The organism is Paenibacillus ehimensis NBRC 15659, assembly GCF_004000785.1.
GTDB lineage: Bacteria > Bacillota > Bacilli > Paenibacillales > NBRC-103111 > Paenibacillus_G > Paenibacillus_G ehimensis.
In genome coordinates, this window is sequence record NZ_BILX01000037.1 from 1 (window position 1) to 57,671 (window position 57,671).

Here is a 57,671-nt window from a genome sequence, read left to right on the forward strand (position 1 = left end):
AAAAACTAGGCGAAATTAAGTTTGACAATAAACCTTCTGCCTTCCCTTTACTGGAAAAGGAAGTGAAGAAGCATACGAAAAAAGGATTATCCGTTGTTTACGGGCTGGAAGATGTGGGAGGCTTCGGCAGAGCGTTGGCGGTCTACTTGACGGAGAATAAACGTTGGGTGAAAGAGGTCAATCCGAAGCTTTCCATGGCTAGGCGTAAGAGCCATGTTACGGTTCAAAAGTCAGACAGTTGGGATGCCGAGTGTGTAGCAAGAGTGTTGAAGGATGAATTGCTTCAATTGCCGGATGCAAAGCCGATTGATTTATATTGGGCCATAAGCCAGCTTGTCACACGAAGAAAAGGAGTAGTAAAAGTCCTATCCGGCTGCATCAAAAACTTGCATCAGCAATTAGGCTATCATTATCCAAGTTATAAAAAATTCTTTTCCGAAATAGACGGTAAAACAGCCTTGAGCTTTTGGGAAGCATATCCTTCTCCAAGGTATTTAAAGGACATGGAAGCTGAGACATTAGCCGAATTTCTAAGAAGTCATAGCAATAATGGATTATCCCATAAGAAAGCAGCACAAATTCTGTCCCTCATTGAAGCGGACGGGGATACATATCGAGATTTTCAGGACAAACGTGATTTCATTGTACAAAGCCTTGTCCGAAGCATACGTTTTAATCAGCAAGAGTTAGCCCAGATTGAAGAAGAAATTGGAGGGTTGATTAAGCAGTTAGGCTTCCAATTGGAAACAATGACAGGCATTGATGTCGTTACAGCGGCAGAACTGGTGGCTGAGATTGGCGACATACACCGATTCGCTACACCTGATAAATTGGCAAGATTCGCAGGGATTGCACCGATTATATGCGGTTCAGGGAACAAGGTCAGGAACTACAAGAGCAAGCAAGGGAACAGGGAGCTTCACGACATCATCAGGAACCTTGCGATTCGTCAGATTGCCGTAACACGTAACAAGAAAGAGCCGCGTAATCCTTATTTCCATTCGTATTATGAGCAGAAGCTAACAGCAGGAAAGACGAAGCAGCAAGCCATTGTGTGCATCATGCGTAAACCGGTCAACGTGGTCCATTATCTGATGAGAACGAAAGCAGCATACATAATTCCAGAAGTATCCATAAAGCAAGCAGGATGATATAATGATAGTTGGGCGGCAATTGGAAAACAGTTGTTGCCCTTTTAATTGGGATGAGCCGCTTTATCAACTAGGATACGTATGAAGGGGATATTAGCAATCCGCTCAGTTTGAATTTGTATACGTATGTGCATAATAATCCGTTGACAAATGTTGATCCGACGGGACATTGGTGTGAATCGTCTGATGGCAAGTGGAGCCATTCTGGTGCTTGTGAAAGTGCTTCGTCTACATGGAGTCCAGATTATGAACATATAGGCGAAAGGGAAATGCAAGACGGTAGATTCGTTGGTGTGGAATTTGAAAAGCAGAATTTGACTACTGATGATAAGTTTTATTTATGGCTTAACGGCGATAATGAGGTTTATCTTAATTCGAGTAGGGATACGCAGTTACAGATGCGAAAATGGGTGTTGGAAGGGTACATGTCAAATCAGATCGAAAATAAGTTTCCTGATTTTAACGCAGGGCTGAATTTAGATCCATCGTTATTGACTGTCTTTCCAAATAATGTTGTTGATATTAATAAGATGTTTGGACAAAACGGAAAATATATCCCTGATGAACCCGGACACCCTGGACGCAATAAAATGATATGGGAGCTGGACGAGAATACAAGAGTTACTTTTGAAAAGCATCCTTATGATAAAGGAGCGCCAGAATGGCATAGAAATTGGCATTACCATGTTGATTCAACAGAGGGAAGTCACCAGCGTTTCCTTCCGGGCCAAAATGTGCCTGAATTTTTGAAAAGGTTTTTCAGAAAATAATTAAGGAGATTATCATGTCTGGAGAAATAATGAAAAAAGAAATTAATGTTGATTCTAACGTTGAAGAGCAAAAAGGTAAGGTTATTATTAACTTGCTTGAATCAAAGAATATAGAACTTTGTATCGCTCTTTCTAGTAAGTATGGAATGAAGGCAGGGATAAAGTTAAATTCGCATCAGATTCAACAATTAGTAACTTCTCTTGAAAAAAGTCTTGAAATGTTAGAAAGCAACGAAAATAATTTGGAAAGGATTGGAGTTGATATTGTCAATATTGATTCCGAATATCCCCATGAAGAAGGAATTATTATTGTAAGTGTTTATCAAGACACGGTTATACTTTGTGTTTCCTTGACTCAAGGAGGAGACCCCGAGCTTCAACTTAATAAAGAGCGCTGCCGAGATCTAATCAAGACGCTTGCTGATTGGCATAATAGTTAAATTTATCGGAAAAATTCTAAAGCCACAATTAACCTCGCGTTGTGGGCTTCTTTTTGCCGAGACAACACAAAAAACAATCAAAATGCATGGGCGGCGGTAGATGAAAATTTTCTTGCGTAATTTACATCAAAAAACATCAACTTTTTGAAACTGAAAATGCTAATAGAAAAGCATAGGAGAAAAAGACGTAAATTACGCCATTAAAAGAAGGGTGAGAAAATAATGACAGGCTTTGAACGAGCATCGAAGCGTGATACGCATGAGGTTGAGCATACGATAACAGACGATGATGGAAATGTGCATGAAGCTTATTTTTAGCATAATCCCCATGAAGGAGTTAGTCGCAAAATTAAAACGAATTTTGAACTATGATTTCCATTTGGATATGGAGTATACCCGAACTAAAAATCATTTTTGAAGTTGTTAGAAAGCTTGCTGATTTGCTCGCTCAAGACGAGGGCAAAGAAGGAATCGAAGAATACGAGGAGATAACAGAAGAAGAGGTCCAACGCCGAAGAAATGTTTCAATAAAAGTAGACGCATTGAGAAGCATGTTGCATTTTTTAAATGGTGGCAAGCTTTTAGGTTTCGGCAAGATAGACCCCTTTGAACAAGAGTTGTTTGATCTACTCCGAAAATACGATGTCATAGACACGGAACCACCAAAAGATAAAAGATCATACGAGCCTTTTGATCAAGTTAGTTCTAAGCACAAATTTTAAGTTTATTTGAACTAAAAAGTTTAGAAAGAAGTGAAGCAATATCGTACAACAAGACAAATTCATTTATATGGGCATCGACTTGCACAAGCAGCATCACACAGCCGTTTTTATCGACTGCTGGAATCAGAAGATAGGCGAAATTAAGTTTGACAACAAGCCGTCTGCATTCCCTTTATTGGAGAAAGAAGTGAAATCCACGGCTAGGGGTAAGAGCCATGTTAGGATGCCGAGTGTGTAGCAAGAGTGCTGAAAGATGAATTGCTTCAATTACCGGATGCAAAGCCGATTGATTTATATTGGGCCATAAGCCAGCTTGTCACACGCAGAAAAGGAGTAGTAAAAGTCCTTTCGGGCTGCATCAAAAACCTGCATCAGCAATTAGGGTATCATTATCCAAGTTATAAAAATTCTTTTCCGAAATAGACGGTAAAACGGTCTTGAGCTTTTGGGAGACGTATCCTTCTCCAAGACATCTGAAGGACTTGAAAGAAGCAACATTAGCCGAATTTCTAAGAAGCCATAGCAACAATGGATTATCGCACAAGAAAGCAGCACAAATTTTGTCCCTCGTCGAAGCAGACGGAGATACATATCGAGATTTTCAGAATAAACGTGATTACATCGACAAAGTCTTGTCCGAAGCATACGTTATAATCAGCAGGATTTAGCCCAGATTGAAGAAGAAATTGAAGGGCTGATGAAGCAATTAGGCTTTCAACAGGAAACAATAACAGGCATTGATGTCGTTACAGCGGCAGAACTGGTGGCCGAGATTGGCGACATCCACCGATTCGCTACGCCTGACAAATTGTATGAAATATTTCTGTAGCTTTTGTGCTTAAGCCCAAGCAACCATAGCAAAGGGCAAGGGATGAATTCCGGAACCTTGGGAAGCGTACCTTGCTCTTTCCGTTTCGTGCACACAATGGACCTGCTGGCAAACGTGGTGCTACAGTCATCGTGCCAAGTGTAAGTCTTGCCGGTCTTCATCTCCCGCGGCTTGGATGATGCATTCTGCGTACAGCCCGCCCGTTGGGTCACCGTGCAACATGCTGCTTTTTCCAACCCGAATTATATTTGTTTCCAATTGAGGAAACAATAATTGTTTATAGGGAGAAAGGAGCAGCCTGCCTTGGCACGTATGAACAAATCCCAGCTTTTTAGCTTAATCCTGTTGTTTGAATTAGGCAGCACGACGCTTTTTGCCTTGGGGATCGAAGCGAAACAGGATGCCTGGATCGCCATACTGGTCGCTACGGCAATTGGCCTTGGACTGTTATGGGTTTATTTATCGATTCAATCCTATTATCCCGACCAGAATTTGGGAAATATTCTTACTCATGTATTGGGGAAGGTCATCGGCATACCGCTGGTTCTGTTGTACGGGTTATACTTTTTTCTGATCGGAAGCACGAATCTTTGGGAATTTGCCGCCTTTATCCAAATGATCATTCTGCCTACCACTCCGCTGCTTGTGCTTCTTTTCATTGTAATCCTGACGGCCGTTTATGTGCTTTCGCTAGGGGTGGAGGTTCTGGCCCGCACAAGCGAAATCATGCTTGTCATGGTGTTGATTTTCATTGTCACGGCTTATATTCTTGTCGCTTCGTCGGGCGAAGCCGACTTGTCGCAGTTAAAGCCTGTGCTGGGACACGGCTTGACACCGGTTATAAAAGCAGCCGTTCCCACGATCGTCAACTTTCCGTTCGGGGAAATGGTCGTCTTCTTCATGTACTGGCATTTTGCGGCGGACAAATTTTCGATCAAACAGCCTTCCTTCTGGGCTGTCGGCATATCGGGCCTGATGCTCGCCATCTCTCTGGTGGCCATCGTCTCCGTCTTGGGTGTCGAGTTTGCCGCAAATTCGACCATTCCTATATTTATCGTGATTAAAACGATCAACATTGCGGAGATTTTGACCAATCTCGATTTTATTGCCGTCGTCATCATGTTTATCGGCGGCTTCTACAAAATGACCATCTTCTTCTACGGATCGGTACAGGCGCTGAATTCCATCTTCAAATTCCGGCGGGAAGCCTGGCTGATCTTTTGCTTAGGGATCGGCTCCGTTTGCTTCAGTTATGTTTTTTTTACCAGCTTCTCTTTTCACCGGTGGTTCGGCACGAGGGTTAATATTCCTTATGTTCACACGCCGTTCCAAGTCTTTATCCCGGTCTTGCTTCTGTTTATCCTTTGGTTGAAAAACGGGAGAAACAAACCGGAACCGCCAGCTGACCGCTCTTTAAAGAAAGGATGATCCGAATGCCGGATATGGGAACGTTAAAGGAAGCGGGATTTCTGCCGGCCGTTCTTATCGCAGGCGGGGCGGCGTATAGCGGGATTCTTGCCGTAGTCGCCGTCTTTTATGCTGTTCGGCGTCTTGCCGGAAAGCGGCCGCAAGCCAAGAACAAGCGCAAAGGCTGAAGCTGGTTACTCTTCAGCCTTCATCGGCGAATGCGTCAACTCTGTTCTTTTGATCGTCGCTTTGACTTGTATGGTGTATTCCGCTTCGGGAAACATCTCCTCCCATCGGGTTTTCATTTTGTCCCATTCCTTCGGGTATTTTTTACTGATCGTATTGCCGAAGCCGAAAATATCGGAATTGAATTTTTTTTGGGCCGCCCGGATGGCCGTCTCAATTTCCGTCTTGATCGTTTCTTCGCTGCGCCTCTCCGCTTTTTTAATCAAGTCAAGCATCTGCTCCGGATTGAGAGGCTTAACTTGGCCCTGGGTCTCGGCTAAGGCCGTCGTAGTTTGAACGCGAATCACGAACGAGGCCTTCCCGCCCTCCAAGCTTGGGATGATGTCCGAGCTGGAATTAAGGATTTCCACGGAATACTTTTTTCCCGGGTCCAAGAAGGAAGGCATCGATATAATGCCGTTCTTCGGCTTGCCGATCACCCAATTGTATCCTTGGGCTTCCTGCGGTGTGAGATATCCGACCAATTTGTCCTTTTTAAATACCGCCGACTGATGAAGCTTAATGTTCCGGGTCGTCTTTTCCGGCTTCTGTTCAATGGCATAGGCGGGACTTTCCACGATTTCCAGCGCTCCGGTGACCGGATTCATCCCCGTTCCCAAAATTTGTTTATAAAAACGCAGTATATTTAAGGTGTGCGAACTATAATGGAATTTTTCATTCCGAATCAAGCTTACGAGATGCCGGGCCTGAATCTGTTCGATCCCTTTTTTGACCCCCAGGACCTCCCGCGACGATGCGTTTTTGGCAATGCATATCCAGATGTAGCCCCGCGACTCTCTCCCTCTTGAGAACACGTCCAGATACGATAAGATCCCTTCCTTCGCAATTTGCTCGCTGACGACAAGCAATTTGGTATGAAAGTACACGTTTCTTCGATCCAATACTTGGGTAACGTTTCTGGCCGCTTCAATGGTCGTATTGCCTGTCGCCGAAAAAATCTCCACAGGCGCTTCCTTCTGCGACGCTCCTTTGGCCAGAGCGGCCGGTCTGATAATTTGAGAAGTAACGATGATCTTGCCAGTCTTCGGCTCTTTATCCAGGGCAACCGCTACGACGATCCCGATATCGTTCAGCTCTCTCCGATCCCAGCATCCCGTCAAGACCAATACGGCAAGCGCGATCAGAGCCAATGTCCTTTTCAACCTGCTTCCCCCGTTCATTTTGTCGTTCCCTGCCGGGGCCGCCGCGCAAGCGATTTCGGTCGTTTCTGCAAAAACCGGACGGGAGCGCGAATCAAGGAATCCTTGATGTCCGCCCAAATGATCGGAGCGATAGGCGCCATGTACAGGACTCCGAAAGACCGTAAAGAGCACATGTGGGCCAGCATCAAAATAAATCCGATCAAAATGCCGAATCCTCCGAAGGAGCCGGCCAAAAAAATGAGTATCATCCGGAAAAGGATGTTCACGCTTCTTAAGGAAGGTACGATCAGACTGGAGATTCCCGTAAGCGCCGTTACGATGATCATGGGGCTGCTTACAATTCCCGCTTCCACCGCCGCTTGTCCGAGCACGAGGGCCCCGACGATGCTTATGGTTTGTCCGATCGGCCGCGGCATTCGGACCCCGGCTTCCGTAAGGAGCTCGAACGTGATGCCCATCAGTAAAGTTTCCACAAAAGCGGGAAAAGGAGTCCCTTCCCGCGAAGCGGCCATCGTGACAAGGAGCACGGTTGGAATCATTTCCTGGTGGAACGTTGTAAGCGCCACGTAAAGGGCCGGAGTTGCCGTAGAGACGAAAAACGCGAAGATCCTCAGCAGTCTCGAAAAAGTCGCGATCAATACCCTCGAGTAATAATCTTCGCTGTTTTGCAGGTTTTCAATAAACAGATGAGGAAGCGTCAGGGCCACAGGCGATCCCTCACATAGGATGGCGACCCGGCCTTCGAGCATTTTGGCCGCTACAATATCCGGCTTCTCGCTGTTGCCGACCGAGGCAAGAAAAGAAAACGGATGATCTTCGATCCATTGTTCAACCTGTCCCGAATCGAGAACGGAAGCCGTATCGATCCGGTTCAGGCGTTTCCTTACCTCTTGAACAAGCTGCCGCTCGGCTGTGCCTTCGATATAGGCGATACAAACGGTGGTGCGGGTTTGTGTTCCTACCGTTTGATTTTCAAAGATAAGATTGGGATTCTTAATTCTTCGGCGGATTAACGAAATGTTGACGGGCAAATCTTCGGTAAAGCCTTCGCGTGGACCTCTTCTAACCGCCTCGGTTTTGGGCTCCTCGACGCTTCGCGATTCGTACTCCTTTGACGCGATCGAGATGGCCGACCCGTAGCCGTCCACAAATAATACGGTTTCTCCGGACAAGATGCCATCGAACACCTCGTTCATGGTTTGAATGACCCCGGCTTGGCTTAAGCTCAGGATGCGGCTTTGGATGGCGGTTAACCGCCCGTCTTCGCTTTCGTTGGGACGGAGCCGGAAGGACTCCGGAATGGAGAGCAAAGTTCCGACGATATGTTGATTGATCATATCCGTATTGACAAGGTGTTGGATAAAACAAATCGCGGCTTTGAGCGGTTCGTCAAAACCGATCTCAAACTCCCGGATAACCACGTCGTCGCTTCTTCCCAACGTTTGCTTCAGATGCGCAATATTCATAGCCAATGTGCTGCCGACCGGATGCTCGCGTGTCAAGAAAATCACCTCGATGCCTGCCTTGTAACGGTATTATTTGTAATGGCAAGGTATATATTCCTTGGGTTATCCCGCCGGTCTTCCTCCTGACGATTCGCAAAGCCGGGCCAAACAAACAAAAATAATACAACAAATAAAAAAACAGTCTTGTTGTTGGCTTTCTTCGTCCAATTTAGAATAAAGACAGAAGCCGGAGACCTTGCAAAAAGCGGGCTTCCGCCAATAATCCAAACTAAAAGTCAGGGGTGCTGAACGTGAAGAGATTCAAAAAAGGTCTGGTTGCCATGGCATTGCTTACGCTGGCTCTCTCGTTAGCGGCTTGCGGGCAGGCGCCCGCGGCGAGCGATTCCGGGAAAAAGGAAGAGAAAACCGCGGCCCAAAAAGAAGAGAAAAAAGCGAATCTCGTAGTCGCCGGCGTTGTCTTTCAGGAAGATCAGTTTATGAAATTGCTGTCGCTCGGCTATCAGGATGCGGCCAATGCGGCCGGCGTCAAAATTTTGACGGGAAATACCGGGAACGACCAGGGAAAAGAAACCGAGCTGATCAACACGTATATCGGGCAAAAGCTGGACGGCATTGCCATCGCGCCGCTAAATCAGGATTCTTCGGTAGCCGCGCTGAAACGGGCCGACGATAAGGGCGTGAAGGTTTCCGTAACGAACATTTCGTTGACCAATGCGCCGTTCATTGTCGGCGGCTATACGTCGGACAACAAAAATATCGGCCAGGTGACCGGGAAAGAAGCGGCCCGCTTCATCCAGGAAAAGCTGGGAGGAAAAGCAAAAATCGCCGTGCTGCAATACAAGTCCCAGCTTCCGCAGCAAAGCACCGACCGGGTGAACGGTTTTTTGGAAGAAGTGAAAAAAGTAAACCCCGACGCGCAGGTCGTAGCCGATCAAGACGCATGGCTGCAGGATAAGGCCGTCTCCGTCGTCGGCGATATTTTGACGGCTCACCCGGACGTGAACGTCATCTGGGCGGCCAACGAGGGCGGGACGATTGGAGCGGCGATGGCGGTGAAGAATGCGGGCAAAGCGGGCAAGGTATACGTGTTCGGTACCGATGCCAGCTACCAGTTGATCGCGATGCTGAAGGAGAAAGACAATATTTTGCAGGCGATTGCGGGACAAGATCCGTACAGCATGGGATATAAAGCGATGGAGCTGCTGATCAAAGGTTTGAAGGGCGAAGATGTGAGCGCGAACAAAGGGAAGACGACGAGCGTCGACGGGATATTGCTGAGCCGGTCCAATCCCGAAGGCATTGCCAAGTTCGAAGCGGATTTGAATGCCAAAATGAGCAAGTGACGTCACGGAAGAAGCTTCAAAGGAGATTGCGAGGGAAGGCATATGAGCGTATTGGAAACCCGCGGCATTACGAAGCATTATCCCGGCACGGTCGCCTTGAATCAGGTGTCGGTTTCGTTTGAGAGCGGCAAGGTGCACGCGCTGCTCGGCAAGAACGGCTCCGGTAAGTCGACCCTGCTCAAAATTTTTTCCGGCGCCGTTCAGCCGACGCAAGGAGAAGTCGTGCTGGATGGGACCGCGCTGCGGTTTAAAGATCCCGGTGACGCGTTCGCCCAAGGCGTCGCCACCGTGTATCAAGAGCTTAGTCTGGTCCCCGGCATGACGGTGGCGGAAAATATGTTCCTGGGCCGCCTGCCGATGAAAGGCCCGTTTATCGATTGGAAGAAAGCCTATGCGATGACCCGCGAGCTGCTGAACGAATACAACATCGATATCGCCGCGGACGAGCCGGTGGCGAATTTGAGCGTCGGTCAGGCGCAAATGATCGAGATCGTGAAAGCGCTGACGTTCAAGCCGAAGGTGCTCCAGCTGGACGAGCCGACCTCGGCCTTGGCCAAAAACGAGATCGATTCTCTGTTCCATATGATCCGCGAGCTGAAGAAAAAAGACGTCGTTATCATTTACGTCTCGCACCGTCTCCATGAGCTGTGGGAGATTGCGGACACGTGCACCGTCCTTCGCGAAGGGCATTTTATCGGCACGGCTCCGATGGCCGGTCTCACCCGGAAAGAGCTGATCCACATGATGTTCGGCGATGTGGAGATCCGGACGCGCCCGGAAGACCTGCGCGTGGATGACGAGGTGGTACTGGAGGTCAAAGGGCTGACGCGAAAAAACAAATTTCGAGACATTTCCTTCCAGTTGAAAAAAGGAGAAATTTTGGGCATCGCCGGCATGCTGGGCTCCGGGCGTACCGAGCTGTTGAAATCGATCTTTGGCGCCGACCCGCTGGATAGCGGCGAAATTTATTGCTGCGGGCAGCGGATCAATTCGCCGACTCCCGCAAGGATGAAAAAAGCCGGCTTGGCCTTGACGCCGGAGGACCGGAAGCACGAAGGCCTGATCCAGCTCGCTTCGATCCGTGACAATCTATGTGTGGCGAGCCTTGACCGGATTGCGAAGGGCCCGATGATCCGAAAAAAAACGGAGGACGAATTCGTGCGCCGTCAGATGGAAGAGCTGCAAATAAAAGCGGCCGATGTCGAGCATCCGGTGTCTTCGTTGTCCGGCGGCAATCAGCAGAAGGTCGTTGTCGGCAACTGGCTGAATACGGACCCGAAGATCATGTTTTTCGACGAGCCGACGCGCGGGATCGACGTGAACGCCAAGCAGCAGATCTTCCAAGTGATCTGGCAGCAGTCGCGCAAGGGCATATCGAGCATCATGGTTTCCTCCGAGCTGGAGGAGCTGCTTGAGGTCTGCCACCGGATTCTGATTCTGCGGGACGGACGCATCGAAGGGGAATACGTCCCCGAGGAACTGAAGATCGACGAGCTGTACGCGTTAAGCATGGGAGGAGAAACCGTATGAAATCGACAACGCTGGAGTGGAGCAAGGGTACCCGTATCGACATCCGCAAAGGCCTGAACAAATATGTGCTTGAACTTATTTTGCTCGTGATCGTGGCTGCCATGGCCTTCGCGTCCCCCGGCTTTCTGACGTCGGAGAACCTGCTGAACATTCTTCGCAACATCGCGCTGCAGGGCTGTATCGCTTTCGGGATGACGATGGTGATTATCGCCGGGGAGATCGACCTGTCCATCGGCTCGACCGTCGCCCTGACAGGGGTCTTGATCGGCCTTACGACCGGGTGGCTCAGCAGCTCGGGAATGATGCCGATGGAGCAGGCGGTCGTTGTCGGCATCGTGCTTTCTTTCGTCGTGGCGGGGCTGATCGGGCTGTTCAACGGATGGATTATGACCAGGTATAAAATGCCGTCCTTTATTGTCACGCTTGCCATGCTGAACGTCATCTACGGGCTGGCGGCGGTCATCTCCAAAGGCTTCCCCGTGACGACGCTCCCGTCGTGGTACAACGAGCTCGGCTCGGGAGAATTTTTGTCCGTTCCGATTCCGGCCATCCTGCTGCTGATTGTATTCGCCGTCGTTTATATCGTGATGAACTATACGAAATTCGGACGCTCGGTTTACGCCGTGGGCGGCAATCCGGAATCGGCGCGGCTGTCGGGCATTCATGTGTCGCGGGTGAAAATCATTTGCATGGTCGTAGTGCAGCTGTGTTCGGCGCTCAGCGGCGTCCTCGTCTCCTCCCAAGTCATGTCCGGGTCGTTTTCCTTCGGGAAAGGATGGGAGATGATGGCGATTTCCTCCGTCATTATCGGCGGCACCAGCTTGATGGGCGGGATCGGGAAAGTGCGGGGGACGTTTGTCGGGCTTATTTTCCTCGGGGTGCTGATCAATGCCATGACGCTGCTCAACGTGAACGAATATGTGCAGTATATCGTGCGCGGGCTGCTGATTTTGGTCGCCGTACTCATTGCCTCGATTCAATACATGAAAAAAAAGGGGTAAACGCCAACGGGAGCGCCGCGGTATAATATGGGTACGAACGATGATTAAAGGACGAAGACAACATGGCCCTTCGAAATATGAGCTTTCGCTTGAAAATGTTCGTGATCATGTTTATCGTCATTCTCATTCCGATGATTCTGGTCAGCACGATCCTGTACAAATGGTCGGAGCAGGCCATCACGGACCAGACCTCCAAGGTCGTCATCAGCAGCATCGAATTTGCCGTGACCAATATCGATTCCGCGCTGGAAAACGTGGCGGGCATGAGCAGGATGCTGCTGACCGAAAACCGGCTGATTGCCATCGCCAAGCGCGGAGAACCGCTGAAGCCGGAAGAGAAAAACGAAAAATACAACGGCATCATGGATCTGCTGAGCTTTTTCATTACACGGATTAAAGTAATGAATATTTTAGAGGGCATCGACTCGTTCTACTTGTACTTGGTGAAGCAAAATACGATTATGGACTCCAAGTCGACCTATTACGAGGACGTCAACGCGGACCATGTCGATTTTGTGCAGCAGGCGAAGAACGGGCAATGGAAGGACCGTTGGTTCGTGTCCGCCCCGGTCAATTACGATTCGTTAAATGGCATCGAAACGCGGCTGGAAACCGCGAAGCAGATTTCGTTTACGACGGCGTTGACCGATGAGGACGGTCAGGATATCGCGGTATTGGCGGCGAATGTCAACGAGAGCTTTATCCGCGATTATTACAAAAAAATTCAGCGCGGCATCCCCGGCGAGTTCGTCGTGCTGGATCGGAGCTCTACGGTTGTGGCGTGCCCGGACAGCCGGCTGGTCGGGAGCAAGACCGCGGAGTATTCCCAAATGAACGATACGATCCTAAACAGGAATAGCAAGAGCGGCAGCTTCTTTATCACCGTGCAGGGCGAAGAGAAGTTTGCCGTTTATTCCATTTCGGATTACACGAATTGGAGCTATGTGGTCGTGATTCCGGCTTCGGAGATTTTGGGCAAAGTCGATGAAATGCAGCAATTTATGCTGATCGTCATTTCGGTGACCGGAATATTGATCTTCGGCATTACGCTGCTGCTGTCCCGCTTCTTTTACAAGCCTTTGGAGAAATTGGTTCTGGCGATGCAAAAAATCGAAAACCGCAGGCTCGATTTCAAGATCAAGGATAACCGCGGGGACGAATACAAGCGGGTATATCAAGGGTTTAACGATATGGTCGACGAGTTGAACGTCCTGATCCGGGATTTGGAGAACGAAAAAATTTTAAATCAGGAAGCGGAAATCAAGCTGCTGCAGGCGCAGATCAACCCGCATTTTTTATACAACACGCTCGATTCGATCTACAGTATCGCGAAGATCAAAAAAGTGGACGAGATCTCGCAGATGGTTGCCGCGCTGTCCAAATTTTTCAGAATCAGCCTAAGCTCGGGCAAAGAGGTCGTGACGCTGAAGGAAGCCGTGCAGCTGGTGATCAACTATTTGACGATCCTCAATATCCGGTATAAAGGCGCGATTACCTTTGACCTGGAGATTCCCGAGGAGCTGTACGCCTGTCAGGTGCCGAAGCTGCTGCTGCAGCCTATCGTGGAAAATGCCGTCTACCATGGGCTTGAGCGGCGCAAGGGAGGAGGCCGCCTGACCATCTCCGCCGGATCAAAGGCGCACGCTTTGTTCCTGTACGTGGAGGACGACGGCATCGGCATCGAGCCTGCCGCTCTGGAGAAGCTGCAAAGCATGCTCGACGGGAACGGTCCGGGGGAGTCGTCCGGCTTCGCTCTGCGCAACCTGAACCGGCAAATCCGCTTACAATACGGGACGGCCTACGGCGTTACGCTGGAAAGCGTATACGGACAAGGCACCCGTGTGACCGTCAAACTGCCTGTCATGACGATGGAGAGGGGAGATTCGGATGTACCGCATGATCGTGGTCGATGACGAAGCATGGATTCGCGAGCGGCTTGTGCATACGATCGATTGGGACCAATTGGGCATCGGCGTCGTGCATGAAGCGACCTGCGGCGAAGAAGCGTTGGCCCTCGCCGCGGAGGTGCAGCCGGACCTCATTCTGACCGATATCCGCATGCCCCATATGGACGGGCTGGAATTGATCGAACGGCTCAAGGAGCGCCGGCTTGCCGCCAAAGTCGTCATCATCAGCGGCTTCAGCGATTTTGAGTACGCCAAGAAGGCGCTTTCCCTGGGCGCTTCCGATTATATTCTGAAGCCGGTGGAGGACGATGATCTGCTTGGCGTGGTCGCGCGCTGTCTGGAGCAGATTGAGACGGACCGGCAAAAGGAAGCTTTGCTGAAAAAAGCCGACGATCAGGTCAACAAGCGGCTGCCATTATTAAAGGAAATGCTTTTCTCGAAATTAATTATGGGCCACAAGCCCGACGAGCAAAAATTGCGGGATACGCTTGCCGATTTCGGATTGACGAACAAGGGCCTTCGCCATGCTTGTCTGGTGCTCCAGGTGCCGGAGGCGGAAGCGCTTCCGACGGAGCGTAAGCCGGACGCGAACTTTATTCCGTTCGTGCTGGGCAATTTGCTGCAAGATTTGTTGCCGAGCGTGAGCGAGAACGAGATCGTCTTCGCCCATGCGGACGAGGTGGTGTGCATCGTTTCCTCCTTCGAGGGAGACGACGCGCTGGCCCGCACCTGTCTGACCATGTCCGACGATATCCGGAACATCGTTCATAAAATCGTCGGCAGCGCTCTTGTCATCGGCTTGGGCGGAGCGGTCGGCGACCTGCTCGACATTTCCGCGTCCTACCGGCAGGCGAAGCAGATGCTGCTGCACGGTTATTTGGACTCGGGCCGGAGCAAGGATACGAAGAGCGCGGCCGGGCCGCACAAAACGGGGGGATACCGGCTTTACGATACGGAAGCGTTGATCAACCATATCCGGGTAGGGAACAAGGCTGCGGCCTTGGCGAGTCTGGATCAGATCGTGCGGGAAAACCGGGGCATCCGCCCGATTGATTTGAAGTTCATTTATATCGATATCGTCAATTCGGTCGTCAGGACCGCCGTAGAGGGCAGCGGGGCGGCGGAAGACTTTTCGAAGTTCAGCCTGCATTTTTTCGAGCTATTGCAGCAGTCGCAATCGACGGACGAAATTCATGGGCTGCTCGGCGACACCATTACCAGAATCATCGGCTTTCTGGAGCATTCGCAGAGTAAAAAAAGGCGCAAGGTGATCGAGAAAGCGTTGGAATATATGGAGCTTCATTACACAGAGGAGCTGAATCTGAACGCCGTGGCCGAGCGCTTTTACTTGAATGCGTCGTACTTCAGCAAAATTTTCAAAGAGGAGCTCGGTGTTTCCTATACGAAATATTTGATGGAGTTCAGGGTGAACAAAGCGGCGGAACTGATGAGCGACCCGACGCTGAAGATTTACGAAATCTCGCGCCGGGTCGGGTATGAGGACGTGCAGTATTTTACCAAAATGTTCAAGTCCTTCAAGGGGGTAACCCCGGGACAGTACCGGGAGAAGATCCGGTGACGCTTAAGCCAATTTGAGCACACTGCGGAACTTGATGAAGCTTACGATTCTCCAGCAAGCCACATAACCCAAGGTGACCAAATTGCACAAGAAGCCCAAGGTGCTCGGATCGATAAGCGTAACATTGGCGACAAATACGAAACGAAGCGCAAAGACGACGATCAGAATGACAAACACGGTTTTATTGCGCTTGATAAACGCCGCCCCATTCTCCCGGACTTCAAAATTCGTCGTCATAATAAGCGGAACGGAAATGACCAGACCGATGAGCAGCGCGACGAGAACTTGGCCTGATTGCAAATGCAGGTTCGGGTCCATTAATTGAAATAACGAGGTCGAGATGTATAAAATCGGCAGCAGTAAGGATATCCCCGGTTTCTTGATGGGGGTGCTCATGCCGCGGAATTGACCGCGCATAATGAGAAAAAAGATCAATACGGAAATTCCCAAAGATACAGTTGCGTTCATGGTAGTAACACTCCTTCGATCAATTTTGTAAATTAAGTATCGCTCATCAAGGAGTTGTCAAACAGTGAAAGAAGTAATCCGCTGCTGGTGACGAATGTCATTTTCGCATCGTCTGCGAACCGGCGGCGATTCTATGATATTTTAGTTTTTCTGGAAATTATGTTAAAATAGTTTAACCGAATGTTTTGCTTGCATGCACGTGCCTCGATATGGATTTTTCGATATCGGGGCTTTCTTTTTTGCAGTGTCCTGGAGCGAAGGTGAAACAGAACAGTTACGACAATGAAACTTTTTTCGAAGGCTGCAGACGGCTCAGGGAAACGCATTCCTGGTTAAACGAGGTTTTAGAGCAAGGGCAAGCTATAATATAGCAGATCAATTAAACCAACTAAGTAGAATGGAGCCTATCATGCTGGCGAACTCACAACAATTTACCATCAACGGTTTGAATTATACGATTAGATCCGCAATCGAAAAAGACGCAAAACTGTTGACCGAAGTAAGACTACAGATTGACGGAGAAACCGAAAATATGGACCGTGAAAAAGGGGAGGCGTTCATCGATCCGGCAGGCTTCGAGCAGATCATTAAAACGGATACCGAGAAACCAAGGAACTTATTTTTAGTGGCCGCCGTTCAGGATCGGATCGTCGGGTTTTCAAGATGCGAAGGAGTTTATTTGAACCGTTTCTCCCATAAAGTCGAATTTGGGGTATGCGTCTTAAAAGAGTTTTGGGGATACGGGATCGGGACAAATCTTTTAAAAGCATCGATGGCTTGGGCCGACTCCAACGGCATTAAAAAGATGACCTTGAATGTGCTGGAAACAAACGACAAAGCGATTGAGCTGTATAAAAGGCTTGGCTTTGAAGTCGAAGGCATATTAAAAAAAGACAAGATTCTTTCGGACGGTAACTACTATAACACCATTGTGATGGGGAGATTTAACGAATGATCGGGAGTCGTCCCGCTAGATTTGGCAATCCACTCTTTACGAATAAGGTTGTATCATATATATTAATATTACATCTCAATAAAGGTTTTTTCTGCTATATGTGATACAACATTAAAACCGTCGATCCACTTGCAGGGGGATATCAGGGGAGGAGAATTTGTCATGGGAGTTCAAACAAGCGGGAGCTATACGATTATTTTGCGGATGGAGACGGGACCGAACGTTCCGTTCATTCATATCGCGAATGCGATTCACGAAACCGGGGGCGAGATCGTCGCCGTCGATAACGTGAACCGAAGTAAAAATGCGACGATCCGCGATATTACGGTGAATGTGTCCAATGCGGAAAACGAAGCTTCCTTGATTAAAAATGTGACCAAAGTGCCGGGAATTAAAATCATTAACTTCTCCGACCGCACCTTCTTGATGCACCTGGGCGGCAAGCTTGAGGTCCATTCGAAAGTGCCGATCAAGAATCGGGACGATCTCTCCCATGTGTATACCCCCGGTGTAGCCCGTGTCTGTATGGCGCTGCACGAAGACCCTGCCAAGGCGTATTCGCTGACGATCAAAAGAAATACGGTCGCCGTCGTCAGCGACGGAACGGCCGTCCTCGGGCTTGGAGATATCGGGCCGATTGCGGCAATGCCCGTGATGGAAGGGAAAGCGATGCTGTTCAAGGAAATGGCGGGCATCGATTCGTTTCCGATTTGTTTGGATACCAAGGATACGGAAGAAATTATCCGGATTGTGAAAGCCATTGCGCCGGCGTTCGGCGGAATCAATCTGGAAGACATTTCCTCTCCGCGCTGCTTTGAAATCGAGGAGCGGTTGAAGCAGGAGCTGGATATTCCGGTATTTCATGACGATCAGCACGGGACGGCCGTCGTCATGCTGGCGGGACTGATCAACGCATTGAAATTGGTCGGCAAAAAGCTGACGGATATTAAAGTCGTCTTCAGCGGGATCGGCGCGGCCGGGGTGGCTTGCACCAAAATGCTGATGGCTGCCGGAGTGACGCATATCATCGGCGCTTCCCGGTCCGTCGGGATCGTCCGCCGGGGCGAAACCTACAGCAATCCCATGTTTCAATGGTATGCCGAGCATACGAATCCGGATAACATTTCCGGGACTTTAGCGGATGCGATGCAGGATGCGGACGTATTTATCGGCCTGTCCGGCCCGGGGGTAATCGGTGTCGAGGATTTGAAAAAAATGGCGAAAGATCCGATCGTCTTCGCCATGGCCAATCCGACGCCGGAGATTTTGCCGGAAATTGCGGAACCGTACGTTCGCGTGATGGCAACCGGAAGGTCGGACTACCCGAACCAGTTAAATAACGTGCTGTGCTTCCCCGGCATTTTCAGAGGGGCGCTCGATTGTCAGGCGACGACGATTAACGAGGAAATGAAGCTCGCCGCCGCTTACGCAATCGCCTCCACCGTGGAGGATGACGAATTGAGCGAGCAGTACATCATTCCGAGCGTCTTTAACAGCCGGGTCGTGGAAGCGGTTAGAAAAAAAGTAACCCAAGCCGCAGTGGAAACCGGCGTGGCACGCAAAATTCCGCATGAGTTTGCTTGACGAACTGCATTTCAAGATCGGCTCTTTTTTCGGAAAGCGCGACTATTAGTGTAACCCTTACGAACCGCGGCAATTGCCGTCGGTCACCGGGTTGGCTGATCGTCGCGCTTTTTTTGGCAAACTTCGACAATACTTTACTTTGATATGTCATATTTTGCATGATACAATGTGTTTCAAGGGGAATTCCTTGAAACTGAAGTTTTGACGAGTTCCACGATACGAAAGAAAGGGTTGGTGTTGTGCGCAGCAGGCTAAAATCGGGTTTGATTGTATTTATCGCCATAACGCTGTGGTTTACGGGATTCGCCTACCCATTGCCTGAAACATCGGCAGCGGACGCAATTTCCGGAGTCACCTGCACTTCCGGCGTTACTTATGGCGGACGGGAATGGAAACCAACCTCTATCGATAAGCGATGGTCGTTTGAAAGCAGCGGACAGCCATGGAGCGGAGTTAACGCGACGCGGGAGAGCAATCCGCACAATGCCGCTAATCCGGCGCTTGCCGTCACCATAGGCGACGCAAGCGCCGCTTACAAGAGCGCGGTCGGCTCTCTTGGATTTACTGCTTCAGAGCTGGCGGAGTTTGTAAATAAGCCCGATCGGCTGGTACGGGTACAATTCAGACGTTGGCAGCCGGAGGGGTGGGGCGGCGGACAAGGTTCCCGAATATATTGGTCGACGAATTCGACGGCAGGCGTTCAGTGGACGGACGGCAGTGCAGATACGTTATCCAATACGCAAAAAAACGGAGACCTCGAGACGCTTTATTATTACGGGACCGACAGCCGGTTTCAACCGAAGAACGGAGGGACCCTCAACGATATCCGCTTTGAGATTCAGGCGTTAAACTTCGCTGGAAAACAGCCATCCGGAACCAAAGTGTTTTTTGACGATATGACCATTACGGTGCTGGAGCCGGCGGACGGATCGGATTCTACGCTGTGGAGAATCGGTAAAAACGACGGAAGCTCGGCTGAATTTTCGAATTACAAAGCACAAACGGCCCCTTTCCCGGTTCCTTCCGATTGGAAAACAAAAACCGATTGGACAAGCGTATCCAAAGGCTTGAACGCAAGTGTAAACCAAACACTGTCCTTTTCATTTACATTAAATGAAGTGCCATGCGAAGGAGTAGAGCTTCATTTCCGCATTCTGGACGCCTACAGGTCCATACCTCAAATGGCGGTTTTCTCCAACCAGATCATGGCAGGACTCATCCAAATCGCCGGCATAAACGGCAGCGGGGCTGTAGATTCGGCCGGAAAGCCGCTGGCGTATAAGAATACTTACCGTTTGTTTATCCCGCCGTCGCTTTTGCAAAAAGGAACGAACACCCTAAGGCTGGAAGCATACGGGGGGCATTTGGCCGATTCAACCGGCGATCCTTACCTTTGGTGGGTTTGGGATTATTTGCAGCTTGACGCCTTGCAGCAGCCGGCAGTGGAGCCTGTTCATGGCAGATACGTTCATCTCGGGACGAATATGTTGAATAATTTTGCGTACAACGACGACGTGATCCGACAGTATTCCCAACTTACCAAGTGGATGGGGATCGCGTACAGCGGCAACTGGATGAGAATAGGCTTCTGGTCCGATACCCAATCCAAGTGGCGACCCCATGCCCGATCCGTATTGGAGACGCTGAAGCAGCTTAATTTGACCCCGTTGGTCGATATTTTCGGAAGTGACATTACAGTGAGAGATCCGGATATCGCTGCTGGTAACGTTCCGCCCTGGGTGAAGCAATATTATGAAAAATTTATTACGGATTTCGGAGATTTGTTTCAGTACGTCGAAGTCGATAACGAGCCCGGAGGATACAATCATACCCTGGCCGGCACGATCGCCTTGGCTAAGTTTTTGAAAGAACATCGGGACTCACCGGAGGGGAAGAAGAATCTGAAAATTGTCGCGCCCGGCTGGTCCTATAACGAGAAAAAGGGGATTCCGGCAGGTTGGGAAAGAGATCCGAAATACCGTAAGCAAGTCGAAGATTACGCGGATTTGACCAACGGCCACAGCTACGGAACGACCGGGGTCGGTGCTTTGGGCAAAAGGGGAGGAGCGCTGATCGAGAATTTGCTGACCTATGATGATTATACCGGAGACGGGTTAAAGAAAGAGATGGTCATGAGCGAAACAGGCGCGAACGACACGCATTTCGACGGCGATCCGCGATTCGGCACGCAAAGCGGCGGAAATAAATATAAGGCCATCTTTGACCGGGAGCTCCGGAGCGATATCGGGTATGCGGATCATATTATGCAGCATGCCGCATTTTATACCGACTCGAGCGGCGTTTCCTACAGTCTGTTCAAGCCCACTGTCGACTGGAATATATTGCAGCCCGAACAGGTGGTTGCTTGGCAGAACGTCAACGAAGCGAACGATTACCGTCTTGCGACATTCCGCAGGCTTGCTCTTGCTTACGCGACACATGGAAGGCCGCTTGCCTATGACTATGTCAACCGTACTGACGTTGCCGACAAGAAGGTATACTTTCGGGCGGTCGATACTTCGTCTTTACCTGCATCCGCCGTGGGAGCGAAAGCGGATAAAATTTTGCTGAATTTTGTCAATTTCGATAAAACCCCTCAGACGATGCAGGTACGCGTGACCATGCCGCAATCGGGAACTTATGCCGGAGAGCGATTTGGACCGGGGACCTCTTATGCATCGGCCTATTCGAAGGTTACTCTACAGGCAAATCCGGCTGTGCTTATAACCGAAACGCTGCAACCGGGCGAGGCGGTTCAATATATTCTGAACGTACGGTAACGATAGCGCCTACTGCAGCGGTTCCTTGAGGAAACAGACGTCATTCATCCGAAGTGCCTGGAGGAGGGCTTATTCCCTATGAAGAAGACTGTGGTTGTTCTGATCGTTTGTCTAGTCTTGTTTTATAGCTTTCCGATCCCGCAAGCCAAAGCGATGGACGCGGATTATTTCGGGGTGAACGAGCATCCGCACCGCTATGCGGATTATCCGGCTTTAATCGACCAAATCGCCGCTTCTCAAGTCAAGTGGATTCGCATTTCCCCCGAGTGGGGAGCCATCGAACCGGCGAAAGGGAAGTACGATCCCAACGTGTTGGCCAAAATGGACGATATCGTCAAGCGGTTAACGGACAAAGGCATCAACATTGTATGGATATTGGCTTATACCGCGCCCTGGGCTTCCTCCAAACCGGGCGACCCGGACAGCACGCGCTATAAGCCCGCGAACTGGGCTGATTGGGAAAGCTATGTAAAATTTATTACGGGCAGATATAAGGGCGTCATTCATCATTGGGAAGTATGGAACGAGCCCGATTATTCGATATTCTGGAAAAGCGGTACAAGCGATTATTTCACTTTGCTGCAAAAGGCTTATAACCAGATCAAAGCGACCGATCCAACCAACCAAGTGCTGATGGGGGGGCTGGCTTTGTCGTACGGGGGCGACGCCAACTACGGAGTGGGCGCTTGGTTCGATCAATTGATGGATCTGGGGGCGGGGAACTATTTCGACGTTATCAATTATCATGCCTACGGACCGTCGCAAGAGCTTGTAAAGAAATATAACGGTTTGATGGAAATCGTGCGCAAGCACAGCTCCAGCCTGAGCGGTAAGCCGATCTGGATTACGGAAACCGGCTTAACCTCCAAAGGTACAAAAATTTACGAGCAAGCGGAATATGTAGATCGAGTCTATGTGATGAATAAAAGATGGGCGAACATCGCCAAAGTCTTTTGGTACAATTACCGCAATGCGAATGTGGGCGACGTCACGGAAGACAACTACGGGCTGGTTAAGCAAGATTTGTCACCATTGAAGGCATTTTATCATTATCAGGCTTTAAACGGAGCGGAAACCATCTTCGGAACCGAGGTGAACCGGGCGCTCACCTTGTCCTTAAATACCTCCCCGGGGGATAGTGGAGTCAAGAATTACGGTTCGCATATCGAGATTGACTCAGGCAAATATGCTTATTTTCGGGTGAACGACGAATGGCTGCGCAATGCGAACGAAGGTCTCGATCCGACCGTTCAAGTGGAGGTCACCTATTTGGATAGCGGAAGCGGCTCGTGGTTCCTCCAGTATGACGGTCAAAAGGGGGCTTACACCCCGACCGCTCAGGTTGTTCTAGGAAATACGGGAGAGTGGAAAACGCAAAGCTTTACGCTGAACGATGTGAAGTTTGACAATGGGCAAAACGTGTCTTCCGATTTTCGCATATGGTCGAGAAGCGGGGTCATCCATATCGGTAAAGTTAAGGTGAAAAAACAAAGCAACAGAGCGAAGGTTATTCTGAAAGAAAAGAACTTGTACACGCAGATGGAACAAATCCAGTGCGGAGATCCGAAAGAAGAGCCTTACACTGTGGTTGAAACCGTCGGAGGCCTGGAAGCCCGAAAAATAATAGCGAACAATAAATATGTGTATTTTCAAGTATCCGACGGATTCGTTCGGGAGGGCGACACGCATTTAACGATCAAAGTGTCTTATTTTGATGCCGGAGAGGATAAGATCCTGATTGAGTACAATGCTATCGACCATGATTACAAAGCGCTGGTGATTAAAAAAGAGAAAACCGGTACGTGGAAGGAAGCGGTTTTTAACATAACGGACGCAAAATTTACCCATCGGCAAAACTATCGCGGCGATTTTAGAATAGGCAACGGCTACGACAATAGCGTTGAGCATATCCGATCCGTTGAAATTATTAAGTAAGAAGCATGGCTATGAAGGACAGCTTGTTTGGTCAACGACCAACCGGCTGTCCTTTTTTAGGAAAACCCATTGACAGAGGCTCCCAAATCTTCTAACCTAATTTTATTTAGCCGACAAACGAAAAGGAGGACTTCCCGATGTCGCATGACGATTCGCTGACCCGTTTGATGCGGCATGTGCTCAAGCTTCACCGGCATAGCGTCGATCTGATGATTCAGAAATACGACGTTTTTCCCGGACAGCCTCCGCTGCTCATGCGGTTGTCGGAGCGGGACGGGCAGAGCCAGAAGGAGCTGGCCGACAGCATGCTCATCAAGCCGCCTACGTTAACCGTGATGCTCAACCGGATGGAGAAGACGGGGCTCGTCGAACGGAAGCCGGACCCGGACGATCAGCGCGTATCCCGCGTCTACTTGACCGCGAAAGGACGGCAAGCCGCCGCCGGCGTTCAGGAAGCGCTGCAGGTACTAGAGGCGAAATGCTTCGAGCATTTCAGCCCGGAGGAAAAAATGCTGTTCCGGCGGCTCCTGTGGCAGGTCCGCGACGACCTGGAGACGTTTCAGCGAAATTTCAAGGATGAATAGTTAGCCGGCAAACAAGCGGAGGATAACCCAATCGGAGGAATTTTAAAGTGTGGAAGCTTAGAACCTACTTGAAGCCTTATGCATGGGCTGCACTGCTCGCGCCCCTGTTTATGGTGCTGGAGGTGGGCATGGATCTGCTGCAGCCGAGGCTGATGGCAAGCGTCATCAACGAAGGCGTCGTGCGCAGCGATCTGGCGCACATTTGGCATACGGGCCTGCTGATGATTGGCGCGGCGCTTGTCGGATTGCTCGGCGGCGCGGGCTGCACGATCTTTTCCAGCCGGGCGGCGCTCGGCTTTGGGGCGGATCTGCGTCTCAGCCTGTTTCAAAAAGTGCAGACGTTTTCGTTCGACAATTTGGACCGGCTGACGACGGGATCGCTTGTAACCCGGCTGACAGGGGATGTCATGCAGGTGCAGAACCAAGCTCAGATGCTGCTGCGCGTCATGGTTCGCAGCACGTCGCTTGCGGTAGGCAGCATCGCGATGATGATCGCGCTCAGTCCGCGGCTCTCGCTGATGCTGCTTGCGGTGGTGCCGCTTCTGATGGCTATTTTGTACACGCTGATCCGGCTGTCGGTTCCGCTGTTCGGCCGGGTGCAGGAAAAGCTGGACGGGCTGAACACGGTGCTTCAGGAGAACCTCAAGGGTATTCGCGTAGTGAAAGCGTTCGTCCGCTTCGCCGTTGAACGCGAGCGCTACGGGAAGGCGAATCGGGAGCACCTGGAGGTCGCCCTGAAAGCCGCACGGACCGTTGCGGCCAATATGCCGCTGATGATGCTGGTGCTGAACGCGGGCATCGTGGCCGTGCTCTGGTACGGAGGCGGGCAGACATGGGAAGGCACGATGCCGGTGGGCGACTTGATCGCGTACCTCAGCTATATGTCACAGCTTCTCTTCTCCCTGCTGTCCGTCGGCATGCTGCTGATTTCGTTCTCCCGGGCGAAGGCGTCTGCGGACCGCATCTGCGAAGTGCTGGAAACGAAGCCGGGCATCGCGGAAGCGAAGCAGGCCAAAGCCGGCGCGATCCGGGCCGGGCACGTGAGGTTCGACCGGGTATCGTTCTCGTTCGATCCGGGAAAGACGGACTTCGTGCTGAAGGACGTCAGCTTTGCCGTCGAGCCGGGCCAGACGGTCGGCATTCTCGGTGCCACCGGATCGGGCAAATCGTCCTTGGTAGGCCTGATCCCAAGGCTGTTCGATGCGACGGAGGGCCGGGTGCTGATCGACGGCACCGAGGTGAGAGACATCGATTCCAAGCATTTGCGCAGTCAAGTCGGGATCGTGCTGCAGCAGGCGGTCTTGTTCAGCGGCACGATTCGCGACAACATCCGCTACGGGCGGCCGGACGCCTCGCAGGAGGAAGTCGAGGCGGCGGCCAGAGCGGCGCAGGCCCACGAGTTCATTGAACGTATGCCGGACGGCTACGATACGGAGCTGGGGCAGCGGGGCGTCAATCTGTCGGGCGGCCAAAAGCAGCGTTTATCCATCGCGCGGGCGCTGCTGCTCCGGCCTAAAATTTTGATTCTGGACGACAGTACGAGCGCCGTCGATCTGGTGACGGAAGCCCGCATCCGCGCGTCTCTGGAAGCGTTGATGAGGGATACGACCTGCATCGTCATCGCCCAGCGCATTGCGTCGGTAACGGAAGCGGACTTGATCCTTGTTCTGGAGGACGGCGCGATTGCCGCCCGGGGCACGCACCGGGAGCTGCTGCGGAGCAGCGCGATTTACCGCGATATTTACCGCTCCCAGCACGGAAAGGAGGCGAGCGTCCGTGACATCTCAAGCTCAACCCTCAGCCCGTCCTGACGGGAAAAAACCGGCGGATATTCCGGTGTCAGCGTTCGGATTCGGACGTCGGGGAGAACCCGTGCCCAAGGTGAGGGCGAAAAATACCCGTGCCGCGATTCGTCGGCTATGGGGGTATCTGAAGCGGCAGCGGGCCGCCTTGGCCGGCGTCATCGCGCTGGTGCTGCTCGGGCTCGCGCTGTCGCTTGCGGGACCGTATCTGATCGGAACGGCGATCGACCGCTATATATCGCTTAACGATCCGGAAGGCCTGCTGCGGCTGTGCGGCCTTTTGCTGGCCGTCTATATCGGCGGCAGCGCCGTTTCCTGGCTGCAAACGTATGTCATGTCCGGCATCGCCGGGCGGACGGTGTGGGAGCTGCGGCGCGACCTGTTTGGCCACATGCAGGAGCTGCCGGTGCGCTTCTTCGACAAGACGCCGCACGGGGAGCTGATGAGCCGCACGACGAATGACATCGACAACGTCTCGAACACGCTGAACCAAAGCTTGCTTCAGCTCATCACAAGCGTCGTCACGCTGCTCGGCTCGCTGACGATGATGCTGCTGCTGAACGGATGGCTGACGCTCGTCGCGCTCGTGATCATTCCGCTCGTCACCGCGGTCGCCCGGCAAATCGGCAAGCGCACCAAGAGCCAATTCAAGGAACAGCAGCGACATCTCGGCGCGCTGAACGGCTTTATCGAAGAGACGATCTCCGGGCAGAAGGTCGTCAAAATCTACAACCGCGAGGAGCTGGCGGCGCAGCAGTTTCAAGAGATTAACGCCCGGCTGCGGCAGGCGGGGACGCGGGCGCAGATTTTTTCCGGCATGATGGGTCCGTTCATGAACCTGTTGAACCATACGAGCTTCATTTTGCTGGCAGTCGCCGGGGGCTGGATGGCGTACAACGGATGGACGACGATTGGAGTCATCGTCAGCTTTCTGAATTACTCCAAGCAGTTCAGCGGCCCGGTCAACGAGCTGGCGAACCAGTACAATATGATTCAATCCGGCGTGGCCGGAGCGGAACGGGTGTTTGAGATCCTGGATACCGAGACGGAGTTCGGGACCACGGGCGGCCGGATGCCGCAAGAAGCCATCCGCGGGGAAGTGGAGTTCGACCGGGTAACGTTCGGTTACGGCGACACGCCGGTGCTGCGGGACGTATCGTTCGCTGCAAAGCCGGGGCAAGTCGTCGCCTTGGTCGGTCCGACCGGATCGGGCAAGACGACGATCATGAACCTGCTCACCCGTTTTTACGATATTTCCGAAGGGGCCATCCGGATCGACGGCAAAGATATCCGGGAATGGGACAAAAACAGCCTCAGATGCCGCCTCGGCATGGTGCTGCAGGATGCGCATTTGTTCTCCGGCACGATTCGCGACAATATCCGGTACGGGCGGCTGGACGCGACGGAGGAGGAGATTCGGTCGGCGGCCAAGCTGGCGAATGCGGACGGCTTCATCCGCAAGCTGCCTCAAGGGTATGACACGCCGCTCTCGGCGGAAGGCGGCAATCTGAGCCACGGGCAGCGGCAGCTGCTTACGATTGCCAGAGCGATTCTTTCCGATCCGTCCATTCTCATATTGGACGAAGCGACCAGCAGCGTCGATACGCGTACGGAGATGCACATTCAGGCAGCGATGAAGACGCTTATGCAAGGGCGGACCAGCTTCGTCATCGCCCACCGGCTCAGCACGATTCAGGAGGCCGACCTGATTCTGGTCGTGCGCGGAGGCGAGATCGTCGAGAGGGGCACGCACGAGCAGCTTTTGGCGCAGCGGGGGCTGTATGCCGGGATGCATGCCAATCCGTCCGCCGACGCCGGCTAGCCGGCAGACCGGAAGCTGAAACGGAGTCTCAATCTTCGCAATTCTAGAAGATTGGGGCTTTTTTTGCGAATGTTGACAAAAGGTTTACAACTAAAATTTTTCATTGAAAATCATCGACTTCTATGATACTTTATCTCTGAGAATAATTATCATTATCATCGAATAACCATAATGATTATAGGTAAAAGGGAGATTAGATTTATGACGAAGACGTTCACGACCGTTTCCTCCATCGTGCTTTGCTCTGCACTGCTGCTTGCCGGATGCAGTGAGAATGCGAAGAAAGAAGCCCGGCCTGCTCCTTCGCCGGCGGCAAGCGATGCGGGCGCGAAGCCGGCATCGGCAGCGGTAGATTTTAAAAACGCAACGGAGCAGTACCGCAAATTTGTCATTGAGCAGTGCGATGCGTTCGTCAAAGCAACCGGCGATTTCACGGCAGCCGTCAAATCAGGCGATGTGAAAAAGAGTCAGGAGCTGTACGCTCCGACGCGGATGTTTTATGAGCGGATCGAGCCGATTGCCGAAGCGCTCGGCGACCTTGATCCGAACATCGATGCGAGGGAAGGCGACGTGGACGAGAAAGAATGGCGGGGCTTCCACCGGATCGAGAAAGCGCTCTGGGTCGAGCAGTCGACCAAGGGCCAGGAAGAAACGGCCGACCGTTTGCTGAGCGACAGCAAGCTGCTGCGGGCGAAAGTCGAGACGGTGGAGATTGAGGCCAATATGCTGGTCACCGGCGCCGTCGAGCTGCTGAACGAAGTGTCGGCTACGAAGGTGACCGGGGAAGAGGAGCGATACTCCCATACGGATCTGTACGATTTCGCAGCAAACGTCGAGGGAGCGAACAAAATTTTCGAGCTCTTGAAGCCGGAGCTGGAGAAAAAAGACGCGGCCTTGGCGCAAACGATCGAAACGCGTTTCGCGGAATTGAACCAAACGCTTGCGCCGTTCAAAAAGGCAGCGGCTATGTGACGTACACGGAGCTGACGCAAGAGCAGACCAAGAAGCTGAGCCAAGCCATCGATGCGCTGGCAGAGCCGCTGTCGGGCATGGGCAAGCTGCTGGGGGCGTAATCCATGGATGAGGCGAATAAACAAGCGACGGAAAAAAGCCGGGAAGAAGACGAAAAGCCGCTCGACGGGCAGGACCCTTCGTCCATCAGCCGCCGCGACCTGCTCAAGCTGGCCGGCGCCGGAGGCATCGGACTGCTGCTCGGGTCGGTCGGCGTCGGCAGCGTGTGGGCGGGAACGGCCAAGCTGGGGGCGCCGGCTGCCTCCACGGCTTCAAACGCGGGCCCCAAGCAGGTCATCCCGTTCTACGATACGCATCAAGCAGGCATTGTAACGCCTGCGCAGGATTTTATTTGCTTTGCCGCTTTCGATCTGACGACCGTGAAGCTATCCGAAGTCAGGGACTTGTTCCGCCGTTGGACGGAAGCGGCGGCGAAAATGACGGCAGGGCAGCCGGTTGGCGGCGAGGACGACCAGCCGAGCTTGCCGCCGGCGGATACGGGCGAAGCGGCAGGCCTGCATCCGTGCCGGACGACGATCACGTTCGGCGTCGGTCCCTCCCTATTCGACGGCCGATTCGGGCTGGGGGCCAAACGGCCGGAGGCTCTGGCGGATTTGCCCCGTTTCGGCGGAGACAGCCTGCGGCCCGAATGGTGCGGCGGCGATATCGGCGTGCAGGTATGCGCGGACGATTTGCAGGTCGCCTTCCATGCGCTGCGCAACCTGACGCGTCTTGCCCGCGGCGTCGCCGTGCTGCGCTGGACCCAGGAAGGCTTCCAGCGGACGGGCGGGTCCGGTTCGGCAGGCGAGACGCCCCGCAACCTGATGGGCTTCAAGGACGGAACGGCCAATCCGGATATCCATGACAAGCAAGCGATGAACGATATCGTCTGGGTGCAGCCTTCGGAGCAGCCCGCCTGGATGAGCGGCGGCAGCTACATGGTCGTCCGGCGAATCCGGATGCGCATCGAGGTGTGGGACCGTTCCACGCTCAGCGATCAGGAGGCGACGTTCGGGAGATACCGGAGCAGCGGAGCGCCTCTGGGGGCGAAGAACGAGTTCGACCCGCTGGCGCTGGACGCCAAGGACGAAGCCGGTCAGCCGGCCATTCCGCTCACCGCGCATGTTCGTCTGGCGCACGGCGAGGGGCCGTCCGAGAAAATTTTGCGCCGTTCGTATTCTTATTCCAGCGGGATCGACCGTCAAACGGGGCAGCTGGACGCCGGGCTGTTGTTCATCTGCTACCAACGGGACCCGCGTGCCCAGTTCGTTCCGATCCAGCAGCGCCTCGCGAAGCGGGATAAGCTGAACGAATACATTGTGCATGTGGGCAGCGCGTTGTTTGCTTGTTTTCCGGGCGCGCGGCAAGGCGGCTACATTGGGGAGGGACTGTTCGAATGAGCCGGCGGACGAAGAGGGGAAAAGCGTACGGGATACGCTCTCATGGCAAACAGAGCTTCCTCGTCCTCCTGCTGGCCGTCGCCGTGCTGCTGTTCGGCTGGAGCGGCCGTACGCTTGCCGAAGCGGCTGCATCCGACTCGTTGATGCCGCTCGTCGGCGGAGCGCTGGTTCATGCGGGCGAGCACAAGTGGCAGGAAACGGCCGCGGAGCTGGAGAAGTTCGAGGCGGAATGGCGCAAGCTGAACGCGCCCTCCGGCGAAGCGGCCGATAGCGTCGCGTCGGCCTTGGCCGAGGCGAAGAAGGCGATGACCGTCGCCGCCTCCAAGCCCGACGAGGCCTACGAGGCCGTGTCGAAGCTGACCAAGGCGGTCGGACGTTTCGCGGGGGCCGGAGCGAAAAAGGAGCCGAAAGCGGACGGGAAACAGGCGGCTGGCTCGCTGCTTAGACGCAAGCGGATGTTCAGAATGGCGACTGGGACAAAGCCCGGAGCCGTTATAAGCAGTTCGACAGCCTGTGGTCCAAGAGCGAAGGCGCGATCCGGTCGGATTCGTCCGGCGTGTACGGAGAGATCGAGACGAAGCTAAGCCTGATCCGGATCGCGCTGCAGGCGGAGCCGCCGAAGGCGGAAGCGGCGGACAAGGGCATCCGCGAATTGATCCAGCTGATCGACGACTACGCCAGCGGCAAGCTCAGGGAGGACGCCGCCGCTTCCGGCCAACAATCGGTATCCGACGCGCTGGCGATTCTGCAAAAAGCCGCGGATGCCATCGGGGCGGGCCGCAACGCGGAAGCGGCCGATCAGCTTCAGGCTTTTATCCGGATCTGGCCTTCCGTCGAAGGAGAGGTTCGCACGAGAGCTCCGGACACGTACGACCGGATCGAACGGCAGATGACGGAGGCGGCCAGCCGGCTGCTGTCCAATCCCCCGCAGCCGGAGGAAGCGGGCCGCATTGTCTCGGAGATGCGGACGGAGCTTCAGCCGTTCACGGCGCAAGCGAGCTATTCCGCTTGGGATGCCGCGATTATCCTGCTGCGCGAAGGGCTTGAAGCGCTGCTCGTGCTGGCTGCGCTGCTGGCCTTCTTGCGCCGGACCGGCAACGCCTCCAAGCAAGCATGGGTGTGGAGCGGCGGAGCGGCAGGGCTGGTCGTCAGCGGCGGCTTGGCTGTCGCGCTGACCATGACGATCGCCAATGTCGCGTCAGGAAGTACGCGCGAGCTGGTGGAAGGCATCACTGGCCTCGTGTCCGTTGTCCTAATGCTTACCGTAGGCGCATGGCTTCACCGCAAGTCCCACGTCGAGACGTGGAACCGATATGTAAAAGACCGGGTCGGCGTGGCGCTGGCGGGCGGCAGCCTGTGGTCGCTCTTCCTTGTTGCGGCGCTTTCGATTTTGCGGGAAGGCGCGGAGACAGCCATCTTCTATATCGGCATGGCCCCCTCCATCGATCCGGGGCAGCTTGCGCTTGGCATCGGCTCTGCCGCCGTGCTGCTGTTTCTGCTCGGGTACGTCATCGTCCGGGGAAGCGTCATGCTGCCGATCCGTCCGTTTTTTCTGGGAGCTACGGTGCTGATTTATTACCTGGTCCTCAAATTTTTGGGCCAGAGCATCCACGCCTTGCAAATCGCGGGACAGGTTCCTGCGCATGTGCCCGGCTATCTTCCTTCCTGGAATTGGCTCGGCGTCTACCCGACCTGGGAAACCTTCGTTCCGCAGCTGCTGGCGCTTCTCTTTATCGCGCTCCAATGGGTCCGGCAAGAGCGGAAAATGCGGGGAGACGCCCGTGAACCGGGACCGCATACGGTGTAATCCGCTGCCTGCGGCGGGATCGGTTCAAAAAAATGACGAACTTTTGTCCCGCAACGGGTTGGAAAAGGCAGGAGTTTGGACGCAGAACGTCGAATTCGTCATATGAAACGGGGGCATGTAACTTCAGAGCAACGATCAGCTTCGCCCCCTGCCGGAGGAGGATGGCAATGAAATATGCGATTTGCCAAACAGTCAAAATTGTAGACATGAACGAAGAAATTATGGCTGAAGTGCTGTTCGACCACGGAGAGCACGAGGCGCCGGGTTTAACGATCGGCTGCTCCGTCATTTCGTATCAGCTTGGGTTGAAAGAGTTCGAAGTGGTTTACGATAAGCGCGAAGGCAAGCAGGAGCGGTTCAAGGTCATCGACATCGAGATTGACTTGCTCAAGAAACCGGCCCTCACCCGCGTCTTTCTGGAGCCCGTTACCCTGATCGTCGGTCAGCACGATATCGGCCAAATGTAGCCGCGCATCCATCATCCGCATAACGTTAGAAGTCCTGCTGACAAGCCGAATTCGGCGAGAAGGCAGGACTTATTTTGTTCATTTGGCAGTGGGGAAAAAATACTATATCATGGAAAGGGAGGTGAAGTTGATGAACAGAACGTTTGTGGCTCTTGGCAGCATTTGCGCATTTCTGTCGGTGGCGCTCGGAGCCTTCGGCGCACATGCGCTGAAAGGAAGACTCGCTGCGGACATGCTGGCCAATTTCCAGACCGGCGTCCAGTATCAGATGATGCATTCGCTCGGGCTGATCGCCGTTGGACTTGCAGCCTCCCTGCTTCCGGCCAGCGGACATTTACGACGGGCCGGCTGGTCGATGTTTGTCGGGATCGTATTTTTTTCCGGCAGTCTGTATGTTCTGAGTATAACGGGGATAAAGCAGTTGGGAGCGATTACGCCGATCGGCGGGGTTGCTTTTTTGTTCGGCTGGCTGTCCTTGGTCCTGGCCCTTCGGGCAAAATAAGTCCTAAGCCTCTTTCTCCGGATTCGGCAGGTCTTCATGCCGAATTTTTTTATGCCTACCTTTCTGGAATAACTCGCTTTTTTTGTCGATTTAGCAGGAAAAAGACAGTTGTGCGTAGAAATTCTACGGACAAGATTGGAAATGGAATACTCTGACAACATACCTTTCCGGGAAAGGAGGCCCGCATGTCTAGGACCGACGGATCAGCAAATGGAACACAACCGCGCGATGAAAAAAGAACGATGCTGTTCGCATGCGGAGGGACGGCGGTCGGATTCCTCGTCGGCTGGTGGGTCGGAGGGGCTTTCCTATGGGGATTCGGTGCAGCCGTCTTCCTGTTGACGGCTTATTCGTGGGAACGTATTGTTCGGCTGTCCCGGGCCGTGTCCGAATCGGATGCCCGAACCCGTGCGGCGGAGGAACGGCTTCACAGCGTGGACAGCCGGTTGAACGCGCTGTTCCAGCACCATCCGGGCGCCATTGGGCTGATCGATCCGGGAGGATGTTTTCTGCAATGGAATCCGGCTGCGGAACGCACGTTCGGATACCGGGAGGAAGAGCTGCGAGGCAAGCACCTGCGCACCCTGTTTCCGGAAGAGCTGGCCGGCAGGACGAACAACTTTTTCACCGAAGTGCTGCATGGATCGCCGCTTTCGTTCAAAACGTCGCTTCTGCATAAAGACGGATACCGCGTCGATCTCGATACGACGGTCGTCCCGGTGAAGGAGCAGGGGATCACGACGGGGGTTCTGATCGTTTGCCAGGACATTACGTCCGCAACGCGAACCGAAGAGCAGATTCGGCATCTGGCTTACTATGACGACATGACGGGACTTCCGAACCGCAGACTGTTCGTGCAGCATTTGAACGCCGCTATTGCGGCCGCGTCCCGGAACGAACGAAAGCTGGCCGTCTTGTTCGTCGATATCGACCGTTTCAAGATCGTCAACGATTGCTTCGGGCACGATTATGGAGATATGCTGCTGCTGCAGGTAGCGGAACGGTTCTCCCGTTGCGTGGGCCCGGAAGATTATCTGGCGCGCACGGAGGGAGACGAGTTTGCGTTTTTCTTCCAGATGCCGAATCAAGCAGCGGACCCGGTGGGAACGATCGCAAAGGCGATATTCGACGTACTGGAAGAGCCCTTCGTGCTGGGACAAAATCTGGTTCACCTGACGGCCAGCATCGGCATATCGCTGCTGTCCCACGAGGACGAATCTGCGGATTCGCTTATGATTTGCGCGGATATGGCATTGACCCGGGCCAAGGAAAAAGGCAAAAACAACTATCAGCTGTTCAACAGCGAGATGAAATCCGTATCATTGAAACGCTTAACTCTGGAAAGCGAGCTTCGGCGGGCACTGGCCAAAAACGAACTGCTGCTGCATTACCAGCCGCAGATCAATATTGCGACCGGCCGCATTGTCGGGTTCGAGGCGCTCGTCCGGTGGCAGCATCCGGAGCGCGGGCTGGTTGCGCCGGGAGAATTCATTCCGTTCGCGGAAGACAGCGGTCTGATCGTGCCGATCGGCGAATGGGCGCTGAAGGAAGCCTGCCGGCAGAACAAGCAGTGGCAGGATGCCGGGCTGGAGGTCGTGCCGGTGTCGGTCAATTTGTCGATCCGGCAGTTCATGCAGCATCAGCTGTGCGCCAGAATTGGCGGGACGCTTAGGGAAACGGGGCTCGATCCCGCTTTGCTGGAGCTTGAAATTACGGAGAGCTGCACGATGGATGTCGATTATGCCAGCGATCTGCTGCATGAGCTCAAGAAGCTTGGGGTCAAAATCAGCATCGACGATTTCGGCACCGGCTACAGCTCGTTGTCCTATTTGAAAAAATTCCCGATCGACAAATTAAAAATCGACCGCTCCTTCGTGCGTGACATTATGACCGATCCGAACGATGCGGCCATCGTCGCTTCGATCATCGCGATGACCCGGCATTTGAATATGGAAGTCATCGCGGAGGGGGTCGAAACCGAGGAACAGCTCCGATTTTTGCATGACAACCAATGCCATCTCATTCAAGGCTTTTATCTGAGCCCGCCACTCGCCGTTCCCGACGCGGAGCGTCTGATGAAGCTTTGCTCTGCGCAGGCTGCGCCCGGTGGGGAGAGCCCCCTTTCAATTAAAAAAGGCCCGGATCAGCGGGCCTGAAAATCGTCAATTTCGTTAATTTTAAGCAGGTAGACTTTCTTCTCGTCGACATGATAGACCGTGAGGTTTCCGCTGGGCGGGTCCGTATTGATAATACGGCACGGCATGCTGAGCTTGACCCCCTTCTCTTTTACAACGGACAAACGCACTAGCGCATTGCTTTGTTGAAAGGCTTTCATTTCTTCCCAGATCTGCTTGAACGGGTCGGCCCCGGGGCGTTTTTCCTCCGCAGCCTTAGCCTCCGTGGCGTTCGAAGCGGATGGAGCTTTCGGGGCGGGTTCCGCAGGAGCGGTGTTCGGCCGGTTTTTCGTCGGCTCGGCGGACGTGTCGATTTTTTTTAGGATGGCATCTTTCAACGAGGCTTCGATCGTTTTACCTAATTCCACCCCTTGCTTGATTTGATAATCGGTTACAAGTTCCGAATTGAGCAGATGCAGCAACTTTTCCAAGGCTCGCCCGTTGGTATCTTCCTCAATCATGATGTCTACATTGAACAAAAACTTTCGTTTTTGCAGGTTGTTGGCTTCCACAGGCGGCTCCTCCTCATTTGATGCTTGCGTAATCATTACTATACCACTTTTTTCTATAGGAAAATAGAAGCATACGAGATGGATTTATTATCCATAGGGCGTTCGTACGCGATGGAAATAACTTGAAGGGCGAAAACGGCGTATGGCGACGAACTTGGCTTGCTGATGCTGCAGTAGGTTAGAACTATGTTCAGGATAAAAATGGTAGGCCTTAATAACTAATATGATGCGAGAATACTACATCCAAAGAACTATGTCAATTTTTTTGTGTTCTTCAATAATTATGGATATATTTGTAATTTTATGGTAAATTAACGATAGCTGCCGGATATCCCTCTTGCGTGAAGCAGAGGGGGAGGCTAACGTTCCCTGGACCTGCGGTATAGTGCAATAGATGTTCTATTGGTTATTGGTTTAGGATGATCAGGGAGTTGAATGTAGATGGGTGCTCCAAAAGAGTCGCTTTTAGGCAAAGCTGTCAAAATCATTTTATGGCTGGTCGTCATTTATTTTTCGTTACTGATTGTTGCCGGCGTTGTTCATTTTATTTCAACTTCAGGGTAAAAAACCGTCCGGCGGATTGTTCCTGTATGCCATAATCAACCGTCTCCGCGTTCTACCGCTATCCTTCCTCAAATATAGATAATCGAAAAGCTTGCAATGTCTCGCGGAAACCGAGGAGGGGTTGAATTGTGGCATTGACGGCAGGATTGACCGGGCGCGTGATTTGGCAAGGGCAGCCCGGCTACGAAGAGGCAAGACGCGGTTTTAACGCACGTTTCTCCAAGTATCCGGCAGTCATCGTGTACTGCCAGATTACACAAGACGTTGTCAATGCCGTTTTATGGGCGCGCCAATACAAAGTGCCTTTTCGCATCCGCTGCGGAGGACATAGCTATGAAGCGTACTGCCTTGTCGACGGCGGCCTCGTCATTGATACCAGCGGGCTGCTGCAACTGCAGATTTATGAACGGCAGGGCGTTGCGCGAATCGGCGCGGGCTTCCGCTTGCTTCCTCTTTACGAAGAGCTGTGGAAAAAAGGGCTGGCACTGCCGGGAGGAACATGCCCGGGCGTCGGGATCTCCGGATTGACGCTTGGGGGCGGCTTCGGACTGCTATCCAGGCTGTACGGCATGACTTGCGATAACGTAATCGAACTGGAAATGGTTACGGCGCAGGGAAATGCGATTCGCGCCAACAACGAGCAGCACCCCGATTTGTTCTGGGCATGCCGGGGTGCGGGCGACGGCAGTTTTGGCGTCGTTACTTCCTTCACTTTCCGCGTCCATCCGATTGATAAAGTGGCTTATTATTCGCTGACCTGGGATTTCGCCCAACTGAAGGAAGTGGTGCGCTACTGGCAAAATTGGGCCTCTCGTGCGGATAACCGCCTGACGTCGGTTTTATTGCTTTTGTCGCAGCAAGGCGGTACGATCCATTCCAGCGGAGTTTTTGTCGGAGAGGAACAAGAGCTTAGGAGCATCGTTCAACCGCTGCAGAAGGTGGTTCCGCCCAAGACGGCGAATTTTCGTACGATGACTTGGATCGAAGCCGCCCGTTTATTTGCAGGAACGCCAGTCCAGCAAGCCAAATTTAAAAATTCATCCGCTTACGCCTACGAGCCTTTTTCGGATGCCGCTCTCGACGTATTAAGCCGCCATTTGCAAAACACTCCCGGGGCAGCGGATATGGTCGCGTTTGATGCTTACGGCGGCGCCATTAAGCAGGTGTCCCCGGAGGCGACCGCTTTCGCCCATCGCAATGCCTTGTTCGTCATGCAATATCAAGCGTATTGGAACCAGGATGCGGAGGCGGCTCTCCATATCGATTGGGTGGAACGTTTTCGCCAAGCCATGCTTCCCTATACCCGCGGCGCTTACCGCGACTATTGCGACAGCCAGATCGCCGATTGGCCGACCGCCTATTTTGGAGACAATCTTGCCAGGCTGCGGCGCGTCAAACAACTGTACGATCCGGAGAATCTATTCCGCTTCGAGCAGAGTATTCCTCCCTGGTGATGGAAATCCGGGTATCCGGCTGAACATGCAAAATCTTCCTTCCCGATCCCCCCACTGTGCACGGATGCAAGTTCGGGGGCATATAGTGTAAGCACACGGGTGTTAAAGGGGATGCTAGGTCAATGATGCGCATGGAACCGGTGGATTTGGATGGGCGCACGGCGCTGGCAATCGAGGTGAAGCTGCCGAAGACGACGCTGCTCGCCGTAACGACCGACAAAGGGTACATTATGTGCGGGGCGCTCGACGTGGGATTGCTGAATGAACGTCTGAAGGAACGGGGCATTATCGCCGCCCGGGCGACGGGCGTGCGGACGATCGAGGAGCTTTTGGAGGCGCCGCTGGAGTCGGTCACCTACGGAGCGGAGGCGCTCGGCGTGGTGCCGGGGATGAAGGGCCGGGACGCGGTTGCACGGATGTTTTGACCAATATCGCTTGGGTGAACCGCCGGAGAAATTCGGGCGGTTTTTTTAATGGACGACGACGTAGATATCTTTCCCCGAAGGAGCAGTTCGTCCTATAATAGGACGGTAGGATATTCGGGAGAACGGAGGAGTCCGATGAGAGACAGACAATTTACATTCCCAGACCCTGACGGGGAAGCGATATTCGTCTATGAATGGCTGCCGGAGGAGGACGTACCGGTAAAGGGCGTGGTACAAATCGCGCACGGGATGGCCGAAACGGCCGCCCGTTACGAGCGATTCGCCGGGGTGCTGACGAGGGCAGGCTATGCGGTGTACGCCAACGACCATAGGGGACACGGCCGGACGGCCGGCGGTCCGGAGCGGTTCGGGGTCATCGGCGAGAACGGTTTTCAACGCATGGCGGAAGCGATGGGACAGCTGACGGACCTGATTCGCGAACGGTTTTCGGACGTCCCTTTTTACGTATTCGGCCACAGCATGGGGTCGTTTTTGACTCAGAAATATATGTACTTATTTCCCGGGAAAGCGGACGGCATCGTCTTGTCGGGGACGAACGGGCCGCAGAAGCTGCTTGCAGTCGGCAGCGCGTTGGCCCGGAGACTGGCGGCCCGCAAAGGGGAGCAGCATCGCAGCGAGCTGTTGATGCGGCTTACGCTGGGCAGCTATAACCGCCAGTTTCGGCCGAATCGGACGCCGTTTGATTGGCTTAGCCGCGACGAACGGGAGGTGGACCTTTTTGCGGCCGACCCGGATTGCGGCTTTGCTATGACGGCGGGGTTCTGGATTGATTTCTTCCGCGGGCTGCAAGAGATTCACGATGAGCGGAACATGCGTCGGATTCCGGTCGATTTGCCGGTCTATTTATTTTCCGGAGAGCTCGATCCGGTCGGCCGCAGAGGAAAAGGGGTTGTCGAATTGGCCGGGATCTACCGGGAGCTGGGCTTGCGGCATGTGACATACAAGCTGTATCCGCAAGGCCGGCACGAGATGCTGAACGAGATTAACCGGGATGAAGTGATGCAGGACGTTCTCGATTGGCTGGACGAGCAGACGGCCCGTCATTACGGTGTATGAGCGGGAGGGCGCGACGCTCCCGGTTGTTCCCGGACAGGCTGCTGTCGTGTTTAAGCGGCAGCCTCATCCGGTTGTGCTCCCTGTAAAAGCGGGTATAATGGAACTGACGCGTCAAGACGAACGGGGGGACGGGTAGGTGGAGATTCAAAAAATTACGCCGCGCAAAATTTCCGAAGCCATCGCCGAGCAAATCAAGGAGCAGATTGTCAGCGGTACGCTGAAGCCGGGAGATAAGCTTCCTTCCACGAAGGAGCTGTCGGAGAGCTATCAGGTGGGGCGCTCCACGATCCGGGAGGCGCTCAGCGCGCTCAAAGCGATGGGCCTTGTGGAAAGTCACCAGGGCGAAGGCAGCTATGTGCGCAGCATCGAGTCGCAGGATGTGGACTTGCCGGAATTCAACTCGCTGCTGATGAGCCGGGACACGGTGATGGAGCTGATCGAGGCGCGCCAAGCGTTGGAGGTTTCCAATGCGGCGCTTGCGGCGGAGAAACGGACGGAGGACGACCTGCGGCGCTTCGAGGCGGTGCTGAAGCGGATGGAGGAGCACCTGGGCGACGAAGAGGAAGGCGAGCGGGCGGATATCGAGTTTCATCTTGTCCTTGCCCAAGCGACGCACAATTCGATCATGGCGCGGATGGTCGAATCGATCTCGACGCAGATGCAGACGGCGATCCGCGAAACGCGGCGGCTGCAAATGTATGCGAACCGCACGGTGTCCCGGCAGCTGCTGCAGGAGCATCAAGCCGTGTACGAGGCGATCAAGCGGCAGGATACGACGGCTGCGCAGGACGAGATGCGGCGGCATTTGTTTCATGTCGAGCAGGTGCTGATCCGCTATTTGAAAAAGTAGGACAAGGGGAAGGGAAGGACCGGCCGTTGTTGAGCGGAGCGGTCTATCCGTCCCTGTCTTTCGGAAAGCCGAAGGTGAGCAGCACGAAGCCGACCAGCATAAAAAACCAAACGAAAAAGTTTTCAAAAAATGTCGGGTTGGTCGGCGTCGCATCGTACGAGCCTCGCGCAGCCGATCCGGCCGCAGGTATCGCTGCGGCAATCTTTGCCCCGATTCGCTCGGCGGTGTAATAGGCGCCGCTGGCGAGCAGGAAGACCGTCCCAATAATTTTGTTCAATCGATTTCCCATCGGCAATGCACTCCTTTCTTGGAAATATCATGTTGGAGCACCTTGATTATCCTTCGTTGGTTACTCATTCGACGCTTTCCCCCGGAAAAAAGTTTCATTTGAGAGGGAGGAGGCTCTTTTCAAAAGCTAACTTATCTGATAACCTGACAAGTAAGTGAAGAAACCAAACCGAAGGATGGGGACCTGTATGCGAGTTTCTTTATTCATCACGTGTCTGGCCGACCAGATCTACCCGGAAGTCGGCGAAAGCGTCGTCCGGCTCCTGCACCGATATGGCTGCGAGGTTGATTTTCCTCGGCAGCAGACCTGCTGCGGACAGCCCGCGTACAACAGCGGCTACCAGGATGACGCCCGCGAGGTGGCGCGCAACCTGATCCGCGCGTTCGAGCACAGCGATTATGTCGTCTCGCCGTCCGGCTCCTGTACCGGAATGGTCCATCATTATTACCCGCAGCTGTTCGAGAACGAGCCGGAGTGGAAGGCCAAGGCGGAGAAGCTGATCGGGAAAACGTACGAGTTCTCCCAGTTCCTGGTTAACGTGCTGGGCGTAAAAGACCTCGGCGCCGTGTACGAGGGCAAGGCGACGTATCATCCGTCTTGCCATGCGATGCGCCTGCTCGGGGTGCGCGAGGAGCCGGGCGAGCTGATGGCGCATATCGAGGGGCTGGAGCTGGTCGAGCTGCCCCGCAAGGAGGATTGCTGCGGCTTCGGCGGCACGTTCGCCGTCAAGATGGCCGACATGTCGGAAGCGATGGTGTGCGAGAAGGCTGCCAACGTATGCGCGACGAATGCCGACCTTTTGATCGGTACGGACATGGGCTGTCTGATGAACATCGGAGGCCGTTTGAATAAAGAAAACAAGCCGGTGCGTGTCATGCATCTGGCGCAGCTGCTGGAGGAAGGGGTGAAGCGCGGTGAGCGGCACGGCAAGTGAGAAGGAACTGATCGGCACGGGGTTAAAGAAGCGCACGGAAGAAGCGCTGGCGAACGATTTTCTCCGCAAGGCGGTTGCGTTTACGACCGACAAGCTGAAGACGGCCAAGCTTCAGGTGACGGACGATTTCGGCCACTGGGAGGATTGGCGCGAGCGGGGGAGACAGATCCGCAAGCATGTCGTGGAACATCTCGACTATTATTTGACGCAGTTTACCGATAACGTTTCCAAAGCCGGAGGCCATGTCTATTTCTGCCAAACGGGGGACGAGGCGGTCAAGACGTTTATGGAAATTGCCGGGAAGCGCCGGGCGAAGCTGGTGGCGAAGGGAAAATCGATGGTATCGGAGGAAATTCATCTGAACCGTCATTTGGAGGAACGCGGGATCGAGGCGATCGAGACGGATCTCGGCGAGTATATCCTGCAGCTGGCAAAGGAAACGCCGTCGCATCTGATCATTCCGGCGATTCACAAAAACAAGCAGCAGATCGCGGATATTTTCTCGGAGGAGGCGGGTGAGACGTTTGCGCCGGAGACGAAGGTGCTGGCCAAGTATGCCAAGCAGCGGCTGCGCAATTATTTTCTGGAGGCGGATATCGGGCTGACCGGCTGCAATTTCGGCGTTGCCGAATCGGGGGCGATTACGCTGGTGTCCAACGAAGGCAACGGGCGGATGGTGACGACGCTGCCGAAGTGCCACGTCGTCGTCATGGGTATGGAACGCCTCGTGCCGACCTATGACGACCTGGAGGTCGTCCTGAACCTGCTTGCCCGCAGCGCTACCGGGCAGAAGCTGACAACTTACACGTCGATGATCACCGGACCGCGACGCGAAGGCGAGCTCGACGGGCCGGAGGAGCTTCATCTGATCGTGCTGGACAACGGGCGGTCGGCACAGCTCGGCGATCCGGTGTTCCAGGAGGTGCTGCACTGCATCCGCTGTGCGGCCTGTCTGAACGTATGCCCCGTGTACCGTCACGTGGGCGGGCACACCTACGGCAGCGTGTACAGCGGCCCGATCGGGGCGGTGCTGACGCCGCTGCTCCAGCAGGATATGAAGGAAGCGGGGCAGCTGGCTTACGCCTCCAGCCTGTGCGGGGCCTGCTACGAGGCATGCCCGGTCAAAATTCCGCTGCACGACATGCTGGTGCAGCTTCGGGCGCGCAAGGTGCGGCTCGGGCTGACTCCGCTGGCGGAGCGCGCCGCCTTCAAGACGTTCCGGACGACCTTCGGGAACGTCACGCTGTACAAGATGGCGACGAAGTCCGCCTATTATATGATGAAGCCTTTCGTGAGCAGAGGCGTAATCAAGAAGGCGCCGGGTCCGGCAGCGGGCTGGACGCAGTCCCGCCATTTCCCGATGAAGCCGAAGCTGTCGTTCCGCGACCGCTGGGACGCGCTCCAGCAGGAGCTGAAGCAAACCGGCAAGCGGGCCGGCCAGAGCGAAGCCGGTGCAGCCCGCGGGCAAGCTGCGCCCGGACGGGACGAGGCGGATGGCTCTGCGAAAGGAGGCGGGCGCCATGAGTAACGGAACGATCCGCGGCCGCGAAGCGTTTATCGCGAATTTGTCGTCGAGGCTCGGACGCCGGGAGGTCGCAGCGACGGCTCCGGCCCACCCGTTTCGCGGCGCGCCGGAGTTTTATAAGCAGATCAAGCTGACCACGGAGGAAAAGATTGAGCTGTTCACCCGAAACTGGCAGGCTCTGACCGGCAAGGTGCTGGTGGTGGATGAAGCGGAGGCGGCCGACAAAGTCGGCGCTTGGCTGCGGGACGTCGCCGCGGAGCTTGGCGTCACGCATGTGTCCCGCTGGGAGCACGAAGGACTGAAGGCGCTTGGCCTGGACGAGGCGCTGGCCGCCTCCGGCATCGCCGTCGCGCCATGGCGGCCGGTGGAAGCGGGCGACAGCGAGGGATGGCCGAAGGCGGCGGGAGACGCGAACTGGGCGCAGCGGAGCGAGCTGCTGAAGCGAACCGAGCGCTGCCAGCTCGGGATCGTCTGGCCCGACTTCGCCGTAGCGAATACGAGCACGTTGGTGCTCCAATGCTCCCCGCAGCGCGGCCGCTCGGTAAGCTTGCTGACGGAAATTTTGTTCGCCGTCTTCCGTGCGGATCAGCTCGTGTACCGGATGGGCGAGGCGTTCGAGCAGATCACCCGCGGCAAGCAGCTCCCATCGCAGTATGCTTCGTCGCTTAACCTGATTACCGGGCCGAGCCGCAGCGCCGACATCGAGAACGATCTGACGATCGGCATCCACGGTCCCGGCAAGGTATACGCGGTCATAATCCGGTAGTCTGGGGCAAACATACCGTGCTTGTCGTTATGGACTGAATTCGAAGTGGAGGTCGGAAGCATATTCCAGCCGCTTGCGCGCATACTATGACGGTTACCAATCCAAGGAGGTCATAGCCATGAATAAGCAGCGCGCCCAGGAAATCGCCGCTTCGCCGGTGATGGCGAACGTGACGTACGAAGGAGTTCCGATTTATATCCAGCATGTGGACGAGGAACGGGAGACTGCCAGAGTTTATCCGCTTGATCAGCCGGAGCAGGAGCAAGAGGTTCCGCTGAACAGTTTAACCGAAGGTTAAATTTTCAATACACGCGGCAGCCCCGCCAAGCTTGACTTGGCAGGGCTGCTTTTTTAACGCTCGTTAGCGGTGTCCGGTTGAGATAAGGCGGCGCATTCCCGAAACGCAAAATGCCGGCAGCCCAGACATTTTTGATGCTCCAGCCGGGTCAAGGCGTAATTGATCGCGTCGCCCGTATGCGCAAAAAAGTGCTCTTTTCCGATCAGCCTGTCGAGTCCGGTTCGTTTCAATACGTCCCGGGGCTGAGACTGCAGGCCCGAGATGAGAACGATACCGCCTTGTTGGACGATCTCCCGGACCACGCCGGCCAAATACGATTCCCCTGTCGTATCCATGAACAGCACTTTGCCGAGGCGCAGGATCACGGTTTTCGGCCGTTCGTCGAGCGTCCCCGAGATCGATTTTTCGAACAGCGTTCCCGCTCCGAAAAACAGCGCTCCCTCCACCGAAATAATGGCAATCTGCGGGCAGTCATGACTGTCGTTTACGATATGAGAAGCCACTTTCCCCTTGTGGGAATCCGGGTCCGGCAAAACCTTGGCCACCGTGAGCATGCCGCTCATCCGCCGGATGAACAGAACGACCGCAAGAATGAGTCCGGCGATAACGGCCGTCGTCAGATCGGTCAGCACCGTAAGCAAAAAGGTAATAATCAGGACAACGGAATCGGCTGTTCTTGTTTTCACAATATGAACAAACTCTCGGCGCTCGCTCATATTCCAGGCCACGACCATCAGGATCGGCGCCATGCTGGCCAGCGGAATCGCGGAAGCCAAAGGGGCAAGCACAATCAACACGAGCAGGACAAAGACGCTGTGCACCATCCCCGACACGGGACTCGCCGCCCCGTTCTTAATATTCGCCGCGGTTCTGGCAATCGCACCCGTCGCCGGAATTCCTCCGAACAAAGGGGTGACGATATTGGCAATCCCTTGTCCGATCAGCTCGCGGTTGCTGTGATGGCGGCTGCCCGTCATGCCGTCGGCTACGACCGCCGACAAGAGCGACTCGATTCCTCCGAGCGCCGCGATGACACAGGCCGGGCCAAGAAGCGGGATGATGGTCTCAAGCGTTACCTCCGGCACGTGAAACCGGGGAAGCGTCCCGGGAATGGCGCCGTACGTCGACCCGATCGTATCGACCCGGCCCTCGAACAGCACAACCGACAGCACGCTGGATACCAGCAAGCCGACAAGCGATCCGGGCACACGGGGCAGCAGCTTCGGGGTCGCCAATAACAAGGCGAGACAAACGACCGCCGTAAGCACACTGTAAAGGTTCACCGCCGACAGGTGCAGCCCGATCTCTTTCATGTTGGATATAAAATCCTCATGCTTGCGGATGCCGCTCAGTCCCAGAAAACTGGCGATTTGGCCGGTGAAAATGATAACGGCGATCCCGGCGGTAAAGCCGATCGTTACCGGCCGGGGAATAAATTGAATCAGTGCTCCGAGCTTGAATACCCCCATCAAGACAAGGATGATTCCCGCCAGCCCGCCGGCGATCAGTAAATTTTCATACCCGTACTGCATCACAATAGCAAACAAAATAGGAACGAATGCCCCCGTCGGCCCGCCGATCTGGAATTTGGACCCGCCAAGCAGCGAGATGAGAAATCCGGCAATCACCGTCGTATAAATGCCGTACTGAGGCTTTACTCCCGCCGCAATGGCAAAAGCCATCCCTAAAGGAATGGCTATAATCCCCACAATCGAACCTGAGATCAGATCCCGGCGAAAATCATTTGCGCTGTACCCGTCAAATCTTCCCGACCGCTTCATGACAAGACCTTCTTTTCATATATTTGATTATTTGAATATATGGGGAATATACACCCGGGAATCCGTTCTTGTCAATGGGCGGACAAGTGCCGATTTTTGGCCGGATCTCAGGTATAATGAAAGGAACGATGTCCCTTCGGGACAGGGCAACCCGCCAGGCAAGGAGCGACATGAAAAGTATGCAAACAGAGCCGGCCATCCATCTGTTCGAATGGTCACCGCGCGTGCATATCGATCCGTTTCATACCCACGACCATTTGGAAATCGGGTATTGTTTATCGGGCCGCGGCACTTTTTATTTCGGGCAAAAAGCTTATGCGGCGCAACCGGGCGACGTCTTCGTCGTCAATCATTTGGAGCGGCATGCCGCCGCTTCAGACGCGGACAATCCGAGCCATTATCTTTTTTTATATTTTGACCCGATGGTGATCGAACAGGCGGATCGGGAGCTGCTGCTGCCGTTCGTGTATTTGCCGACGAAGTTTCAGAACCGCATTCCCGGGGAGCTGGACGCGGCCCGCCGAATCGGAGGGCTGTTCCATGAGCTTGCGGACGAGCAGCGGCACAAGCGTCCGGGCTATCATGGCATGATGCGGGGGATCATTTTGCAGATTTGCGCGCTGCTGCTTAGGCATTACAGCGAACAAACGTCGTCTGCGGAGTGGAACCGGACCCTGTCGTCCTACTACCGCATCAAGCCGGCGCTCGATTACATCGGCGAGCGTTTTCGAGAATCGCTGACGCTGGAAGACGCGGCTGCCGTGCTTGGCTTAAGCCCCTCCCGGGCGCGGCATCTTTTTCAGGAGAAGCTGGGCGTCGGATTTAAGCGGTACTTGCTCCGGCTGCGTGTGAACGAGGCCAAACGGCTGCTGGCAAGCACCGATCTGCCGATGGCGGAGGTCATGTTTGCAAGCGGCTTCCAAAGCCATGCCCCGTTTTACCGCGCGTTCCGGCAAATCGTCGGCGCCGCTCCGCAGGAATATCGCGAGTTATCGAGAAATATAGCCGTTTTTGAGAATGGCTTGGATGAAAATAAGACGACGCTGCGCTCTCCCGCCGATTACAATGAAAGTACATCTTAGATCAGGCAGGCTGTACATTCGATACGGAAATGGGGAGAGCAGATGGCAGGTTGGGGCTGGCAAGCGCTGCAAGGCTTGCTGCATGACGAAATCAAGCAGCGGAAGGAAGAAGGCTGCAACGTTGAGGGGTTTCAAGCGAAGCTGGAGGAGGCCGGGGAAGATGCCGCGCGGCTGATGGCCGTTTATGAGGAATTGTCCGCATTGCCGATCGCGGCGGACTTCCCGTTTGCGGAGCCGAACGGGCTGGACGAGATCCGGGCGGCGCGTCCGGAAGGGCCGCGCAAGCTGCAAGCGGAGTGGACGGAGGAGCAGTGGAAGGATAAGTTTTATGGCGCGTGGCTCGGACGAAGCGTCGGCTGCGCGCTCGGCAAGCCGCTGGAGACTGGGCCGTTTATGTACGGCACGGATAGTCGTCCCGGCTGGGCCAACGTGAAGCTGTGGTTCGAAGGAGCGGACGCCTGGCCGATTCGCGATTATACGCCGGGACAGTCGCGGGCGGAGGAGCGGTACGGCTTGGCACTCGCTCCCTACGGTAAGGAAAGCGAGCTGGAGCGTATCCGGTATATGGAGACCGACGACGATATCCGTTATACGGTGCTTGGCCTTCTGCTGCTGGAGGAGAAGGGAAAGGATTGGGACTCGTGGGATATCGGCGGCTTATGGCTAAAGCATTTGCCGTTTCATAAGGTGTTCACCGCCGAGGCGCGGTCCTATGTAAACTTTACGGTGCTGAACAGTCAAATGGGGTGGCAGCGGGAGGCAGACTCCGATGCGCAAAAGGAGTGGGTGAGGATGCACTTGAATCCTTACCGCGAATGGATCGGCGCGCAAATTCGCGTGGACGGATTGGCGTACGGCGCGGCGGGACATCCCGAGCTGGCCGCCGAATTCGCTTGGCGGGACGCTTCGTTCTCCCACGTGAAGAACGGCATCTACGGCGCCATGTTCGTGGCGGCCATGATCGCCGCGGCGTTCGCCGAAACCGACCCGGAGCGGATCGTTGAGATCGGGCTGAGCGAAATTCCGCAGCGCTGCCGCCTGGCTTGCGACATCCGTCAGGCGGTGGCGATCGCCCGGGAGGCGAAGGACCAGGTGGAGCTGGCCGACCGGATCTGGGAGGCGTTCAAGCACTACCATCCGGTGCATACGAACAACAATGCGGCCTTATGCGCGGCCGCGCTCGTCTTCGCCCGCGGCGATTTCGAGACCGCAGTCACGACGGCGGTGCTCGGCGGCTGGGACACCGACTGCAACGGCGCGACCGTCGGTTCAATCATGGGCGCGATCGGCGGCGCGAAACGGCTGCCGGAGCATTGGACCGCGAAGCTGAACGATACGCTGTATTCGGAAATAAGCGGCTTTCATCCGATTGCGATTTCGGAATGCGCCCGGCGCAGCTACGAGGTTTATCGCCGCATCAACGGATAACGATCAAAAAACCGGCTCCTTGCACGCACAAGGAAACCGGTTTTTTGACATTTGAACTCGTACGTCGGCACGATTATTCGTTGCGTATGTTTTCAAGCAGCGAGATGGCGTCCACCAAATGATTATCGAAGATTTGTCTGGCTACCCCGAGAAGGTCTTTAATCAGAGGATCGCGTAAAGAATAAATGACGGAGGTTCCCTCTTTGGTCCCGCTGACCACATTTTTGCTGCGGAGCACGGCCAACTGCTGAGACACGGCGGAGCCTTCGCTTCCCAGAATGGCCTGAAGCTCGTTGACGTTTTTGTCCCCTTCGCACAGCACCTCCAGAATCCGGATTCGCATCGGATGCGCCAACGCCTTGAAAAATTCCGCTTTAAACTGCTGGATTTCACGATTCATGGATCTAAGCCCCTTAAAACGTTGAACGTCTGAATATATGAATATCATACCACATCCAAGAAGCCGGTTGTAAAACAAACCTTGGACGTATAATATTGTTATATTCAAATAATCAAAGATTTTACTGGTTTGAGCGGTTATTCGTTAGAAAGAGGCGATGGCGTATGTCCGGCTTTTGGACTTGGGAACAAAAAGAGCTTGCCCGCCCGACGACCAAGCAAGAAGTAATCGAAGCAGGCTTGGCTTACCTCGAAGGCGTCGGAGCGGATCTGATCTGCAAAGTTTGTATTCCGGGCGGCGGCTCCTGCTGCGTAAGCTGTCCATTTCTGGGCGACGGGGTCGGCTGCGGACGGCGCAATACGAGCTGTACGGCCTGGTTGTGCGGTTTCTTGAAGTTTATCTATTATGAAGCCGGCTTGATCCGGGAATGGGAGGACTTCTGGGATGAAGTACCGGGGCAGCACTTCCGGTACGATACGACCCCGCGCCACTTTGTCGTCCGTAGCTGGCTGGAACCGCCGCAGCTCCGATTTTTATGCGAAGCCTTCGCGGATGATTTGCGGCAGCTCCGGCGGGATCGTCCCGCTTCCTGGCTTGTCGAGTTAAAAGGGAAGCTGGACTGGCATATCGACGAAATCCTGGACAACACCAATCCGAAATTCGTGAAAAGAATGGAAGCCAAGCTGTACCGATTGACAAGCGATTTCCAGCGGTATCATCGGGCTAAGGCCCAGCTCAACTAGCCTCCGCCTCCCGAAACCATTCCCCGGTTCACCCCGAGCCCAAAAAGAAGTACAATAGGCTTAACCTTAACGAAAGCGGCTGAAACGATCATGCTGGAAATCCAATACTTTGAGCTGTACCGTACCTTTTATTTGCCCGGAGAAGCATGGCCGGAAGTATCGGTGGCCGATCTTACGGGGCTTTGGCTTTGTACGGAGCGGAATGTGAAAATAATTCTCAAGAAGCTGGAGAGCGCCGGCTGGATCGAGTGGAGCCCCGGCCGCGGCCGCGGGCACGTATCCCGGGTCCGGTTTTTGAAGGAGCCGCAGGAGCTGCTGCTGGAGCTGTCGAAGCAGGCGATGCAGGGCGGCCGTCTGAACGACGCGCTTCAGTGGTTGGAGCGGTTCGGACAAGGAACGGATACGAAGGAACGGTTCATGGCATGGCTGTCCGATTATTTCGGCTATAAGAAGGAAACGGCCGACAGTCAGCCGGTCGATACGCTGCGTTTTCCGGTGTTCCGGTCCATTCTGACCCTTGATCCCGGGCGGATGGTTTATGCGTTCGAGGCGCATTTGATGAAGCAGCTGTATAATACGCTGGTCACCTTTAACGAGCAGCGGCAGACGGTAGAGCCGCAGGTCGCCCACTATTGGGAATGCAATCCGGATCACCTCGCATGGAAATTTTATTTGCGGAGAGGCGTAATGTTCCACCATGGCCGCGAATTGACGGCTCACGACGTCGCCTTTTCGCTGCGGAGGCTCATGCGCAAGACGGACCCCCTGACGCAGCGCTGGCTGGTTCAAGGCTTCGAGGAAGTGCGCGTGCTGGACGAGCGGGTCGTCGAAATCCGGCTGCGTTCGCCGAATCATTTGCTGCTGCGCTATTTATGCTTCCCCGCCACCAGCATTTTGCCCGAAGAGCTGGTCGACGGCAGGGAGGAGGCGTTCGCGCTCGCGCCGGTCGGCAGCGGTCCGTTCCGCTTGGAGCTGTGGAACGAGAGCCGGTGCGTACTGACGGCGAACCCCTATTATTTCGAGGGCCGGGCGCATTTGGACCGGGTCGAGGTGGTGTTCCTGCCACCTGAGGAGTTGCACAGCTTCCAAGCCGGCGATTCCGAAAAGATGCTGTGCAATCACGACGGCGCAACCTATCCGGTGCGGCATCATTGGGAGCGCATCGAGCTGTTGAACAACGGCTGTACGCTGTTATCCTACAATATGAAGCAGGGCGGACCGCAGCAGGACGTGCGGTTTCGCAAAGCGCTTCATCATCTGGCCGACCGGAAGAGCATGGTGGAGCAGCTGGGCGAAAACCGCCGCTTTCCCGCAACGGGAATGCAGCCTCACGATTATTTGGGGCAGGAGGATCATGCGTTCGATCCGGCCGTCGCCCGGAAGCTTCTGAACGAGATGGGCTATGCAGGGGAGCCGTTCCGGATCGCCGCCATCTGGAAGCATCTGGCGGATGCGCACTGGCTGCGGGACCGCTGCCGGGAATTCGGGATCGTGGCGGAGGTCGTCTGCTACGAGATCTCCGAGCTGGCACAGCGGGTCCGGGACCATAATTTGAACGCGGAAGCGCTGCTGCACCAATTCGTAATCGACGAAGGGGAAGTGTCGCTGCTGGAGCTGTATTTGCGCGAAGACAGCTATATCCGCCTCGTTATGGACGAAGAATTGAGCGCACGCGTCGACAAAATTGCGTCCGACCTGCTGGCTTCCCCTTCGCCCGAATACCGCAAGCACCGGATGCAGGAGCTGGAGGCGCTTATAAACCACGAGCACGTGGTGCTGTTCCTCTTGTTCAAAGGGCTGCAGACGGTGCACGACCCGTCCTTGCGCGGGGTGACGATCAATTCGCTCGGCTGGATCGATTTCAAAAACGTTTGGCTGCAGTCCGTGTAAGACTTGTGCGGCCTAAGCCTAAGGAGGATGTATATGATACGACAAGCTCAACCGGGAGACGCCGCTTGCGTCGTACCGCTTATTTATTCCGCCATCGGAGATATTGCGTTTACTTTGACGGGCACGACCGACCCGGAGCAGGCCCAGCGCATTTTGCGCGAATTTTACGAACGCCGGGACAACCGGCTCAGCTACGAGAATACGCTCGTGGCGGAGCGGGATGGGCGTGCCGTCGGCTTTATTTTGTTCTACCATGGCAGCCGCACGGCCGAATTGGACAGGCCTCTTGCCGAGCGCCTTGCCGGGATCGGCCAGCCGGATGTGATCATTACGAAGGAAGCGCGGGACGACGAGTTTTATCTGGATTCGCTTGCCGTCGATCAAGCCTATCAAGGACAGGGTATTGCCAAGGCTTTGATGGAGGCGTTCGAAGCAGAAGCCGCACGGCGGGGATACGACAAGGTATCGCTGATCGTCGAGGAAAGCAACGACAAGGCGAGACGATTGTACGAGGCCAAGGGCTACGAAGCGGACGGCAGGCTGGAGGTCAGCGGCCATTTGTACGATCATATGGTGAAGCGGGTTGTTCCCGCGGAATAAAAAAGCGAACCTCAAGTCCGGCGTATGGGCTTGAGGTTCGTCGCTTTTAAAAGCGTGTTTGGTGTTATTCAGGCTTAGGCTTGCCAAGCGGAACTTTCCAGTCGACAGACGTGTTTTTTTTGAGTACATCCGGGTTCTCCAAAGTAATTGTCTCCGGCATCTTGTCCAGATCTTCAATGTGAATTACTTTTCGGAACTTATAATTTCCGTTTTCATCCTGTTCGCGCCTTGTGTAATCGAAACTCTTCCAATCTTGATTGTTCACCTTGATGTTCCAATCAAATAACTCAACCGTTTCTTTGTCCAATATGCCTTCCATCTCTAGGTAGACACCCTTAGCAGAAGTACGCATATCCTGATACGGTTCCGTTTCTCCGAATACCTTCCTAACGGTATTTCTTGGCAGTGGTCTGAAGCTATCATCCGTTTTTAATTCCACTTTCGTTATCTTTAACGTTTTTCCCTCCCCCAGATCAATCACCTGCGGCATTCGGGATACGGCCTGCGGGTCTATCGTAATCGTTTGTTGAAGGGACTCCGACCAATAATAGGCCGTTAATTCAAAGGTGAGGTCTTCATCCTCTTCGAATCGTTTGAATTGAGTACCGGCATGTCCTAGTATCTCGTTCTCATCGCCGGATGCTATCAGGTTCTTATTTTGAACTCTTGAAGGATCTTTGGCAGCCACAACCTCTCCTTTCTTGTTCTTTACTTGGTATCCATAGTTTCCCCTGCCGTCGATGCTTGTGATGATCTGGGAGATTGCATTGATCGATTGCCACCCTATGAGATGAAAAGCCGGTCTGCCCGGCGTCTGATATGTTTTATTTAGCACAACGAGATTCGATTTTTGTTTCAGCTCCTTGACATTGATAGGAGCGGTCAAATGCCACTTGCCCGGTTTGCCGTCGACCCGGTTCAAATCAAAGTGGACGATAACCTGCTCCGGCAGCTTCTCGAACGTTTCGTCGTCTAAAGAAATATTCAATATGCTGATAGGAATGCTGTCAATCTGAGGATGTATGCCAGAGTACGAAACTTTGGAACGATCAATAATTCGGTTTCCTTTCTCGTCTGTAACATATACGTCGTTTTTGTTCGAATTTTCGAGATTGTATTTGTGAAACTGATGTTCCGACGAACCCGACACGATGTTAAAACTGAACGCTTCGCCCGGGACGTCAAGCGGAAGATGCTTTCCATCTTTGATAAATTCCATTTCAAGTGAAATGACCTTCGGATTGATCACGGCCCGCTTTACTTTGAACACGATGTCCTGATCCTTCGTCTCGGCTTGAAGATTCAGCAGCGATTGCACGTACGATGCGAACGTCGGCGAAGTGTAGGCGCCGATGGATATCGCGAGGGCCAAGCCGGCGGCGGTGACAACCATTTTTTTCTTCATACTGCCCCTCCAACATGTATTTAAGATGAGATCGATCGTTTTCAATTTCGGTTCGGTCTTGTTCTCCGCAGCTTTGCTGGAGATTGCTTCCATGATTTCGTTCGTGAACGAGTCCGGCAAAGGAGGAGCGTCGCCTAAGGCGTCGTAGGCGGCAAAATCGCTCATGCAGCTTTCAACCGCCATTCGGCAAGCGGAACACGCTGCGAGGTGACTGTCCATCTGCTGCCGCTCCTGCAGGGGGACTTCCCCGTCCAGATATGCCATCATTTGTTCAAATATCAAGCATTTCATGCAGACCGCCTCCTTGCTCGCTTGCCGTAAGGACTTCGCGCAGTTTTTTTCGGGCCCGGTACAGGCGGACTTGCACTGTATCGGGAGGAAGCTCCAGCACCTCGCCAATTTCCTTATAGCTCAGCTCCTGGGTATGGCGAAGCAGCAGCACGGTACGGTAGCTCTCCGGCAAGGCCATGACCTGCTCCCGCAGGGAAGCCGCCTGCTCCTTGGCCAGACATATGCTTTCGGGCGTCAGGGTGTCCGCGAACTCCAGATCGTGGATCGGGACGCTCTTGACCGGTTTCCGGCGCCGCAGCTCGTCGATGGCGCGGCAGTAGGCGATGCGATAGAGCCAGGTAAAAAATTGACTGGACCCTGTGAACGTGTCCAATTGGAAGTATGCCTTGATAAACACTTCCTGGGCTAAATCCTGAGCGTCTTGCGCTTCACCGAGCATCCGAAACAAAAAGACATAAATCCGGTGCTTGTATTTGTTGACGAGCCCGGCATAGGCTTCCTGCTCGCCCTGCCGCACGCGCTCGATAAGTGCCAGATCATCCTGCATGCAACATCCTCCAATAACCAAAGCTTCGGTATGAGGCTCGTTCAATAGATTTAGACGGAAATTTTGCAATAATCTTACACTGCTGTTGAAAAGAAAGGTTGTTTTTATGATGTGTACACCGAAGCGCTATGTCAATTTATATTTTCATGTCAAAAAACATTACATAGCATCTTGTTTTTTTGGAGTGATGTTGTTAAAATCAAATTATTAAAAAACGGAATTGAAATTCCGAATTTCGGTACAACAAATTTTTGACTTATGATTTAGGCGAATTCATCCCAAGGAGATGGCAACGTGTTTACCAAACAGGAGCTGCAAGAAATTATCGAATTGGTCGGCCGATCCCCCATACGGAAGTTTAAATACTCCGACGGAACGGCAAAACTATTGATAGTGAAAGACGACGCGTCCTTATCGCCAAAAGCGGACAAACTCAGCCCGAAGCCGGCGGCAGAGCCCATGGCGGATCATGCGGAAGCTGCGGACGTGAAACCTTCATCCGGCGGCGTGCAGCCGGCCATGGCCGAAAAGAACGCGGACGCGGATGCCCCCAAGCTCATCGAGATTGTCGCGCCAACGATCGGCACGTTCTATGCGGCCGCCGAGCAGGGAGCGGCGCCTTATGTGCAGGTCGGAGACAAGGTAACTCCGGAGAAGGTCGTCTGCGTATTGGAGGCCATGAAGCTGTTTACGGAAGTATCGGCCAAGGTATCGGGAGAAATCGTGGAGATTGTCGTCGAGAACGGGCAATTCGTGGAATACGGACAGCCGCTCTTTATCGTCAAACCCGAGTAATCGCGTGAACCAAACGGATGGAAGGGAGTACCTCATGTTTAAGAAAGTGTTGATTGCCAATCGCGGAGAAATCGCCGTTCGCATTATCAGGGCTTGTAAAGAACTGGATATGAAAACGGTTGCGGTTTACTCCCAAGCGGACAAGTCTTCTTTGCATGTGAGCATGGCGGATGAAGCCTACTGTATCGGGCCGACGGCCGCCAAGGACAGCTATTTGAATGTGGCCCGTCTGATCGCCGTTGCTTTGCATGCGGGTGCCGACGCCATTCATCCCGGCTACGGATTCCTGTCTGAAAATGCCGATTTTGCGGAGACGTGCGAAGAATACGACATCGCGTTTATCGGACCGGACGCGGAAGCGATCCGCAAGATGGGCGACAAAGCCGTGGCCAAAGAAACGATGCGGCAGGCAGGCGTTCCGGTCGTTCCGGGCACGGACGGCATCATCGACCGGGTGGACGACGCGCTTCGGATGGCGGCCGAAATCGGTTATCCGGTCATCGTGAAAGCAACCGCCGGCGGCGGCGGGAAAGGGATGAGGGTGGCCCAGGACGAAAAGCAGCTGGCCGAGGTCATCCAGCAAGCGCGTAAAGAAGCGGACGCGGCTTTCGGCAATTCGGGCGTCTATCTGGAGAAATACTTGGAAGGCCCGAGGCACGTCGAAGTGCAAATTATGGCCGACCAAGAGGGCCAGGTCGTCTATCTTGGCGAGAGGGACTGTTCGATTCAACGACGCCATCAGAAGCTGGTGGAAGAGGCGCCGTCCCCTGCGATCGACGCCGGGTTGCGGGAGCGAATGGGCGCTGCGGCCGTCGCCGCCGCCAAAGCGGTCCATTATCGTGGCGCAGGCACCGTGGAATTTCTTCTGGACCGGCACGGGCGGTTCTACTTTATGGAAATGAACACGCGCATTCAAGTCGAGCATCCGGTTACGGAAATGGTCACAGGGATCGACCTTATCAAAGAACAGTTGACCGTGGCGGCAGGCTGTCCGCTTTCGTTCCGGCAAGAGGACATCCGCATCAACGGATGGGCGATCGAATGCCGCATCAATGCCGAGAATCCGGCTCAAGATTTCATGCCCTCGCCGGGCAAAGTTACGGCTTACACTCCTCCGGGGGGCTTCGGTGTCCGGGTTGACAGCTCGGTGTATGCCGGCTGCCAGATTACGCCGTTCTACGATTCCATGGTCGCGAAGCTTATTGTTTGGGGCAAAGACCGCCAGGATGCCATCCGCAGAATGAGAAGGGCCTTGGACGAGTTTGTAATCGACGGGATCAAAACGACGATTCCGTTCCATCAGCAGCTGATGGAGCATGAGACGTTCGTATCGGGCGATTTTGACACGAAGTTTCTGGAAACGCATGTAATCCTAATCCAGCCGGACCGAACCGCGAACGAACATCGATGAAAAGAGGTGGCAGCATGCCTGATATACAGCGCGAAGAGCGGATGGAGCCGGAAATATATCCGCTGGGCGATGCTGCGGCTTCCGTCCAATTGGGCAGCGGCATCGATCCGAAGACGCACCGCCAAGTACAAGCTCTGGCCGCCTATCTTGAGCGGCATCCGTTTCCAGGGCTGATCGAAATCGTTCCGGCCTTTGTGACGGTTACCGTTTTTTACGATCCCTTGAAGCTGTGCGACCCGGTGACGGGGGAAAGCTGCAGAACACGAGGCGGCAGCGGGTTCCGCTCCCCGTACGAGATCATCCGAGGCATCATCAAGCGGGCGGCCGCTAATTTGGAAAATACCTTTGAAAGCGCTTCGAATATCGTGCATATTCCTGTATGCTACGGAGGCGATCTGGGTCCGGATTTGAACAGCGTCGCCGAATACCACGGACTGACTCCCGAGGAAGTCATCGAAATCCATTCGTCTCAAGATTACTTGGTCTACATGATCGGATTCGCTCCGGGCTTTCCTTACTTGGGCGGGTTGTCCGAACGCCTCGCCACACCGCGTCGAAGCACGCCGCGGCTGCATATTGAGCCGGGTACGGTCGGCATCGGAGGAAACCAGACCGGGATCTATCCGATTTCCACACCGGGAGGATGGCAGCTTATCGGAAGAACGCCGCTGCCGTTATTTCGTCCCGGTCATCCTTCACCCAGTTTGTTGAAGGCGGGAGATATCGTGCGGTTCCAACCGATCGGGCTGAAACAATACCAAGAGTGGAGAGAGGACAGCACATGAGCATACAGATCGTCAATCCGGGACTCTTGACCACCATACAGGATAAAGGGCGGTTCGGCTTTCAGCAGCAGGGGGTTATTGTAAGCGGGGCCATGGATTCGTTTGCGCTCCGTGCGGCGAATGTGCTGGTCGGCAATGAAGAGAACGCAGCCGCCTTGGAAGTCACGTTAATGGGAACGAGCATCCGCTTTGAAGCCGACTCGCTCATTTCCATTTGCGGCGGAAATCTTTCGCCTGTCATCGAAGGAGAGCCGGTTCCTTTATGGAGGCCTCTTCTGATCAAAGAAGGCGCCACGCTCGAATTCGGGGCGTGCCGCTCGGGCGCCCGCGCTTATGTGGCAGTAGCGGGCGGAATCGATGTTCCGCTGGTGATGCACAGCCGCAGCACCTATCTTCGGGCGGGAATCGGAGGGCACGAAGGGAGAGCCTTGAAGGCCGGCGACCGGCTTGGCTTCGGCCCGCCTTCCGAATCGGCGGAGGGCTACCTGAAAGCCCGGCAGGCCGCTTCCGCGCTCCGTGCAGGGAGGTGGCTGGCGGCGGAATGGTTTGTGGGGAGCGAGTCGCTGCCCGCCTATGCCAAAGATCCCGTAATCCGGGTGATCCGGGGGCGGGAATACGATTCTTTTACGGAGGAGAGCCAGACCGCGTTTGTCACCCGGCCCTTCCGGATTACGCCGCAGTCGGACCGGATGGGCTACAGGCTTCAAGGGGAGACGCTGGCTTTGAAGGAATCGCTGGAGACACTTTCTGAAGCGGTTTCATTCGGTACCGTGCAGGTGCCGCCCGAAGGGAATCCGATTGTATTGATGGCAGACCGGCAAACCATCGGAGGCTATCCAAGAATCGCTCAGGTGATCACGACGGATCTTCCCGTGTTGGCCCAAGCCAAGCCCGGGGACAGCATCCGTTTCGCCGAGGTGTCTTTGCAGGAGGCGCAAGAGCTTCACATTCGGAGAGAGCTGGAATTCGAACGGTTGACCAGGGCGATAAAGCTT

General features: G+C 54.2%; 52 protein-coding genes and 3 pseudogenes (1 of these 55 running past the window's edge). 45 read left to right on the plus strand and 10 right to left on the minus strand.

Annotated features, from left to right (window positions below; all coding sequences use genetic code 11):
* The 7 genes and pseudogenes from PEH01S_RS20360 to PEH01S_RS34705 form a co-directional block, all read left to right on the plus strand.
* Positions 1 to 1,151 (plus strand): IS110 family RNA-guided transposase (locus PEH01S_RS20360; RefSeq protein WP_127487718.1); only part of this gene is annotated, 1,151 nt, incomplete at its 5' end.
* A 269-nt stretch (positions 1,152 to 1,420) separates the two neighbouring features.
* Positions 1,421 to 1,921: a hypothetical protein gene (locus tag PEH01S_RS20365; RefSeq protein WP_127487720.1), complete on the plus strand. Its 501-nt coding sequence runs from the start codon at positions 1,421 to 1,423 to the stop codon at positions 1,919 to 1,921.
* A gap of 14 nt (positions 1,922 to 1,935) precedes the next feature.
* Positions 1,936 to 2,361 carry a hypothetical protein gene (locus PEH01S_RS20370; RefSeq protein ID WP_127487722.1) on the plus strand — a complete coding sequence of 142 codons (426 nt, stop codon included), beginning with the start codon at positions 1,936 to 1,938 and terminating at the stop codon, positions 2,359 to 2,361.
* Between the two features lie 368 nt (positions 2,362 to 2,729).
* The gene (locus PEH01S_RS20375) at positions 2,730 to 3,083 is read left to right on the plus strand and encodes a hypothetical protein (protein ID WP_127487724.1); all 354 of its coding nucleotides are present in this window, start codon (positions 2,730 to 2,732) and stop codon (positions 3,081 to 3,083) included.
* Between the two features lie 40 nt (positions 3,084 to 3,123).
* A pseudogene (locus tag PEH01S_RS36305) lies at positions 3,124 to 3,894 on the plus strand (transposase); the annotation flags it as partial.
* A 330-nt stretch (positions 3,895 to 4,224) separates the two neighbouring features.
* On the plus strand, positions 4,225 to 5,340 hold the full coding sequence (locus PEH01S_RS20385) for a GerAB/ArcD/ProY family transporter (protein WP_246063014.1): 1,116 nt from the start codon (positions 4,225 to 4,227) through the stop codon (positions 5,338 to 5,340).
* A 5-nt stretch (positions 5,341 to 5,345) separates the two neighbouring features.
* The gene (locus tag PEH01S_RS34705) at positions 5,346 to 5,507 is read left to right on the plus strand and encodes a hypothetical protein (RefSeq protein ID WP_161782236.1); all 162 of its coding nucleotides are present in this window, start codon (positions 5,346 to 5,348) and stop codon (positions 5,505 to 5,507) included.
* A 6-nt stretch (positions 5,508 to 5,513) separates the two neighbouring features.
* Here the strand turns inward: PEH01S_RS34705 and PEH01S_RS20390 are convergent, their stop codons facing one another.
* Together PEH01S_RS20390 and PEH01S_RS20395 are read right to left on the minus strand one after the other, a co-directional pair.
* A complete protein-coding gene (locus PEH01S_RS20390) occupies positions 5,514 to 6,707 on the minus strand; it encodes a Ger(x)C family spore germination protein (protein WP_164827957.1) in 1,194 nt (397 codons plus the stop codon).
* Between the two features lie 14 nt (positions 6,708 to 6,721).
* The gene (locus PEH01S_RS20395) at positions 6,722 to 8,218 is read right to left on the minus strand and encodes a spore germination protein (protein ID WP_025848896.1); all 1,497 of its coding nucleotides are present in this window, start codon (positions 8,216 to 8,218) and stop codon (positions 6,722 to 6,724) included.
* A gap of 245 nt (positions 8,219 to 8,463) precedes the next feature.
* Here PEH01S_RS20395 and PEH01S_RS20400 point away from each other — a divergent pair, with 245 nt between their 5' ends.
* The 5 genes from PEH01S_RS20400 to PEH01S_RS20420 all read left to right on the plus strand — a co-directional run bounded on the left by PEH01S_RS20400 (position 8,464) and on the right by PEH01S_RS20420 (position 15,533).
* Positions 8,464 to 9,516: a substrate-binding domain-containing protein gene (locus tag PEH01S_RS20400; RefSeq protein WP_025848897.1), complete on the plus strand. Its 1,053-nt coding sequence runs from the start codon at positions 8,464 to 8,466 to the stop codon at positions 9,514 to 9,516.
* Positions 9,517 to 9,558: 42 nt separating this feature from the next.
* Positions 9,559 to 11,046 carry a sugar ABC transporter ATP-binding protein gene (locus PEH01S_RS20405; RefSeq protein WP_025848899.1) on the plus strand — a complete coding sequence of 496 codons (1,488 nt, stop codon included), beginning with the start codon at positions 9,559 to 9,561 and terminating at the stop codon, positions 11,044 to 11,046.
* Entirely contained in the window at positions 11,043 to 12,047 is a 1,005-nt protein-coding gene (locus PEH01S_RS20410) for an ABC transporter permease (RefSeq protein WP_127487732.1), read from the plus strand. Before PEH01S_RS20405 ends, PEH01S_RS20410 begins: the two co-directional genes overlap by 4 nt.
* A 62-nt stretch (positions 12,048 to 12,109) precedes the next feature.
* Entirely contained in the window at positions 12,110 to 13,960 is a 1,851-nt protein-coding gene (locus tag PEH01S_RS20415; RefSeq protein WP_127487734.1) for a cache domain-containing sensor histidine kinase, read from the plus strand.
* Complete coding sequence (locus PEH01S_RS20420; RefSeq protein ID WP_127487736.1) at positions 13,935 to 15,533, plus strand: response regulator; 1,599 nt, start codon at positions 13,935 to 13,937, stop codon at positions 15,531 to 15,533. Before PEH01S_RS20415 ends, PEH01S_RS20420 begins: the two co-directional genes overlap by 26 nt.
* Before the next feature lie 3 nt (positions 15,534 to 15,536).
* On the opposite strand, the gene PEH01S_RS20425 is transcribed toward PEH01S_RS20420, so the two are convergent.
* Positions 15,537 to 16,001 carry a CcdC protein domain-containing protein gene (locus tag PEH01S_RS20425; protein WP_025848905.1) on the minus strand — a complete coding sequence of 155 codons (465 nt, stop codon included), beginning with the start codon at positions 15,999 to 16,001 and terminating at the stop codon, positions 15,537 to 15,539.
* Positions 16,002 to 16,410: 409 nt separating this feature from the next.
* Here PEH01S_RS20425 and PEH01S_RS20430 point away from each other — a divergent pair, with 409 nt between their 5' ends.
* The 14 genes and pseudogenes from PEH01S_RS20430 to PEH01S_RS20495 all read left to right on the plus strand — a co-directional run bounded on the left by PEH01S_RS20430 (position 16,411) and on the right by PEH01S_RS20495 (position 34,806).
* The gene (locus tag PEH01S_RS20430) at positions 16,411 to 16,956 is read left to right on the plus strand and encodes a GNAT family N-acetyltransferase (protein ID WP_025848906.1); all 546 of its coding nucleotides are present in this window, start codon (positions 16,411 to 16,413) and stop codon (positions 16,954 to 16,956) included.
* Between the two features lie 204 nt (positions 16,957 to 17,160).
* Positions 17,161 to 18,540 carry an NAD-dependent malic enzyme gene (locus PEH01S_RS20435; RefSeq protein ID WP_407669454.1) on the plus strand — a complete coding sequence of 460 codons (1,380 nt, stop codon included), beginning with the start codon at positions 17,161 to 17,163 and terminating at the stop codon, positions 18,538 to 18,540.
* Positions 18,541 to 18,803: 263 nt separating this feature from the next.
* The gene (locus PEH01S_RS20440) at positions 18,804 to 21,320 is read left to right on the plus strand and encodes a polysaccharide lyase family protein (protein ID WP_127487738.1); all 2,517 of its coding nucleotides are present in this window, start codon (positions 18,804 to 18,806) and stop codon (positions 21,318 to 21,320) included.
* 78 nt (positions 21,321 to 21,398) lie between these two features.
* Entirely contained in the window at positions 21,399 to 23,255 is a 1,857-nt protein-coding gene (locus PEH01S_RS20445; protein ID WP_127487740.1) for a cellulase family glycosylhydrolase, read from the plus strand.
* Positions 23,256 to 23,392: 137 nt separating this feature from the next.
* Positions 23,393 to 23,839, plus strand: coding sequence for a MarR family winged helix-turn-helix transcriptional regulator (locus PEH01S_RS20450; protein ID WP_025848913.1), 447 nt, complete (start codon positions 23,393 to 23,395; stop codon positions 23,837 to 23,839).
* A 47-nt stretch (positions 23,840 to 23,886) separates the two neighbouring features.
* Positions 23,887 to 25,650, plus strand: a complete 1,764-nt coding sequence (locus PEH01S_RS20455) for an ABC transporter ATP-binding protein (RefSeq protein WP_127487742.1) — start codon at positions 23,887 to 23,889, stop codon at positions 25,648 to 25,650.
* Positions 25,616 to 27,463, plus strand: a complete 1,848-nt coding sequence (locus tag PEH01S_RS20460) for an ABC transporter ATP-binding protein (RefSeq protein WP_127487744.1) — start codon at positions 25,616 to 25,618, stop codon at positions 27,461 to 27,463. The genes PEH01S_RS20455 and PEH01S_RS20460 overlap by 35 nt, the downstream gene beginning before the upstream one ends.
* Positions 27,464 to 27,664: 201 nt before the next feature.
* Positions 27,665 to 28,536, plus strand: a pseudogene (gene efeO / locus PEH01S_RS20465) (iron uptake system protein EfeO).
* Between the two features lie 3 nt (positions 28,537 to 28,539).
* Complete coding sequence (efeB, locus tag PEH01S_RS20470) at positions 28,540 to 29,874, plus strand: iron uptake transporter deferrochelatase/peroxidase subunit (RefSeq protein ID WP_246063012.1); 1,335 nt, start codon at positions 28,540 to 28,542, stop codon at positions 29,872 to 29,874.
* Positions 29,871 to 30,458: a hypothetical protein gene (locus tag PEH01S_RS20475; protein ID WP_127487746.1), complete on the plus strand. Its 588-nt coding sequence runs from the start codon at positions 29,871 to 29,873 to the stop codon at positions 30,456 to 30,458. The genes efeB and PEH01S_RS20475 overlap by 4 nt, the downstream gene beginning before the upstream one ends.
* Complete coding sequence (locus tag PEH01S_RS20480; protein WP_127487748.1) at positions 30,431 to 31,681, plus strand: FTR1 family iron permease; 1,251 nt, start codon at positions 30,431 to 30,433, stop codon at positions 31,679 to 31,681. The genes PEH01S_RS20475 and PEH01S_RS20480 overlap by 28 nt, the downstream gene beginning before the upstream one ends.
* A 167-nt stretch (positions 31,682 to 31,848) precedes the next feature.
* Complete coding sequence (locus PEH01S_RS20485; RefSeq protein WP_025848922.1) at positions 31,849 to 32,148, plus strand: hypothetical protein; 300 nt, start codon at positions 31,849 to 31,851, stop codon at positions 32,146 to 32,148.
* 130 nt (positions 32,149 to 32,278) lie between these two features.
* The gene (locus tag PEH01S_RS20490; protein ID WP_127487750.1) at positions 32,279 to 32,650 is read left to right on the plus strand and encodes a DUF423 domain-containing protein; all 372 of its coding nucleotides are present in this window, start codon (positions 32,279 to 32,281) and stop codon (positions 32,648 to 32,650) included.
* 185 nt (positions 32,651 to 32,835) lie between these two features.
* Positions 32,836 to 34,806 (plus strand): putative bifunctional diguanylate cyclase/phosphodiesterase, encoded by a 1,971-nt coding sequence (locus tag PEH01S_RS20495; protein ID WP_127487752.1) that lies wholly within the window; start codon positions 32,836 to 32,838, stop codon positions 34,804 to 34,806.
* Here the strand turns inward: PEH01S_RS20495 and PEH01S_RS20500 are convergent.
* Entirely contained in the window at positions 34,794 to 35,336 is a 543-nt protein-coding gene (locus PEH01S_RS20500) for a hypothetical protein (RefSeq protein ID WP_127487755.1), read from the minus strand. The genes PEH01S_RS20495 and PEH01S_RS20500 overlap by 13 nt on opposite strands.
* 441 nt (positions 35,337 to 35,777) lie before the next feature.
* Between PEH01S_RS20500 and PEH01S_RS35850 the strand changes: the two genes are divergently transcribed.
* From PEH01S_RS35850 to PEH01S_RS20520, 5 genes are all read left to right on the plus strand, one after another.
* Positions 35,778 to 35,900, plus strand: coding sequence for a hypothetical protein (locus tag PEH01S_RS35850; protein WP_281281499.1), 123 nt, complete (start codon positions 35,778 to 35,780; stop codon positions 35,898 to 35,900).
* 128 nt (positions 35,901 to 36,028) lie between these two features.
* Positions 36,029 to 37,354, plus strand: a complete 1,326-nt coding sequence (locus PEH01S_RS20505; protein WP_036713561.1) for an FAD-binding oxidoreductase — start codon at positions 36,029 to 36,031, stop codon at positions 37,352 to 37,354.
* Positions 37,355 to 37,476: 122 nt separating this feature from the next.
* A complete protein-coding gene (locus PEH01S_RS20510) occupies positions 37,477 to 37,779 on the plus strand; it encodes a YunC family protein (protein ID WP_025848927.1) in 303 nt (100 codons plus the stop codon).
* A gap of 135 nt (positions 37,780 to 37,914) precedes the next feature.
* Positions 37,915 to 38,856, plus strand: a complete 942-nt coding sequence (locus PEH01S_RS20515; protein ID WP_127487757.1) for an alpha/beta hydrolase — start codon at positions 37,915 to 37,917, stop codon at positions 38,854 to 38,856.
* Positions 38,857 to 38,992: 136 nt separating this feature from the next.
* On the plus strand, positions 38,993 to 39,706 hold the full coding sequence (locus PEH01S_RS20520) for a FadR/GntR family transcriptional regulator (RefSeq protein ID WP_025848931.1): 714 nt from the start codon (positions 38,993 to 38,995) through the stop codon (positions 39,704 to 39,706).
* A 43-nt stretch (positions 39,707 to 39,749) separates the two neighbouring features.
* Here PEH01S_RS20520 and PEH01S_RS20525 read toward each other — a convergent pair whose 3' ends face one another.
* Complete coding sequence (locus PEH01S_RS20525) at positions 39,750 to 39,995, minus strand: hypothetical protein (RefSeq protein WP_127487759.1); 246 nt, start codon at positions 39,993 to 39,995, stop codon at positions 39,750 to 39,752.
* A gap of 187 nt (positions 39,996 to 40,182) precedes the next feature.
* Between PEH01S_RS20525 and PEH01S_RS20530 the strand changes: the two genes are divergently transcribed.
* The 4 genes from PEH01S_RS20530 to PEH01S_RS20545 all read left to right on the plus strand — a co-directional run bounded on the left by PEH01S_RS20530 (position 40,183) and on the right by PEH01S_RS20545 (position 43,518).
* Positions 40,183 to 40,929: a (Fe-S)-binding protein gene (locus PEH01S_RS20530; protein ID WP_025848934.1), complete on the plus strand. Its 747-nt coding sequence runs from the start codon at positions 40,183 to 40,185 to the stop codon at positions 40,927 to 40,929.
* On the plus strand, positions 40,910 to 42,457 hold the full coding sequence (locus tag PEH01S_RS20535) for a LutB/LldF family L-lactate oxidation iron-sulfur protein (RefSeq protein ID WP_127487761.1): 1,548 nt from the start codon (positions 40,910 to 40,912) through the stop codon (positions 42,455 to 42,457). The genes PEH01S_RS20530 and PEH01S_RS20535 overlap by 20 nt, the downstream gene beginning before the upstream one ends.
* Positions 42,450 to 43,220: a LutC/YkgG family protein gene (locus PEH01S_RS20540; RefSeq protein ID WP_025848939.1), complete on the plus strand. Its 771-nt coding sequence runs from the start codon at positions 42,450 to 42,452 to the stop codon at positions 43,218 to 43,220. Before PEH01S_RS20535 ends, PEH01S_RS20540 begins: the two co-directional genes overlap by 8 nt.
* A gap of 118 nt (positions 43,221 to 43,338) precedes the next feature.
* Positions 43,339 to 43,518, plus strand: coding sequence for a small acid-soluble spore protein H (locus tag PEH01S_RS20545; protein ID WP_025848940.1), 180 nt, complete (start codon positions 43,339 to 43,341; stop codon positions 43,516 to 43,518).
* A 53-nt stretch (positions 43,519 to 43,571) separates the two neighbouring features.
* On the opposite strand, the gene PEH01S_RS20550 is transcribed toward PEH01S_RS20545, so the two are convergent.
* Entirely contained in the window at positions 43,572 to 45,299 is a 1,728-nt protein-coding gene (locus tag PEH01S_RS20550) for a SulP family inorganic anion transporter (protein WP_025848942.1), read from the minus strand.
* A gap of 179 nt (positions 45,300 to 45,478) precedes the next feature.
* Between PEH01S_RS20550 and PEH01S_RS20555 the strand changes: the two genes are divergently transcribed.
* Both PEH01S_RS20555 and PEH01S_RS20560 read left to right on the plus strand, forming a co-directional pair.
* Positions 45,479 to 46,381, plus strand: a complete 903-nt coding sequence (locus tag PEH01S_RS20555; RefSeq protein WP_127487763.1) for an AraC family transcriptional regulator — start codon at positions 45,479 to 45,481, stop codon at positions 46,379 to 46,381.
* Between the two features lie 42 nt (positions 46,382 to 46,423).
* Positions 46,424 to 47,809, plus strand: coding sequence for an ADP-ribosylglycohydrolase family protein (locus PEH01S_RS20560; protein WP_127487765.1), 1,386 nt, complete (start codon positions 46,424 to 46,426; stop codon positions 47,807 to 47,809).
* A gap of 73 nt (positions 47,810 to 47,882) precedes the next feature.
* Here the strand turns inward: PEH01S_RS20560 and PEH01S_RS20565 are convergent, their stop codons facing one another.
* On the minus strand, positions 47,883 to 48,209 hold the full coding sequence (locus tag PEH01S_RS20565) for an ArsR/SmtB family transcription factor (RefSeq protein WP_010492260.1): 327 nt from the start codon (positions 48,207 to 48,209) through the stop codon (positions 47,883 to 47,885).
* 164 nt (positions 48,210 to 48,373) lie between these two features.
* Here PEH01S_RS20565 and PEH01S_RS20570 point away from each other — a divergent pair, with 164 nt between their 5' ends.
* From PEH01S_RS20570 to PEH01S_RS20580, 3 genes are all read left to right on the plus strand, one after another.
* Positions 48,374 to 48,952, plus strand: coding sequence for a hypothetical protein (locus PEH01S_RS20570; RefSeq protein ID WP_127487767.1), 579 nt, complete (start codon positions 48,374 to 48,376; stop codon positions 48,950 to 48,952).
* 90 nt (positions 48,953 to 49,042) lie between these two features.
* Entirely contained in the window at positions 49,043 to 50,842 is a 1,800-nt protein-coding gene (locus PEH01S_RS20575) for an ABC transporter substrate-binding protein (protein ID WP_127487769.1), read from the plus strand.
* A gap of 33 nt (positions 50,843 to 50,875) precedes the next feature.
* On the plus strand, positions 50,876 to 51,442 hold the full coding sequence (locus PEH01S_RS20580) for a GNAT family N-acetyltransferase (RefSeq protein ID WP_025848950.1): 567 nt from the start codon (positions 50,876 to 50,878) through the stop codon (positions 51,440 to 51,442).
* A gap of 64 nt (positions 51,443 to 51,506) precedes the next feature.
* Here PEH01S_RS20580 and PEH01S_RS20585 read toward each other — a convergent pair whose 3' ends face one another.
* On the minus strand, positions 51,507 to 52,847 hold the full coding sequence (locus PEH01S_RS20585) for a hypothetical protein (protein WP_246063013.1): 1,341 nt from the start codon (positions 52,845 to 52,847) through the stop codon (positions 51,507 to 51,509).
* A gap of 25 nt (positions 52,848 to 52,872) precedes the next feature.
* Here PEH01S_RS20585 and PEH01S_RS35855 point away from each other — a divergent pair, with 25 nt between their 5' ends.
* Positions 52,873 to 52,995, plus strand: coding sequence for a hypothetical protein (locus PEH01S_RS35855; protein ID WP_281281501.1), 123 nt, complete (start codon positions 52,873 to 52,875; stop codon positions 52,993 to 52,995).
* A gap of 47 nt (positions 52,996 to 53,042) precedes the next feature.
* Here the strand turns inward: PEH01S_RS35855 and PEH01S_RS36175 are convergent.
* Positions 53,043 to 53,138, minus strand: a pseudogene (locus tag PEH01S_RS36175) (anti-sigma factor family protein); the annotation flags it as partial.
* The gene (locus PEH01S_RS20590) at positions 53,119 to 53,685 is read right to left on the minus strand and encodes an RNA polymerase sigma factor (protein WP_025848954.1); all 567 of its coding nucleotides are present in this window, start codon (positions 53,683 to 53,685) and stop codon (positions 53,119 to 53,121) included. The pseudogene PEH01S_RS36175 and the gene PEH01S_RS20590, both read right to left, overlap by 20 nt.
* 294 nt (positions 53,686 to 53,979) lie before the next feature.
* Here PEH01S_RS20590 and accB point away from each other — a divergent pair, with 294 nt between their 5' ends.
* The 4 genes in view from accB to PEH01S_RS20610 are tightly spaced (at most 34 nt apart) and all read left to right on the plus strand, a layout consistent with a single transcriptional unit that may run on beyond the window.
* On the plus strand, positions 53,980 to 54,480 hold the full coding sequence (accB, locus tag PEH01S_RS20595; RefSeq protein ID WP_025848955.1) for an acetyl-CoA carboxylase biotin carboxyl carrier protein: 501 nt from the start codon (positions 53,980 to 53,982) through the stop codon (positions 54,478 to 54,480).
* Positions 54,481 to 54,514: 34 nt separating this feature from the next.
* A complete protein-coding gene (accC, locus tag PEH01S_RS20600; protein WP_127487773.1) occupies positions 54,515 to 55,891 on the plus strand; it encodes an acetyl-CoA carboxylase biotin carboxylase subunit in 1,377 nt (458 codons plus the stop codon).
* 14 nt (positions 55,892 to 55,905) lie between these two features.
* Complete coding sequence (pxpB, locus tag PEH01S_RS20605) at positions 55,906 to 56,676, plus strand: 5-oxoprolinase subunit PxpB (RefSeq protein WP_174807151.1); 771 nt, start codon at positions 55,906 to 55,908, stop codon at positions 56,674 to 56,676.
* Positions 56,673 to 57,671: the 5' portion of a 5-oxoprolinase subunit C family protein gene (locus tag PEH01S_RS20610; RefSeq protein WP_127487776.1), read on the plus strand. Its footprint extends 18 nt past the window's final position; the window shows 999 of its 1,017 coding nt (coding positions 1–999); its start codon is at positions 56,673 to 56,675; the stop codon falls past the right edge of the window. Before pxpB ends, PEH01S_RS20610 begins: the two co-directional genes overlap by 4 nt.

Excerpts from the sequence above, each read along its gene's own strand:
- PEH01S_RS20365 (WP_127487720.1), top strand. The coding sequence starts at position 1,421 with ATGCAAGACGGTAGATTCGTTGGTGTGGAATTTGAAAAGCAGAATTTG.
- PEH01S_RS20370 (WP_127487722.1), top strand. The coding sequence starts at position 1,936 with ATGTCTGGAGAAATAATGAAAAAAGAAATTAATGTTGATTCTAACGTT.
- PEH01S_RS20375 (WP_127487724.1), top strand. The coding sequence starts at position 2,730 with ATGATTTCCATTTGGATATGGAGTATACCCGAACTAAAAATCATTTTT.
- PEH01S_RS20385 (WP_246063014.1), top strand. The coding sequence starts at position 4,225 with ATGAACAAATCCCAGCTTTTTAGCTTAATCCTGTTGTTTGAATTAGGC.
- PEH01S_RS34705 (WP_161782236.1), top strand. The coding sequence starts at position 5,346 with ATGCCGGATATGGGAACGTTAAAGGAAGCGGGATTTCTGCCGGCCGTT.
- PEH01S_RS20405 (WP_025848899.1), top strand. The coding sequence starts at position 9,559 with ATGAGCGTATTGGAAACCCGCGGCATTACGAAGCATTATCCCGGCACG.
- PEH01S_RS20410 (WP_127487732.1), top strand. The coding sequence starts at position 11,043 with ATGAAATCGACAACGCTGGAGTGGAGCAAGGGTACCCGTATCGACATC.
- PEH01S_RS20415 (WP_127487734.1), top strand. The coding sequence starts at position 12,110 with ATGGCCCTTCGAAATATGAGCTTTCGCTTGAAAATGTTCGTGATCATG.
- PEH01S_RS20420 (WP_127487736.1), top strand. The coding sequence starts at position 13,935 with ATGTACCGCATGATCGTGGTCGATGACGAAGCATGGATTCGCGAGCGG.
- PEH01S_RS20425 (WP_025848905.1), bottom strand. The coding sequence starts at position 16,001 with ATGAACGCAACTGTATCTTTGGGAATTTCCGTATTGATCTTTTTTCTC.
- PEH01S_RS20430 (WP_025848906.1), top strand. The coding sequence starts at position 16,411 with ATGCTGGCGAACTCACAACAATTTACCATCAACGGTTTGAATTATACG.
- PEH01S_RS20435 (WP_407669454.1), top strand. The coding sequence starts at position 17,161 with ATGGAGACGGGACCGAACGTTCCGTTCATTCATATCGCGAATGCGATT.
- PEH01S_RS20445 (WP_127487740.1), top strand. The coding sequence starts at position 21,399 with ATGAAGAAGACTGTGGTTGTTCTGATCGTTTGTCTAGTCTTGTTTTAT.
- PEH01S_RS20450 (WP_025848913.1), top strand. The coding sequence starts at position 23,393 with ATGTCGCATGACGATTCGCTGACCCGTTTGATGCGGCATGTGCTCAAG.
- efeB (WP_246063012.1), top strand. The coding sequence starts at position 28,540 with ATGGATGAGGCGAATAAACAAGCGACGGAAAAAAGCCGGGAAGAAGAC.
- PEH01S_RS20475 (WP_127487746.1), top strand. The coding sequence starts at position 29,871 with ATGAGCCGGCGGACGAAGAGGGGAAAAGCGTACGGGATACGCTCTCAT.
- PEH01S_RS20485 (WP_025848922.1), top strand. The coding sequence starts at position 31,849 with ATGAAATATGCGATTTGCCAAACAGTCAAAATTGTAGACATGAACGAA.
- PEH01S_RS20490 (WP_127487750.1), top strand. The coding sequence starts at position 32,279 with ATGAACAGAACGTTTGTGGCTCTTGGCAGCATTTGCGCATTTCTGTCG.
- PEH01S_RS20495 (WP_127487752.1), top strand. The coding sequence starts at position 32,836 with ATGTCTAGGACCGACGGATCAGCAAATGGAACACAACCGCGCGATGAA.
- PEH01S_RS35850 (WP_281281499.1), top strand. The coding sequence starts at position 35,778 with ATGGGTGCTCCAAAAGAGTCGCTTTTAGGCAAAGCTGTCAAAATCATT.
- PEH01S_RS20510 (WP_025848927.1), top strand. The coding sequence starts at position 37,477 with ATGATGCGCATGGAACCGGTGGATTTGGATGGGCGCACGGCGCTGGCA.
- PEH01S_RS20515 (WP_127487757.1), top strand. The coding sequence starts at position 37,915 with ATGAGAGACAGACAATTTACATTCCCAGACCCTGACGGGGAAGCGATA.
- PEH01S_RS20525 (WP_127487759.1), bottom strand. The coding sequence starts at position 39,995 with ATGGGAAATCGATTGAACAAAATTATTGGGACGGTCTTCCTGCTCGCC.
- PEH01S_RS20530 (WP_025848934.1), top strand. The coding sequence starts at position 40,183 with ATGCGAGTTTCTTTATTCATCACGTGTCTGGCCGACCAGATCTACCCG.
- PEH01S_RS20540 (WP_025848939.1), top strand. The coding sequence starts at position 42,450 with ATGAGTAACGGAACGATCCGCGGCCGCGAAGCGTTTATCGCGAATTTG.
- PEH01S_RS20545 (WP_025848940.1), top strand. The coding sequence starts at position 43,339 with ATGAATAAGCAGCGCGCCCAGGAAATCGCCGCTTCGCCGGTGATGGCG.
- PEH01S_RS20550 (WP_025848942.1), bottom strand. The coding sequence starts at position 45,299 with ATGAAGCGGTCGGGAAGATTTGACGGGTACAGCGCAAATGATTTTCGC.
- PEH01S_RS20555 (WP_127487763.1), top strand. The coding sequence starts at position 45,479 with ATGCAAACAGAGCCGGCCATCCATCTGTTCGAATGGTCACCGCGCGTG.
- PEH01S_RS20560 (WP_127487765.1), top strand. The coding sequence starts at position 46,424 with ATGGCAGGTTGGGGCTGGCAAGCGCTGCAAGGCTTGCTGCATGACGAA.
- PEH01S_RS20565 (WP_010492260.1), bottom strand. The coding sequence starts at position 48,209 with ATGAATCGTGAAATCCAGCAGTTTAAAGCGGAATTTTTCAAGGCGTTG.
- PEH01S_RS20570 (WP_127487767.1), top strand. The coding sequence starts at position 48,374 with ATGTCCGGCTTTTGGACTTGGGAACAAAAAGAGCTTGCCCGCCCGACG.
- PEH01S_RS20575 (WP_127487769.1), top strand. The coding sequence starts at position 49,043 with ATGCTGGAAATCCAATACTTTGAGCTGTACCGTACCTTTTATTTGCCC.
- PEH01S_RS20580 (WP_025848950.1), top strand. The coding sequence starts at position 50,876 with ATGATACGACAAGCTCAACCGGGAGACGCCGCTTGCGTCGTACCGCTT.
- PEH01S_RS20585 (WP_246063013.1), bottom strand. The coding sequence starts at position 52,847 with ATGAAGAAAAAAATGGTTGTCACCGCCGCCGGCTTGGCCCTCGCGATA.
- PEH01S_RS35855 (WP_281281501.1), top strand. The coding sequence starts at position 52,873 with ATGAGATCGATCGTTTTCAATTTCGGTTCGGTCTTGTTCTCCGCAGCT.
- PEH01S_RS20590 (WP_025848954.1), bottom strand. The coding sequence starts at position 53,685 with ATGCAGGATGATCTGGCACTTATCGAGCGCGTGCGGCAGGGCGAGCAG.
- accC (WP_127487773.1), top strand. The coding sequence starts at position 54,515 with ATGTTTAAGAAAGTGTTGATTGCCAATCGCGGAGAAATCGCCGTTCGC.
- pxpB (WP_174807151.1), top strand. The coding sequence starts at position 55,906 with ATGCCTGATATACAGCGCGAAGAGCGGATGGAGCCGGAAATATATCCG.